Source organism: Vagococcus xieshaowenii, from assembly GCF_004792515.1.
GTDB classification, from domain to species: Bacteria; Bacillota; Bacilli; order Lactobacillales; family Vagococcaceae; genus Vagococcus_A; species Vagococcus_A xieshaowenii.
The window spans coordinates 500,686-557,647 of record NZ_CP038865.1 but is presented as its reverse complement, the minus strand read 5'-3'; the positions used below and the strand labels follow the sequence as shown (position 1 = coordinate 557,647).

General features: G+C 37.0%; 65 protein-coding genes, 1 tRNA gene and 4 rRNA genes (1 of these 70 cut by a window edge). 4 read left to right on the top strand and 66 right to left on the bottom strand.

Translation table 11 applies throughout. The features are described from left to right. Positions 1 to 45: 45 nt before the first annotated feature. The 62 genes from E4Z98_RS02720 to E4Z98_RS02435 form a co-directional block, all read right to left on the bottom strand. A complete protein-coding gene (locus E4Z98_RS02720) occupies positions 46 to 2,880 on the bottom strand; it encodes a sigma-54-dependent transcriptional regulator (RefSeq protein ID WP_135961169.1) in 2,835 nt (944 codons plus the stop codon). A gap of 132 nt (positions 2,881 to 3,012) precedes the next feature. Then, positions 3,013 to 3,128 (bottom strand): 5S ribosomal RNA (gene rrf / locus E4Z98_RS02715). 10 nt (positions 3,129 to 3,138) lie between these two features. Continuing rightward, positions 3,139 to 3,210: transfer RNA gene (locus E4Z98_RS02710), tRNA-Glu, on the bottom strand. 11 nt (positions 3,211 to 3,221) lie between these two features. Next, a 5S ribosomal RNA gene (gene rrf, locus E4Z98_RS02705) occupies positions 3,222 to 3,337 on the bottom strand. Positions 3,338 to 3,411: 74 nt separating this feature from the next. Further along, positions 3,412 to 6,328 (bottom strand): 23S ribosomal RNA (locus E4Z98_RS02700). A 237-nt stretch (positions 6,329 to 6,565) separates the two neighbouring features. Then, positions 6,566 to 8,125: ribosomal RNA gene (locus E4Z98_RS02695) — 16S ribosomal RNA — on the bottom strand. Together the 16S, 23S and 5S rRNA genes with 1 tRNA gene alongside form the textbook arrangement of a ribosomal RNA operon. A gap of 477 nt (positions 8,126 to 8,602) precedes the next feature. Next, complete coding sequence (ftsY, locus tag E4Z98_RS02690) at positions 8,603 to 9,604, bottom strand: signal recognition particle-docking protein FtsY (protein WP_135254317.1); 1,002 nt, start codon at positions 9,602 to 9,604, stop codon at positions 8,603 to 8,605. Positions 9,605 to 9,619: 15 nt separating this feature from the next. Continuing rightward, positions 9,620 to 10,438: a Cof-type HAD-IIB family hydrolase gene (locus tag E4Z98_RS02685; RefSeq protein ID WP_135254316.1), complete on the bottom strand. Its 819-nt coding sequence runs from the start codon at positions 10,436 to 10,438 to the stop codon at positions 9,620 to 9,622. Between the two features lie 17 nt (positions 10,439 to 10,455). Next, positions 10,456 to 14,031: a chromosome segregation protein SMC gene (gene smc, locus E4Z98_RS02680; protein WP_135254315.1), complete on the bottom strand. Its 3,576-nt coding sequence runs from the start codon at positions 14,029 to 14,031 to the stop codon at positions 10,456 to 10,458. Positions 14,032 to 14,055: 24 nt separating this feature from the next. Beyond that, positions 14,056 to 14,766 (bottom strand): ribonuclease III, encoded by a 711-nt coding sequence (gene rnc, locus E4Z98_RS02675; RefSeq protein ID WP_135254314.1) that lies wholly within the window; start codon positions 14,764 to 14,766, stop codon positions 14,056 to 14,058. A gap of 125 nt (positions 14,767 to 14,891) precedes the next feature. After that, positions 14,892 to 16,673 carry an oligopeptide ABC transporter substrate-binding protein gene (locus E4Z98_RS02670; RefSeq protein ID WP_135254313.1) on the bottom strand — a complete coding sequence of 594 codons (1,782 nt, stop codon included), beginning with the start codon at positions 16,671 to 16,673 and terminating at the stop codon, positions 14,892 to 14,894. A 560-nt stretch (positions 16,674 to 17,233) separates the two neighbouring features. Continuing rightward, positions 17,234 to 18,286: a DUF5776 domain-containing protein gene (locus E4Z98_RS10290; protein ID WP_342353557.1), complete on the bottom strand. Its 1,053-nt coding sequence runs from the start codon at positions 18,284 to 18,286 to the stop codon at positions 17,234 to 17,236. Positions 18,287 to 18,335: 49 nt separating this feature from the next. Then, entirely contained in the window at positions 18,336 to 18,674 is a 339-nt protein-coding gene (locus E4Z98_RS02660; RefSeq protein ID WP_135254311.1) for a phage holin, LLH family, read from the bottom strand. Between the two features lie 12 nt (positions 18,675 to 18,686). Further along, entirely contained in the window at positions 18,687 to 18,893 is a 207-nt protein-coding gene (locus E4Z98_RS02655) for a BhlA/UviB family holin-like peptide (protein ID WP_135254310.1), read from the bottom strand. 62 nt (positions 18,894 to 18,955) lie between these two features. Continuing rightward, the gene (locus E4Z98_RS10250) at positions 18,956 to 19,072 is read right to left on the bottom strand and encodes a CD1375 family protein (RefSeq protein ID WP_280529211.1); all 117 of its coding nucleotides are present in this window, start codon (positions 19,070 to 19,072) and stop codon (positions 18,956 to 18,958) included. Between the two features lie 37 nt (positions 19,073 to 19,109). Beyond that, entirely contained in the window at positions 19,110 to 19,223 is a 114-nt protein-coding gene (locus E4Z98_RS10245; RefSeq protein WP_280529210.1) for a CD1375 family protein, read from the bottom strand. A gap of 2 nt (positions 19,224 to 19,225) precedes the next feature. After that, on the bottom strand, positions 19,226 to 19,498 hold the full coding sequence (locus E4Z98_RS02650) for a hypothetical protein (RefSeq protein WP_135254309.1): 273 nt from the start codon (positions 19,496 to 19,498) through the stop codon (positions 19,226 to 19,228). 11 nt (positions 19,499 to 19,509) lie between these two features. Continuing rightward, positions 19,510 to 19,923: a hypothetical protein gene (locus tag E4Z98_RS02645; protein ID WP_135254308.1), complete on the bottom strand. Its 414-nt coding sequence runs from the start codon at positions 19,921 to 19,923 to the stop codon at positions 19,510 to 19,512. Positions 19,924 to 19,933: 10 nt separating this feature from the next. Next, positions 19,934 to 20,374 carry a hypothetical protein gene (locus E4Z98_RS02640; protein ID WP_135254307.1) on the bottom strand — a complete coding sequence of 147 codons (441 nt, stop codon included), beginning with the start codon at positions 20,372 to 20,374 and terminating at the stop codon, positions 19,934 to 19,936. Between the two features lie 3 nt (positions 20,375 to 20,377). Next, positions 20,378 to 20,881: an Ig-like domain-containing protein gene (locus tag E4Z98_RS02635; protein WP_135254306.1), complete on the bottom strand. Its 504-nt coding sequence runs from the start codon at positions 20,879 to 20,881 to the stop codon at positions 20,378 to 20,380. 3 nt (positions 20,882 to 20,884) lie between these two features. Beyond that, complete coding sequence (locus tag E4Z98_RS02630; RefSeq protein WP_135254305.1) at positions 20,885 to 21,676, bottom strand: hypothetical protein; 792 nt, start codon at positions 21,674 to 21,676, stop codon at positions 20,885 to 20,887. Further along, complete coding sequence (locus tag E4Z98_RS02625) at positions 21,657 to 23,159, bottom strand: phage tail protein (protein ID WP_135254304.1); 1,503 nt, start codon at positions 23,157 to 23,159, stop codon at positions 21,657 to 21,659. Before E4Z98_RS02625 ends, E4Z98_RS02630 begins: the two co-directional genes overlap by 20 nt. Beyond that, positions 23,159 to 23,893 carry a phage tail family protein gene (locus E4Z98_RS02620; RefSeq protein WP_135254303.1) on the bottom strand — a complete coding sequence of 245 codons (735 nt, stop codon included), beginning with the start codon at positions 23,891 to 23,893 and terminating at the stop codon, positions 23,159 to 23,161. The genes E4Z98_RS02625 and E4Z98_RS02620 overlap by 1 nt, the downstream gene beginning before the upstream one ends. After that, positions 23,877 to 24,161 (bottom strand): hypothetical protein, encoded by a 285-nt coding sequence (locus E4Z98_RS10120; RefSeq protein ID WP_210410156.1) that lies wholly within the window; start codon positions 24,159 to 24,161, stop codon positions 23,877 to 23,879. The genes E4Z98_RS02620 and E4Z98_RS10120 overlap by 17 nt, the downstream gene beginning before the upstream one ends. Before the next feature lie 83 nt (positions 24,162 to 24,244). After that, the gene (locus E4Z98_RS10160) at positions 24,245 to 26,545 is read right to left on the bottom strand and encodes a phage tail protein (RefSeq protein WP_241856717.1); all 2,301 of its coding nucleotides are present in this window, start codon (positions 26,543 to 26,545) and stop codon (positions 24,245 to 24,247) included. Beyond that, a complete protein-coding gene (locus tag E4Z98_RS02610; RefSeq protein WP_135254301.1) occupies positions 26,546 to 26,917 on the bottom strand; it encodes a DUF5361 domain-containing protein in 372 nt (123 codons plus the stop codon). A gap of 11 nt (positions 26,918 to 26,928) precedes the next feature. Next, positions 26,929 to 27,186 carry a hypothetical protein gene (locus tag E4Z98_RS02605; protein ID WP_135254300.1) on the bottom strand — a complete coding sequence of 86 codons (258 nt, stop codon included), beginning with the start codon at positions 27,184 to 27,186 and terminating at the stop codon, positions 26,929 to 26,931. A 68-nt stretch (positions 27,187 to 27,254) separates the two neighbouring features. Then, positions 27,255 to 27,821 carry a phage tail tube protein gene (locus E4Z98_RS02600; RefSeq protein WP_135254299.1) on the bottom strand — a complete coding sequence of 189 codons (567 nt, stop codon included), beginning with the start codon at positions 27,819 to 27,821 and terminating at the stop codon, positions 27,255 to 27,257. An 11-nt stretch (positions 27,822 to 27,832) separates the two neighbouring features. Next, positions 27,833 to 28,168: a hypothetical protein gene (locus E4Z98_RS02595; protein ID WP_135961168.1), complete on the bottom strand. Its 336-nt coding sequence runs from the start codon at positions 28,166 to 28,168 to the stop codon at positions 27,833 to 27,835. Position 28,169: 1 nt separating this feature from the next. Next, positions 28,170 to 28,409, bottom strand: coding sequence for a hypothetical protein (locus E4Z98_RS02590; RefSeq protein ID WP_135254297.1), 240 nt, complete (start codon positions 28,407 to 28,409; stop codon positions 28,170 to 28,172). Continuing rightward, a complete protein-coding gene (locus E4Z98_RS02585; RefSeq protein ID WP_135254296.1) occupies positions 28,402 to 28,740 on the bottom strand; it encodes a hypothetical protein in 339 nt (112 codons plus the stop codon). Before E4Z98_RS02585 ends, E4Z98_RS02590 begins: the two co-directional genes overlap by 8 nt. After that, positions 28,733 to 29,125, bottom strand: coding sequence for a phage Gp19/Gp15/Gp42 family protein (locus E4Z98_RS02580; RefSeq protein WP_135254295.1), 393 nt, complete (start codon positions 29,123 to 29,125; stop codon positions 28,733 to 28,735). Before E4Z98_RS02580 ends, E4Z98_RS02585 begins: the two co-directional genes overlap by 8 nt. 4 nt (positions 29,126 to 29,129) lie before the next feature. Next, positions 29,130 to 29,441 (bottom strand): hypothetical protein, encoded by a 312-nt coding sequence (locus tag E4Z98_RS02575; RefSeq protein WP_135254294.1) that lies wholly within the window; start codon positions 29,439 to 29,441, stop codon positions 29,130 to 29,132. Then, positions 29,441 to 29,674, bottom strand: a complete 234-nt coding sequence (locus tag E4Z98_RS02570) for a phosphoenolpyruvate synthase (RefSeq protein WP_209316299.1) — start codon at positions 29,672 to 29,674, stop codon at positions 29,441 to 29,443. Before E4Z98_RS02570 ends, E4Z98_RS02575 begins: the two co-directional genes overlap by 1 nt. A gap of 68 nt (positions 29,675 to 29,742) precedes the next feature. Then, positions 29,743 to 30,633 carry a phage major capsid protein gene (locus E4Z98_RS02565; protein ID WP_135254293.1) on the bottom strand — a complete coding sequence of 297 codons (891 nt, stop codon included), beginning with the start codon at positions 30,631 to 30,633 and terminating at the stop codon, positions 29,743 to 29,745. Between the two features lie 4 nt (positions 30,634 to 30,637). Further along, positions 30,638 to 31,114 (bottom strand): capsid assembly scaffolding protein Gp46 family protein, encoded by a 477-nt coding sequence (locus tag E4Z98_RS02560; RefSeq protein WP_135254292.1) that lies wholly within the window; start codon positions 31,112 to 31,114, stop codon positions 30,638 to 30,640. 76 nt (positions 31,115 to 31,190) lie between these two features. Next, positions 31,191 to 32,600, bottom strand: a complete 1,410-nt coding sequence (locus E4Z98_RS02555) for a DEAD/DEAH box helicase family protein (RefSeq protein ID WP_135254291.1) — start codon at positions 32,598 to 32,600, stop codon at positions 31,191 to 31,193. A gap of 191 nt (positions 32,601 to 32,791) precedes the next feature. Further along, a complete protein-coding gene (locus E4Z98_RS02550) occupies positions 32,792 to 33,055 on the bottom strand; it encodes a DUF6275 family protein (protein WP_135254290.1) in 264 nt (87 codons plus the stop codon). 11 nt (positions 33,056 to 33,066) lie between these two features. Beyond that, the gene (locus E4Z98_RS02545) at positions 33,067 to 33,255 is read right to left on the bottom strand and encodes a hypothetical protein (RefSeq protein ID WP_135254289.1); all 189 of its coding nucleotides are present in this window, start codon (positions 33,253 to 33,255) and stop codon (positions 33,067 to 33,069) included. An 11-nt stretch (positions 33,256 to 33,266) separates the two neighbouring features. Then, positions 33,267 to 34,028 carry a hypothetical protein gene (locus E4Z98_RS02540; protein ID WP_135254288.1) on the bottom strand — a complete coding sequence of 254 codons (762 nt, stop codon included), beginning with the start codon at positions 34,026 to 34,028 and terminating at the stop codon, positions 33,267 to 33,269. Then, entirely contained in the window at positions 34,028 to 35,257 is a 1,230-nt protein-coding gene (locus E4Z98_RS02535; RefSeq protein WP_135254287.1) for a phage portal protein, read from the bottom strand. The genes E4Z98_RS02540 and E4Z98_RS02535 overlap by 1 nt, the downstream gene beginning before the upstream one ends. A 139-nt stretch (positions 35,258 to 35,396) precedes the next feature. After that, entirely contained in the window at positions 35,397 to 35,726 is a 330-nt protein-coding gene (locus tag E4Z98_RS02530; RefSeq protein ID WP_135254286.1) for an HNH endonuclease, read from the bottom strand. A 243-nt stretch (positions 35,727 to 35,969) separates the two neighbouring features. Continuing rightward, entirely contained in the window at positions 35,970 to 36,728 is a 759-nt protein-coding gene (locus E4Z98_RS02525) for a TIR domain-containing protein (RefSeq protein ID WP_135961167.1), read from the bottom strand. Positions 36,729 to 36,867: 139 nt separating this feature from the next. After that, entirely contained in the window at positions 36,868 to 37,305 is a 438-nt protein-coding gene (locus tag E4Z98_RS02520) for an RNA polymerase sigma factor (RefSeq protein WP_241856715.1), read from the bottom strand. Continuing rightward, on the bottom strand, positions 37,302 to 37,529 hold the full coding sequence (locus E4Z98_RS02515) for a hypothetical protein (protein WP_135254285.1): 228 nt from the start codon (positions 37,527 to 37,529) through the stop codon (positions 37,302 to 37,304). Before E4Z98_RS02515 ends, E4Z98_RS02520 begins: the two co-directional genes overlap by 4 nt. Positions 37,530 to 37,536: 7 nt before the next feature. Continuing rightward, complete coding sequence (locus E4Z98_RS02510) at positions 37,537 to 37,854, bottom strand: hypothetical protein (RefSeq protein WP_135254284.1); 318 nt, start codon at positions 37,852 to 37,854, stop codon at positions 37,537 to 37,539. Continuing rightward, positions 37,851 to 38,261 carry a RusA family crossover junction endodeoxyribonuclease gene (locus tag E4Z98_RS02505; protein ID WP_135254283.1) on the bottom strand — a complete coding sequence of 137 codons (411 nt, stop codon included), beginning with the start codon at positions 38,259 to 38,261 and terminating at the stop codon, positions 37,851 to 37,853. Before E4Z98_RS02505 ends, E4Z98_RS02510 begins: the two co-directional genes overlap by 4 nt. Next, complete coding sequence (locus E4Z98_RS02500) at positions 38,254 to 38,445, bottom strand: hypothetical protein (protein WP_135254282.1); 192 nt, start codon at positions 38,443 to 38,445, stop codon at positions 38,254 to 38,256. The genes E4Z98_RS02505 and E4Z98_RS02500 overlap by 8 nt, the downstream gene beginning before the upstream one ends. Before the next feature lie 227 nt (positions 38,446 to 38,672). Beyond that, entirely contained in the window at positions 38,673 to 40,907 is a 2,235-nt protein-coding gene (locus E4Z98_RS02495) for an AAA family ATPase (RefSeq protein WP_135254281.1), read from the bottom strand. Between the two features lie 93 nt (positions 40,908 to 41,000). Beyond that, entirely contained in the window at positions 41,001 to 41,267 is a 267-nt protein-coding gene (locus E4Z98_RS02485) for a thioredoxin domain-containing protein (RefSeq protein ID WP_135254279.1), read from the bottom strand. Between the two features lie 102 nt (positions 41,268 to 41,369). After that, a complete protein-coding gene (locus tag E4Z98_RS02480; RefSeq protein ID WP_135254278.1) occupies positions 41,370 to 41,669 on the bottom strand; it encodes a MazG-like family protein in 300 nt (99 codons plus the stop codon). Next, positions 41,666 to 42,043: a hypothetical protein gene (locus E4Z98_RS02475; protein WP_135254277.1), complete on the bottom strand. Its 378-nt coding sequence runs from the start codon at positions 42,041 to 42,043 to the stop codon at positions 41,666 to 41,668. The genes E4Z98_RS02480 and E4Z98_RS02475 overlap by 4 nt, the downstream gene beginning before the upstream one ends. After that, positions 42,040 to 42,258, bottom strand: coding sequence for a hypothetical protein (locus tag E4Z98_RS02470; RefSeq protein ID WP_135254276.1), 219 nt, complete (start codon positions 42,256 to 42,258; stop codon positions 42,040 to 42,042). The genes E4Z98_RS02475 and E4Z98_RS02470 overlap by 4 nt, the downstream gene beginning before the upstream one ends. Positions 42,259 to 42,269: 11 nt before the next feature. Further along, complete coding sequence (locus tag E4Z98_RS02465) at positions 42,270 to 43,856, bottom strand: DEAD/DEAH box helicase (protein WP_135254275.1); 1,587 nt, start codon at positions 43,854 to 43,856, stop codon at positions 42,270 to 42,272. A 17-nt stretch (positions 43,857 to 43,873) separates the two neighbouring features. Next, positions 43,874 to 44,446: a hypothetical protein gene (locus tag E4Z98_RS02460; protein WP_135254274.1), complete on the bottom strand. Its 573-nt coding sequence runs from the start codon at positions 44,444 to 44,446 to the stop codon at positions 43,874 to 43,876. 12 nt (positions 44,447 to 44,458) lie between these two features. Then, positions 44,459 to 45,529, bottom strand: a complete 1,071-nt coding sequence (locus E4Z98_RS02455) for an ATP-binding protein (protein ID WP_135254273.1) — start codon at positions 45,527 to 45,529, stop codon at positions 44,459 to 44,461. 15 nt (positions 45,530 to 45,544) lie between these two features. Next, on the bottom strand, positions 45,545 to 45,718 hold the full coding sequence (locus tag E4Z98_RS10025; protein WP_167790900.1) for a hypothetical protein: 174 nt from the start codon (positions 45,716 to 45,718) through the stop codon (positions 45,545 to 45,547). Between the two features lie 87 nt (positions 45,719 to 45,805). After that, positions 45,806 to 47,152, bottom strand: a complete 1,347-nt coding sequence (locus E4Z98_RS02450) for an AAA family ATPase (protein WP_135254272.1) — start codon at positions 47,150 to 47,152, stop codon at positions 45,806 to 45,808. A gap of 74 nt (positions 47,153 to 47,226) precedes the next feature. Then, a complete protein-coding gene (locus E4Z98_RS02445; protein ID WP_135254271.1) occupies positions 47,227 to 47,424 on the bottom strand; it encodes a hypothetical protein in 198 nt (65 codons plus the stop codon). 11 nt (positions 47,425 to 47,435) lie between these two features. Continuing rightward, entirely contained in the window at positions 47,436 to 47,579 is a 144-nt protein-coding gene (locus E4Z98_RS10020; RefSeq protein ID WP_167790899.1) for a hypothetical protein, read from the bottom strand. Positions 47,580 to 47,616: 37 nt separating this feature from the next. After that, complete coding sequence (locus E4Z98_RS02440) at positions 47,617 to 47,883, bottom strand: hypothetical protein (RefSeq protein ID WP_135254270.1); 267 nt, start codon at positions 47,881 to 47,883, stop codon at positions 47,617 to 47,619. Positions 47,884 to 47,894: 11 nt separating this feature from the next. Further along, positions 47,895 to 48,086, bottom strand: a complete 192-nt coding sequence (locus E4Z98_RS02435; RefSeq protein ID WP_135254269.1) for a helix-turn-helix domain-containing protein — start codon at positions 48,084 to 48,086, stop codon at positions 47,895 to 47,897. Between the two features lie 299 nt (positions 48,087 to 48,385). On the opposite strand from E4Z98_RS02435, the gene E4Z98_RS02430 reads away from it, so the two are divergent. The 4 genes from E4Z98_RS02430 to E4Z98_RS02415 all read left to right on the top strand — a co-directional run bounded on the left by E4Z98_RS02430 (position 48,386) and on the right by E4Z98_RS02415 (position 51,284). Next, entirely contained in the window at positions 48,386 to 48,700 is a 315-nt protein-coding gene (locus E4Z98_RS02430; protein WP_135254268.1) for a helix-turn-helix domain-containing protein, read from the top strand. Positions 48,701 to 48,715: 15 nt separating this feature from the next. Beyond that, the gene (locus tag E4Z98_RS02425; RefSeq protein WP_135254267.1) at positions 48,716 to 49,132 is read left to right on the top strand and encodes an ImmA/IrrE family metallo-endopeptidase; all 417 of its coding nucleotides are present in this window, start codon (positions 48,716 to 48,718) and stop codon (positions 49,130 to 49,132) included. A 95-nt stretch (positions 49,133 to 49,227) separates the two neighbouring features. Next, positions 49,228 to 49,950 (top strand): SHOCT domain-containing protein, encoded by a 723-nt coding sequence (locus tag E4Z98_RS02420; RefSeq protein ID WP_135254266.1) that lies wholly within the window; start codon positions 49,228 to 49,230, stop codon positions 49,948 to 49,950. A 155-nt stretch (positions 49,951 to 50,105) separates the two neighbouring features. After that, positions 50,106 to 51,284 carry a site-specific integrase gene (locus tag E4Z98_RS02415; protein ID WP_135254265.1) on the top strand — a complete coding sequence of 393 codons (1,179 nt, stop codon included), beginning with the start codon at positions 50,106 to 50,108 and terminating at the stop codon, positions 51,282 to 51,284. A 97-nt stretch (positions 51,285 to 51,381) separates the two neighbouring features. Here E4Z98_RS02415 and rpmG read toward each other — a convergent pair whose 3' ends face one another. From rpmG to E4Z98_RS02395, 4 genes are all read right to left on the bottom strand, one after another. Further along, positions 51,382 to 51,531 carry a 50S ribosomal protein L33 gene (gene rpmG, locus E4Z98_RS02410; RefSeq protein WP_135254264.1) on the bottom strand — a complete coding sequence of 50 codons (150 nt, stop codon included), beginning with the start codon at positions 51,529 to 51,531 and terminating at the stop codon, positions 51,382 to 51,384. Between the two features lie 136 nt (positions 51,532 to 51,667). Continuing rightward, entirely contained in the window at positions 51,668 to 53,770 is a 2,103-nt protein-coding gene (locus E4Z98_RS02405; RefSeq protein ID WP_135254263.1) for a peptidoglycan D,D-transpeptidase FtsI family protein, read from the bottom strand. A 170-nt stretch (positions 53,771 to 53,940) separates the two neighbouring features. Further along, a complete protein-coding gene (gene thrS, locus E4Z98_RS02400) occupies positions 53,941 to 55,884 on the bottom strand; it encodes a threonine--tRNA ligase (protein WP_135254262.1) in 1,944 nt (647 codons plus the stop codon). A gap of 363 nt (positions 55,885 to 56,247) precedes the next feature. Beyond that, positions 56,248 to 56,962 carry the 3' portion of an APC family permease gene (locus tag E4Z98_RS02395; protein ID WP_135254261.1) on the bottom strand. Its footprint extends 638 nt past the window's final position, so the window shows 715 of its 1,353 coding nt (coding positions 639-1,353); its start codon lies beyond the right edge, outside the window; its stop codon occupies positions 56,248 to 56,250.

The following is a 56,962-nucleotide window of genomic DNA, read 5'->3' as shown; positions in this document are numbered from 1 at the left end:
AAAACGACACACTTAAAAAAGTGTGTCGTTTTTGTGTGTTGGTGATTAAAGTGTTTCAAGCTCAATACTTAGTGTGTTTTTAATGTTTTCAAATATATAAAACACTTCTTCTTCACTAATTACTACATTAAAGGTCTGTTCGATTTCTTTCACTTCAAATTCTATGATTTGAAATAATTTTGTTTCTTTCGCTTCGCTTAATAGTGTGTCATCAACACTAAGGAACTCATTTCTTATGCCTCTTTCTAAAGTTCCAGCTAAATGAGAAATCACATTGATAAACGATAAATACTCAGTTACAGGTTGTCTAAGGATTTTTTCGCATACTTTTTCTGTAAAGTCCCAAAAAATAGGCAACACTTTATGAGGATTAATAAACGTATAATAGTCAGATAAATAATCCAAACACAGTTGTTGGGTTTGTTCTTTGGTTAATGGCTGATTTTCATTCGTTAGTGTGTCATTTACAAGCAATTCACGAATGGAATGAATTGCTTTTCCTGTTAGTAAAGCATCCAGTGAATAAAATGGAACGTTTATTTTAGGATCAACAATTCCTGTAATCGCCAATAATTGGTATTCTTTTTGTATTTCTTTAATTCGTTCTTTCATGTTTAACACAGAAATAGGAATAACTGATAAATTTTGCGTCTCAACATCTTCAAGATTTTCCAAAATTAAAGCTTTCATTCGCTCGGCTGCACCTTTTCCTGAGGCACATATCGCTATTATGGCCTTTGATGTTGGCCCTAACTTATCCGAAGTTCTTTGAATATTATTTACACGTTGTTCTGCTGGTTTTTGACCATATCCATTAAAACGTAACAAGGCTTGATACAATGATTCTAAATCAGTATCTAATAAATCAGTTTTTCTAGCAGTCTCTAATACTAGTGATGTGGTCACCATATCAAGGGTTTTAACTTGGACATTTAACTCTTCAGAAAGTTCTTCTCCAAATGTTAATAATGACCCCATATCTACTAACAAAATTAAGCCACTACTATATTGAATTGTTGAAGCAACCTCGATAATTTTTTGATAGGCTTTTTTAGGCGCCATATCTAGTGGCATATCGACTGCAGCAATATTATGGTTTCCAAATAATTGTTTGGCTACTTGTACCATACTAGAAGCCGTTGAATCCCCGTGCGCTGCCACAATAATACCAATTTTACCGCCATGATAATTTTCTTTTAAGGAGACAATCAATAGCGTCAAGTAATCAATTTCATCTGAAGGTAAGGTCATCTGGTACTTGTTAGCTATTAGCTCTCTAATAGTTAGCGCAACTTGGTATTCTTTTGGATGTTTAGTCACTAACTCACGAATGCCATCATTACTTTCTAGCGTTTCGCCTTCTTGTCCTTCACTTGCTCTTCTTAAGTAAGCACTAATATGCAAACTTAACGCGTAGATAAAATTAATTTGAAAAGGATATTCTAACTCGGTAGAAGCAATCTGATGAATTTCCTTAGTTAACTCGACCAATTCTGGATCGACTAGTTCAACTAAATGGTCACTCGATTCAGGTATCAACCCATGATTTTGATAAAAAGAAGATAAATGCATATTAATTTCTGACATAATCGTTTCTTTAATTTTCTCATGAGAAACCCCTACACCTTGAAGCATTTTAGTTTTCTCACCAATTACTTCATACAAATCGTAAGGAAGATCATAGGTATCTACCAACGGACTATTAATCACTTCGCTATTAGGAGAAATAATCATATTAGCAGATAGTAATTGTGTTAACTCAGCTGATAATTGACGATTATTGGCAATTTCTGATAAGCCTCTTTTTACTTCTAAAGGCAACTGTTCTAAATCAATCGATAATTCATTATTTTCAACATTATTAAGGAATGATCGTGCACAAATTAATTGGACATTAGATTTTAATTGTCCCACATTACCAAATGTCACACTCCCAATCAATGATTTCATCACATCCGATGTTAAAGAAATATTTTTACCAATACGCTGTGCTTCTATTCCAAACATTTGCACCGCTAAATCAACTTTTTCACGTGGTGTACGTTCTTCAAAACTCGGTAGTTTAATATTAATTGGAATTCTACGGACAAATGTATTTAATAAAGCAGATGACGGATCCTCCGTTGTTGCACAAATAATACGGACATTTGCCTTTTGATTTTTTAATGTCTCACCTAAGCGATTATATAAGCCATGATCCATGAAATAAAAAATCATTTCTTGACCTTCTGGTGGCAATCGATGAATTTCATCTAAGAAGAGCATACTTTCATTAGCCTCTTGAATTAAACCATCTTTATTCTTATTAGCTCCAGTAAACGCTCCTTCAACATACCCAAACAAATGACTCATCAATAACTCTGAATTATGGGCATAATCTGCACAATTAAAGACGACTAATTTTTTTTCATCATCAATCACTTGATTTTCTTTTGCATATTCAAACATAGCTTTAGCAAAAAATGATTTACCCGACCCAGTTGCTCCAGTGATTAGACAATTCAAACCATTTGGTGGATATAAAATAGCTGCCTTTGCTTGTTCAATAGGTAACTTTAAACTTTGATTACCACCAATTAACGTATCAAATACATCTAATTTCTTATTTATTTTTGAAACCTCTTCCAATTCATTAGATGAAGATAGTTCCGCTAAATCAGTCGTTAAATTAGCAATATAGCATACCGGACGGCCTCTACCTTTTATTACCAATCCCTCCCTCACCAACTGATTTAAATCTCTACTCGCATTAGCACGTTGAATATTTAATGCCTGTTCAACATCAGATGCTGTTATTCCACGATTCTCTTCCAAATCTTGACGCGTAAAATGGGAGGTCTTTTCAAGAACATACTTATATATTTTATCTGATCTCTTCATTATTATATCCCTCTTTCCATTGTCACAAATCCAACACACTATAACACACTGCTTTATTAGAAGTCAATTTTTTACATATGTGTTCCAATTACAAAAAAAGACTAATTCTATAAAGAATTAGTCTTTAAACTTGCACGGCTATGTCCTACTCTCACAGGGGGAAACCCCCAACTACCATCGGCGCTAAGAAACTTAACTTCTGTGTTCGACATGGGAACAGGTGTATCCTTCTTGCCATCATTACCGCACATATGCTTATGACCCGTACGGGACTCGAACCCGTGTTACCGCCGTGAAAGGGCGGTGTCTTAACCGCTTGACCAACGGGCCAATAAAAAAAAGCGTGGCAACGTCCTACTCTCACAGGGGGAAACCCCCAACTACCATCGGCGCTAAGAAGCTTAACTTCTGTGTTCGACATGGGAACAGGTGTATCCTTCTCGCTATCGCCACCACACTTTTTATATTCGAATGAATTCCTTCACTCAAAACTGGATTGAAACAAAACTTGACGCTCCGAAATACAATTTTTTGGTTAAGTCCTCGACCGATTAGTATTGGTCCGCTGAATGCATCGCTGCACTTACACTTCCAACCTATCTACCTGATCGTCTCTCAGGGGTCTTACTTTCTTAAAGAAATGGGAAATCTCATCTTGAGGGGGGCTTCACGCTTAGATGCTTTCAGCGTTTATCCCTTCCACACGTAGCTACCCAGCTATGCCCTTGGCAGAACAACTGGTACACCAGCGGTGTGTCCATCCCGGTCCTCTCGTACTAAGGACAGCTCCTCTCAAATTTCCAACGCCCGCGACGGATAGGGACCGAACTGTCTCACGACGTTCTGAACCCAGCTCGCGTGCCGCTTTAATGGGCGAACAGCCCAACCCTTGGGACCGACTACAGCCCCAGGATGCGACGAGCCGACATCGAGGTGCCAAACCTCCCCGTCGATGTGGACTCTTGGGGGAGATAAGCCTGTTATCCCCAGGGTAGCTTTTATCCGTTGAGCGATGGCCCTTCCATGCGGAACCACCGGATCACTAAGCCCGACTTTCGTCCCTGCTCGACTTGTAGGTCTCGCAGTCAAGCTCCCTTCTGCCTTTGCACTCTTCGAATGATTTCCAACCATTCTGAGGGAACCTTTGGGCGCCTCCGTTACCTTTTAGGAGGCGACCGCCCCAGTCAAACTGCCCATCTGACTCTGTCTCCCGCCACGATTAGTGGCGCGGGTTAGAATGGTCATAACACAAGGGTAGTATCCCACCATTGCCTCCTTCGATACTGGCGTACCGAGCTCTACGGCTCCTACCTATCCTGTACATGTGGTACAAACATTCAAAATCAAACTACAGTAAAGCTCCATGGGGTCTTTCCGTCCTGTCGCGGGTAACCTGCATCTTCACAGGTACTAAAATTTCACCGAGTCTCTCGTTGAGACAGTGCCCAAATCGTTACGCCTTTCGTGCGGGTCGGAACTTACCCGACAAGGAATTTCGCTACCTTAGGACCGTTATAGTTACGGCCGCCGTTTACTGGGGCTTCAATTCTGAGCTTCGCTATTGCTAACCCATCCTCTTAACCTTCCAGCACCGGGCAGGCGTCAGCCCCTATACGTCATCTTTCGATTTTGCAGAGACCTGTGTTTTTGATAAACAGTCGCTTGGGCCTATTCACTGCGGCTGAACTTGCGTTCAGCACCCCTTCTCCCGAAGTTACGGGGTCATTTTGCCGAGTTCCTTAACGAGAGTTCACTCGCTCACCTTAGGATACTCTCCTCGACTACCTGTGTCGGTTTGCGGTACGGGCAGTTAGTCTCTCACTAGAAGTTTTTCTTGGCAGTGTGATATCAGTGACTTCGGTACTATTACTTCCCTCCCCATCACAGCTTGTCCTTATAGTGATAAGCATTTAACTCATCTCAAGACTCACTGCTTGGCCAGACTCTTCCAATCGTCTGGTTCACCTAACCTCCTGCGTCACTCCCTTGCTCAAACAATTCTAACTGGTACAGGAATATCAACCTGTTGTCCATCGCCTACGCCTGTCGGCCTCGGCTTAGGTCCCGACTAACCCTGGGAGGACGAGCCTTCCCCAGGAAACCTTAGTCATACGGTGGACGGGATTCTCACCCGTCTTTCGCTACTCATACCGGCATTCTCACTTCTAAGCGCTCCAGTAGTCCTCACGATCTACCTTCAACGCCCTTAGAACGCTCTCCTACCACTACACCCTAAGGTGTAATCCACAGCTTCGGTAGTATGTTTAGCCCCGGTAAATTTTCGGCGCAGGGTCACTCGACTAGTGAGCTATTACGCACTCTTTAAATGGTGGCTGCTTCTAAGCCAACATCCTAGTTGTTTATGCAACCCCACATCCTTTTCCACTTAACATACATTTTGGGACCTTAGCTGGTGGTCTGGGCTGTTTCCCTTTCGACTACGGATCTTATCACTCGCAGTCTGACTCCCGGATATGAATGAATGGCATTCGGAGTTTATCTGAATTCGGTAACCCGGGATGGGCCCCTAGTCCAAACAGTGCTCTACCTCCATCATTCTTAAGTCCGAGGCTAGCCCTAAAGCTATTTCGGAGAGAACCAGCTATCTCCAAGTTCGATTGGAATTTCTCCGCTACCCACACCTCATCCCCGCACTTTTCAACGTGCGTGGGTTCGGTCCTCCAGTGCGTTTTACCGCACCTTCAACCTGGACATGGGTAGATCACATGGTTTCGGGTCTACGACTACATACTATGACGCCCTATTCAGACTCGCTTTCGCTACGGCTCCGACTCTTCATCTTAACCTCGCATGCAATCGTAACTCGCCGGTTCATTCTACAAAAGGCACGCTATCACCCATTAACGGGCTCTAACTTGTTGTAGGCACACGGTTTCAGGTTCTATTTCACTCCCCTCCCGGGGTGCTTTTCACCTTTCCCTCACGGTACTGGTTCACTATCGGTCACTAGAGAGTATTTAGCCTTGGGAGATGGTCCTCCCGGATTCCGACGGAATTTCACGTGTTCCGCCGTACTCAGGATACTCATAGGTGTGTGACTAGTTTCGTTTACGGGGCTTTCACCCTCTTTGGCTGACCTTTCCAAGTCAATTCAACTACTACTCACAGCTACCACAGCTGAGTCCTACAACCCCAACAAGCAAGCTTGTTGGTTTGGGCTGTTTCCGTTTCGCTCGCCGCTACTAAGGAAATCGATTTTTCTTTCTCTTCCTGCAGGTACTTAGATGTTTCAGTTCTCTGCGTCTCACCCTCGCTAACCTATGTATTCAGTTAGGAGTAACAGCCTATTAAAGCTGCTGGGTTGCCCCATTCGGAAATCTCTGGATCATAGCTTACGTACAGCTCCCCAAAGCTTATCGGAGTTAGTCCCGTCCTTCATCGTCTTCTAGTGCCAAGGCATCCACCGTGCGCCCTTATTCACTTAACCTTATTTGCTACCACTTATGTGCTAGACTCTTGATTTCTACCAACTAGCGATAGTCAGCTCCATCAATCCTATGTTTTAGCTATTGAACTTTGTTTATTAACTCGTTTCAACGCGGTGTTTTCGGTTTGTTTACATTTTGTTTCAATATCCAGTTTTCAATGAACGAATGTTTGAGAGTAAACCTCTCAAAACTGAGCAATGAATAAGTCAACCTGTGTATTCCGTAATATTCCTTAGAAAGGAGGTGATCCAGCCGCACCTTCCGATACGGCTACCTTGTTACGACTTCACCCCAGTTATCTATCCCACCTTAGGCGGCTGGCTCCCGAAGGTTACCTCACCGACTTTGGGTGTTACAAACTCCCGTGGTGTGACGGGCGGTGTGTACAAGGCCCGGGAACGTATTCACCGCGGCGTTCTGATCCGCGATTACTAGCGATTCCGGCTTCATGTAGGCGAGTTGCAGCCTACAATCCGAACTGAGAACAGCTTTAAGAGATTAGCTTGACCTCGCGGTCTCGCGACTCGTTGTACTGTCCATTGTAGCACGTGTGTAGCCCAGGTCATAAGGGGCATGATGATTTGACGTCATCCCCACCTTCCTCCGGTTTGTCACCGGCAGTCTTGCTAGAGTGCCCAACTTAATGATGGCAACTAACAATAAGGGTTGCGCTCGTTGCGGGACTTAACCCAACATCTCACGACACGAGCTGACGACAACCATGCACCACCTGTCACTTTGTCCCCGAAGGGAAAGTTCTATCTCTAGAATGGTCAAAGGATGTCAAGACCTGGTAAGGTTCTTCGCGTTGCTTCGAATTAAACCACATGCTCCACCGCTTGTGCGGGCCCCCGTCAATTCCTTTGAGTTTCAGTCTTGCGACCGTACTCCCCAGGCGGAGTGCTTAATGCGTTAGCTGCAGCACTGAAGGGCGGAAACCCTCCAACACTTAGCACTCATCGTTTACGGCGTGGACTACCAGGGTATCTAATCCTGTTTGCTCCCCACGCTTTCGAGCCTCAGCGTCAGTTACAGACCAGAGAGTCGCCTTCGCCACTGGTGTTCCTCCATATATCTACGCATTTCACCGCTACACATGGAATTCCACTCTCCTCTTCTGCACTCAAGTTCCCCAGTTTCCAATGACCTTCCTCGGTTGAGCCGAGGGCTTTCACATCAGACTTAAAGAACCGCCTGCGCTCGCTTTACGCCCAATAAATCCGGACAACGCTTGCCACCTACGTATTACCGCGGCTGCTGGCACGTAGTTAGCCGTGGCTTTCTGGTTAGATACCGTCAAGGCGTGAACAGTTACTCTCACGCTTGTTCTTCTCTAACAACAGAGTTTTACGATCCGAAAACCTTCTTCACTCACGCGGCGTTGCTCGGTCAGACTTTCGTCCATTGCCGAAGATTCCCTACTGCTGCCTCCCGTAGGAGTCTGGGCCGTGTCTCAGTCCCAGTGTGGCCGATCACCCTCTCAGGTCGGCTATGCATCACGGTCTTGGTGAGCCATTACCTCACCAACTAACTAATGCAGCGCGGGTCTATCCATCAGCGACACCCGAAAGCGTCTTTCATCATTCGATCATGCGATCAAAAGAGATATGCGGTATTAGCACCTGTTTCCAAGTGTTATCCCCCACTGATGGGCAAGTTACCCACGTGTTACTCACCCGTCCGCCACTCTTTTTCTTTCGGTGGAGCAAGCTCCGGTGAAAGAAAAAGCGTTCGACTTGCATGTATTAGGCACGCCGCCAGCGTTCGTCCTGAGCCAGGATCAAACTCTCAATAAAAGTTTTGATAACATCCGAAGATGTCGCTCATTTATGTTTGCTAGCGAATTACTTCACTAAAATTTAAAAATTGTTGGTTTTGTTTTACACTTTGTAAAACACCCTACACATTTGGTTTGTCTTATTCATTGTTCAGTTTTCAAAGGTCTACATAAAAGTTTTTTTAACTTGTCGTTGTCTTTTTGTGACAACTCCATAAGTTTATCATAGCTAGTTGACTTTGTCAACAACTTTTTTAAAACTTTTTATTTTGTTTGTTGTTTGAAGAACTTTCGTTCCTGACAACTTCTAAATCTTACCACGCATAGTTGACTTAGTCAACAGTTTTTTGAAATTTATTTAAAACTTCTTACTCGATAAGTTAAAGTGTGTTATCTGAGACAACTTTTATATAATACTTCTTATCTGTCGACTTTGCAAGTCTTTTTTAAAAAAAAAAAAGAAACACAACCTTATACTGGTTATGTTCCTTAATTTTTATTCTGTTTCTACTATTAACTCTTTAAATAAGCCATATACAAACTCCGAGGGTTCAAACGGCTGTAAATCATTGATACCTTCACCTAGACCAACTAATTTAACTGGTAATTTCAATTCATTTCGAATAGCTAATACCATTCCACCTTTTGCTGTTCCGTCCAGTTTTGTTAAAACTAAGCCCGTAACGTCTGTGGTTTCTTTAAATTGTTTTGCTTGTACCATCGCATTTTGTCCAGTTGTTGCATCTACCACTAAAAGAACCTCATGAGGCGCATCTGGAACTTCTCGTTGAATAATACGTTTGATTTTTTCTAATTCTTTCATTAAGTGATCTTTATTCTGTAAACGTCCAGCAGTATCTACTAATAACACATCTGCGTCTTCTTCTTTAGCGCGCTTTACAGCATCAAACACAACAGATGCAGGATCTCCTCCTGCTTGTCCATATACAACATCGACTTGAGCACGATCTCCCCAAACAATTAATTGATCAATTGCTCCTGCACGGAAAGTATCTGCTGCAGCTAACAACACTTTCTTGCCTTCTTCACGGTATTGATTGGCTAATTTACCAATTGAGGTTGTTTTACCAACGCCATTAACCCCAACAAATAAAATAATGCTCAAGCCTTCTGATTGCAAATTAATCTCGTTATGCTCCTCTAAGCCGTTTTCTTCATAAATACTCACCAGTTTTTCAACGATGACATTTTGAACTTCTTCAGATTTCTTTGCATTTTTTAATTTAACTTCTTGTCTTAATTCTTCTGTGATACGCATTGCTGTTTCAAAACCAACATCTGCTGTAATTAATGTTTCTTCTAAGTCTTCAAAAAAGTCTTCGTCAACTTTTCTGAAATTCGCCATCAATTCATTCATCATTTGGCCAAAGGTTTTTCTCGTTTTTTCTAACCCTTTGTCCATTTTTTCTTGCGTCTGTGTGACTGGTTCTGGCGTTTCATTTTTAAAGACGTTTTTTAACTTATCGAAAATACCCATTTATTCCTCCTACTTTTATGCCTCTAAAACAAATTTGTTAATAGCGTATGCCACTCCGTGTTCGTCATTTGTTTTTGTTTCAAATTGGGCAATTTGTTTAATTTGATCCGTAGCGTTCCCCATGGCAACACCTATTCCTGCGTAGTCAATCATTGAAAAATCATTTTCTTCATCACCTAAAGCCATCATCTCTGATGGAGAAATATTCAATATATCTCCTAATTGAGCCATGCCAGCAGCTTTAGAAACAGTTTTGTCAACGAATTCAAATAAATTTGCACCTGAACGTACGATGTTGTAGCGTTCAAAGTACTCTGAAGGAATAGTTTTCATTTGTTGTGTTAAATATTCAGGGTTCACGTCAGTACAAACCATTTTATTAACTTTATCAGATTCTGAAAATTCTTCAATTCTTTTTTCTTTAAAAGCTAAGACTTTATTAACTTGATGATAGATAGATGGATGATTATTTGATACAGGTGTTGCACGATATACCGTACCTCTTGACACAACATCTAGCGTTAAATCTAGTGATTGAGATAATTGATAAATATCTTTCACATGCGTACCGTTTAATAATGTTTCTGATAAAACTTCACCGTCATGATTGCTTTGAATCAAGCCACCATTTAATGTAATGGAATAATCTCCTTCATCCATTAAACCAAGTTCTTCTAATAAAGGTAAGACCGATTTTAATGGTCGACCTGTACACAACATTACTTTTACACCTTTTGCTTTTGCCGCTGTAATTGCTTGTTTGTTTTCTTCACTAACCTGTTTTTCTGAATTTAATAATGTGCCATCTAAATCAATTGCAATTAATTTAATCACGTTGTCTCTCCTTTGTCTTAAGCTTCTAGGGCCGTATCATTACTTAGTTCTTCTAATTTAACTGAAACAATACTTGAAACCCCTGATTCTTGCATGGTCACGCCATACAATACATCCGCTGATTCCATTGTACCTTTTCGATGAGTAATTACAATAAACTGTGTGTCTTTTTCAAATAAACTTAGATACTGACCAAATCGTGTAACATTTGCTTCATCTAGTGCTGCTTCTACTTCATCAAGGACACAGAATGGAACGGGTCTTACTTGAATAATTGAAAATAATAACGCGATAGCTGTTAATGCACGTTCACCACCAGATAACAAACTTAAATTTTGTAGTTTTTTGCCTGGAGGTTGTGCCACAATATCAATACCGGTTGTTAATAAATTATCAGGATCTGTCAAGACCAAGTCGGCATGACCGCCTCCAAACATTTTAGGAAACGTCTCTCTAAACTTCGCCTGAATACCGATAAATATTTCTTCAAATCTAACTTTTACCGTTTCATCCATTTCATTCATCGTTTGGAACAAGGAATCTTTGGCTGTTAATAGATCGTCACGTTGAACAGTTAAGAAATCAAAGCGTTCTTTTACTTGCTCATATTGCATGATGGCTTCCATATTAATTGGACCTAACGCTTCAATCTCAAGTTTTAGAGCTTTAACTTCTTCGCGAGCTTCTTGAGTCATCTCTTCTTCAAATAGATAATGCTCTTTCGCCCATTCATATGTCATCTGATAATCTTCTTGTAAATATTTCAGACTACGATCTAGGTAACTACCACTCATCGAAACAGTTACTTCTACTTCAGACTTTGTTTCATATAACTGACGTAAGGATTCATTAACTTGAACAGCCGCTTGTTCTTCTTCGTTTAATTGTTGCTGTGTTTCATCTCGGTTTACTTTCAAGCGCGACATTTCAGCTTGGATAGTCTCTTTTTCGTTAGCTAATTGAAGCATTTGTTGTTCTAATTGTTTAGGGTCTAGTTTATCCAATTGTTCACGATTCACTAATAGCGCTAAACGTTCTTCTATGCCTCTTAACTCACGACGCAAATCACCTAATGATTGTTGACGTTCAAGCATTGTTTCTTCTTGATGAGCTACTTTTTGTTTCAAAATGGCTAATTCACTCATTTGTTCATGGTACAGCACTTGATATTCATTTCGTTTTGCTTCAATTGACGTTGCTTCACTAGTAACTGACTTAAGTAATGTATCAAGTTCTGTCATTTTAGCTGTTAAATGTTCAAGTTCTTTGGTTAGATTCGCTTTGCTATCTTCATATTCTTCAAAAAATAAAGTAACATCTTTGGTTTCAAATTCAAATCCTTCTTTTTCACGTTGAAGGTTTTCCCATTCTTTTTCCACCATTAATACTTCATTGGCTAATGATTGCTCTTTAAAACGTGCTTCTTCACCATCTTGTCGTTTTACTGCTAATAATTCTTTTAATTCTGCGGTTTCTTCTAGCAAACGTTCAACACGGTGTTGATGTTTAGTCAACATGTTTTCCATATCTGCTATCTGGGTGGTTAAGGTTTCCAACTCGCCAGATACTGCTAGTAAACTACCTTTTTTACCACTTTGCACAGCACCACCGGTCATTGAACCTCCTGGATTCATCAAATCTCCTTCGAGTGACACAACACGGTATTGATAGTTTAATGCTTTAGCTAAGTTATTAGCACTTTCTAAACTTTCTGCAATTAATGTAGTCCCCAATAAGTTCTCGACTACTTGTCGAATTTTATCATCGCATTTTACTAATTGACTAGCAATCCCTACAAAACCTGGCTGTGAGACAATTCGATCATATTGCATTGCATTAATCGTACGAGGTTTAATCGTAGTTATCGGCAAGAATGTCGCACGACCTAAACGCCTTTGTTTCAGATAATTAATCGCTTGACGACCTGCTTTTTCATCCTCCACAATGACACTTTGGGCGTTCCCACCTAAAACTGTATCTATTGCTGTTACTAGTTCTGTTGGAACTTTCACTAATTCTGCAACCGCTCCTACAATACCTGGTAGCTGTTTCTTTTGTTTTAATATTGCTCGAACCCCTTGATAAAATCCGGAATAATTCTCTTGTAAATCTTTCAAGGTAGATTGACGAGAAATAGCTTGTTGCAATAAACTTTTACCGTTTTGCAAACTAACTTGTTGGGTCTGTAACTGCTCTTGAGAAAATTGATACTTACGTTCAACCAAAGCGTATTCTTCAAGTAATTCTTTTAGCATTGCTTGATGTTTCACCAACAGGTTATTTTGTGCTTCTTTACGTTCGGCAAGTTGTTGTTCATTAGACAACATACGTTCACGACGTCCTAAAACATTTTGATGGCGAGAAGATTCTAATTCATACTGACGCTCCAAATGTTTCAAATCATTTTTTACGTTTACTTGTTCTTGCATCACTTCAACATATTCATTACGAATATCTTCTACTTGTTCTTCACTTGTTTGGCTAAACCGTTCTAATAACCCCTTTGTTTCGGTCACTTTTTGATTTTGTAATTGTTTAGCTTTGATACTTTCTTCAATGTTATGTGAGATTTTTTCGATTTCTTTTAACAATAGCCTCTCACGTTCTTTTAGTCCTTCGATATTCATTTGATAATCAGTCGCTAATTTTTCTGTATTTTGCGAGCGCTCAAAAATCAAGTTTTTCTGACCTTCTGTTTTTTCAAACTGTTCCGTCACTTCCACTAATTTTTGTTGGGTCTGATCTAACAAAAAGGTGTAATTTTCACGTTCTTGTCGCAAACCTTGTACGGCTGCTTCGTGTTCTGTTTTTTGTTCAGATAATTGCTTAACTGATTGGTCAATATTTGCCATCTCAAGCTTAGCTTGTTCCCATTGCAATTTATAGGTCTCAATATCTTGAACCGTTATCGCCACATCCATTTGTGTCAAACGTTCTTTCAACACTTGATACGTTTGAGCTGTCTGACTTTGACGGAATAGCGGTTCGATCTGACTTTCTAATTCATAAATAATATCTTGTACACGATTTAGATTATCTTCTGTTTCAAATAATTTGTTTTCAGCTTGTGTTTTTCTTTGCTTATACTTCAATACACCGGCTGCTTCTTCAAATACTCCACGACGATCTTCTGGTTTACTATTAAAAATCGCTTCAACTTTCCCCTGTGAGATAATTGAAAAAGATTCTTTCCCCAGACCAGAATCCGTGAACAACTCTGTAATATCTTTCAAACGACAGCTTTGTTTGTTAATAAAAAAATCGCTATCTCCACTTCGATTCAAACGTCGTGTAACACTAACTTCACTAAAATCAATTGGTAATTCATGATGCTCATTATCTAGTACTAGTGTCACTTCTGCCATATTTAAGGCTTTTCTTTTGGAGGTACCTGAAAAAATAACATCAGGCATTTTTCCTCCACGTAGATTTTTAGCGGATTGTTCCCCTAATACCCAGCGAATCGCATCTGTAATATTACTTTTTCCACTTCCGTTTGGCCCAACAACTGCGGTTAGCCCTTGGTTAAATTCAATCGTCGTTCGTTCTGCAAACGACTTGAATCCTGAAATTTCTATTCTCTTTAAAAACACGAGTCATTGACTCCTTTCAACAGATTACTTTTGAGTTGACTCCTGTGCGGATAAGTTAAGAATGGCTTGATGTGCTGCTTCTTGCTCAGCACTTTTCTTAGATTTCCCTTTTCCTTGGCCAATCACTTCATCATTTAATTTCACGGCAACATAAAATTCGCGCTCATGCGCGGGTCCTTCTTCTTTTACTAATTCATAGCTGATTAAAACATCACCGTTTTTTTGTAATATTTCTTGTAAATTGGTCTTATGATCCATCTCATGTAAAAAAACACCCGCTTCGATTTTTGGGAAAACGACGATTGCTAAAAAGTTTTTAACAGCTTCTAATCCTTGATCTAATAGTAAGGCTCCTAAAAAGGCTTCAAATAGATCACATAATAACGCTGGACGTTGACGCCCGTTAGAATTTTCTTCACCTTTACCTAGACGAATGTATTGATCAAATCCACATTCTTGCGCGAATTTAGCTAAACTTTCTTCACGAACAATAGTGGCACGAATCTTTGTTAATTTACCTTCTGGAAAATCCGGATACCAATTAAACAAAAATTCAGATATCAATAATTCTAGCGTTGCATCTCCTAAAAACTCTAATCGTTCATAATCACTTTGTTTCAAATTGCGATGCTCATTTACATAAGATGAATGAGTAAATGCTTGTTCTAATAACATACTCTCCGTAAAAGTAATGTGATACTTCTCTCTTAGCGTACTAATTAGTTTTTCATTCATGACATCCTGTCCTTTTCTATAAAATTACATACTCTTTCATTATACTTCTTTTCTAGTATTTTTGAAATAATTCTCTCTATATTAAGCATAAAAAAAGGAAAGCATAAGCTTTCCTTTCTTATAAATTATTTTCTAGCGTCTTCACTTACACCAACTTTAGCCCATAAATCATAGTTGTTATTAGACCAATCTAAACCTGTTACACGTTGGTTAACTGGTAATACTTCATTACGGTATAATGTTGGAATAACAAACGCTTCTTCTTTAGCATATTCTTGCCATGCAGAGAACGCTGCTTTACGTTTTTCTGGATCAAATGAGTCAGCTGAATCAATAGCTTCTAATAATTTATCGTTTTCTTCACTAGAGAAGCGAGTATAGTTATATTGTGCTACACGGCTATATAAACCAGATGGTGATGGGTCAGTACCTGTTCCCCAAGCTGCTTGGTAAACATCAATCTCTTTATCATCATTTTGTAGTTTATCGTAGAATGATTGGAAGTCGATTAAGCGACCTGTTGATAATTCAACATTTAAACCAATTGATTTCCATTCTTGCACATAGTAATCTGCCAATGGTTGAGCTGTTTCGCCACCATCCATTGATGCAAATTTAATTACTAGTGGTTTACCGTCTTTATCTTCTACAAAGCCATCTTTATCTGTGTCTTTATATCCAGCATCGGCTAGTAATTTCTTTGCTTTATCTTTATCTTCTTTATATCCTTCAATTGCTGTATCATGGAATCCGCCAAATACTGGTGGAATCAATGTTGAAGCATTGGTACGTAAACCATTGTAGAATTTCTCGCCTACTTGATCGTTATTAATCGCGTAGCCCATTGCTTGACGTAGTGCTTTATCCGCCATTTTAGCATTTGGATCTGTGGCAACTTCTTTCTTTTCATCATCCCATTTACCTAATTTAAATCCGATATATGTATATGATAATTCTTGTCGGCCTAAGTTTTCATAGCCTTCAATTTTTTCATATGATGGGAAAGTATCTGTTGGCATTGATAACATAAAGTCATATTTTTTGGCTTTTAAAGCTTCAACTGATGAAGCAGACGGTACCGCTGTAAAGACGATTTTATCTAATCCAGCTGTGTCTTCGTAGTAGAATTCATTTGGAACATACTCTACAGCCTCACCCGCTACGATTTTAGACATTTTGTATGGTCCTAATGTTACTGGATTTTTACGTACTTCTGGTGCAGATTCTAAATCTTTAATCGCAATGTCTTTTAATTGATGTTTTGGTGCAGCATATGACCATACACCTCCACCTGCTTGTAACATACCTGGATTTACTTCTTTATAGGTAATTTCGACTGTTTTGTCGTCAACTTTCTTAATTCCTGAAATAGTATCGGCTTTTCCATCATGATATTCTTCCATACCGACGATTCTTGTCATTGTATCATCATAACGTACACCTGTGTAATCTTTGTGTCCAATGATTTCGTATGGATAAATAATATCATCTGCTGTTAATGGTTCTCCATCTGACCATTTAGCATCTTTTTCTATAGTAATTGTTGCTTTTTTAGCCTCTTGATCTAATGCTAAACCAGCGATACCATCATTCGTAATAACAAAGTCCTCATCAGTAGAGAATAACGATTGATGAGATGGCTCCATGAATCTAGCATCATAGGCATCTTGATATAACTCCCATAAAAACAAACCTTTAAATTGTGTATCCATTACAACGCCAACTTCTAATGTCTGTCCATCGATAGCATCTGCTTCATTTGCTACTGAAATTGGTAAAACACTTTGCGCTTGCGCATCTTTGTCTTTTTCTTTATCCGCGCCTTTATCTGTACTCCCACAAGCTGCTAAAGCTAGTGTTGATAGTGTCACAATTGATACGTAACCTAAAATGTTCTTTTTCTTCATATTAAATCTCCCCCTATTGCCTATTCAATTGAATGATTAAAATTCGATAAGACAATCTTACCTTATTCTCATAATATATTCAATAGGTAAAATGAGATTTTTTTAATCTTTTTCTTATTTTAATTTAAACAAGATATAAAACCTTGTAATAGCAATGATCCGAAACATAAATCAATCAATAGATTTCTATTTAAGTACAATAAATATAGTGATATTTATCAATATTTTTATCGATTCTAATTGAAAAACAGCCTTTAAATGAGATAACTCTAATAAATATTATATTTTTATAAAAAAAGAGCTAGAAACCTTATTGGCTTCTAGCTCTTATTAGTAACTATTATTTAGTTTCACGGTGTTCCAATTTCCGAAAAACAGTAACACTTTTTAAGCGTTTATTTATTGATTTAACAACATTTTCGCATAAATAACTAATCACTTCAAATTGCTATTCGAGGTCAAAAGGGAGTCAAAAAGCACGTCAAAAAATAGAGCAAGCGAATTATTAACACTCATTAGATTGAGTGTTTTTTATTTACTCTACTTTACTCTATCCTAATCTATTTAAACGTTCCCCAGTAATCAGAACGCTTACCGTTCTTAACATTTCCGGTTGCCATGTAGCCATAACCATTACCACGTTTTTGACGGATCCAAATATACTTGCCATCATTTAGATAAGCATTATATTTGATTGCTTGGCCTTTAGCAATATTAGCAATCAGTTTACCATTTCCCGAATAATCAGCTGTCAGTGGTAATTGTTGACCCAAAATAAATGTTCCGTTCTCAGCTACCCATTTAGCAGTTGCTGGAGTTGTCGGCTTACTTGTAGAAGCCTTTTTGTACTCTTTAACGGTGTCTTTACGTGTGGTGATATAAAGACCTGATTTAAGCTTGAATCCTGGATATTTGCCACTATATTCAATACCCACCACAGTTAAAATAGTTCCCTTCTTACATTTCTCTTTCTTATTTTTAAGACCAACTTCTTTATACGCCCAATCTTCTTTAATCAATTCAATTTGAGCAAACTTAGTTGTGTGATAGTTGTTAATGTTGAAATCGTTTGAACCAGTGTTGCCACCTGTTGAACCACCCGTTATCCCATTTTCAACATCTTTCTTGAATTGAGCTTTACTGATGCCCCACTTAGCTAAGTATTTGTATGGATCAACATGGTCTGTTCCGTTGTTTGGTTGGTGTTGACGCGCGTAATCATGGGTAATAATTCCAGTGTTTCCACTATCACCTTTGATAGGAAGTCCTGCTTCTTTAGCTAATTGGCGAAGTAAATCAACATAGATTTTATAATCTTTATCAAATTCAGCTTGCGTTTTATGACTTTCGATTAATTCAACCGCAGCATATCCCCAAGCATTCCAACCACCGCCAACATCATAGAAACCTCGATTGACTTCTGCTATTTGGATGATACGACCATTGCCTACCACATGACTAAAGAAAGCCTCTGGTTTATTGTTAACTTGATTATCCGCCTCGTTTTGAGCTGTAGAATTTGGGTTTCCCGTACTGTGTGCATGAATTTGGCCATAAGGAGTCACTCCAACTTGTGGTAACCCCGCTCTAATTTTTCTTTCAATCTTTACCATAATTAATTTCCCCTTTCATTTACCAAAAATAAAAAGAGCAGCCATTTAGCTACCCTTGATTTAATTCATCTTTTACATTCTTATTAATTTCTGCCACTGCTGATTCAATCAATGTATCAATTTCATGTTCAGTCACTGTAATCCCTTGTTCAGCCAAGAATTTAATGGCCATGTCTTTTGCTTTATTAAACTTACTTGGCACTTCTTCATTCCGTGCAATCTGCTCAACGGCATCAACTGCAATCATCACGCTTGCTTCTTTCGCCTGGATAGTAGCAATCACTCCCTTTTGATTTAAATAAGAAGTAATTTTCTTTGCTACTACACCACAAATTGACGTGATAATTACCGCTAATAAATTTAATACTGCTCCCTGTAAAGCTTCCATACTACATTCCCCCTAGTTTAATTTTTCATGAATTTTGTCTACGGTAGATTTTATTGCTTGCATATCACTAACTGCCGAAGTTAAATCTTCAATCATTTTCTGGTACCTTTTTTCTCGTTCATCATTCTTCTTCATAACCCAAACGAGCAATAGTACAAAAAGTACAGCAAACGAAATATTTCCTGCATTGTTAAATACCAACTCTGTTATTTCATTCATACGTCACCTCGTCATCTAAAAATTAAAGAGGAGCGTTCAATTGAACAGCCCTCTCGCAAACCCTACACTTCCACTTCTAAATCAGCTAAAATTTCTTTTACTTCTTCACGAATTAAAGCTGGCACTTCTTCCAATGTTTTTTTACCTTTAATGATTAACGTTGCGTAAATAACTGCCATGGTCGTTACCTCCTTTCTCAGTAAATAAAAAGCAATCTTATGACGCATTTTCTGCATCCAAGATTGCTTGCACTTCTTCTCTAATGTTTTCCGGAATTTCCTCAATTGTTTTCTGTCCTTTCTTAATTAAAGCGACATAAATACTTACCATTCTTAATTGCCTCCTAGTACCATTTCATAAATATCAGTAACTGCCAGTTGCATATCTAATACTTCTTTATCCGTTTTTTGCAACGTAGCTTTAGTTTCTGCTAACTCTGATTTCAATGCTTCATTTTCTTTTTTTAACAGCTCAACATCTGAAAGTTGCTCTTCAACACCCAAACTATCATAATCTGTTGTCCAACCGAACGGAATCTCTTCGTTTTCTAAAATAAATTTTTGTTCAATGCTACCATCTTCAAGTTTTCTATAAATTGTAATCATATTTTCCACTCCTATCCGATAAGCCAGTTGCTACTTAATGTGATCCACGTGTCCACGCCCATATCAACAAACCCACTGTCTCTATAACGACTAACTTTAATTGCTCCAGTGTAGTCAACTGTTAGGTTAAATTCAAAGTTACTACTTGCTTGGTTTACCGTATCCTTCATACCTTTTGGCGCATATTCTTTTGGGATAGTTCCTACTGTAATCGATGAACCTGCTTTAATTATTGAACTGTTTTTAATTGCTCCTTGTAACTCAACACTTCTACCAACGATGAGTAATCTCGGCGCTTGCCCATCTGAAAATTTGGTAAATCCAGTTTCTAGTGTAGGGGTGATAACTTTTAATCCACCAATTTCTTCAAAGTTAGCGTTAATCGTTTCAGCCCCGTTTTGCATACCGCGATAAATTTTTTCCATTCTTTCTACCTCATTTCATTTTTATTATCATTGACTTATTACCATCAATGATTAAGTAGTGTTTATTTTCAACCAGTTCTGCTTTCTGATTGTTCATGTGATACTGAATCGCTACTTCGAATGATTGACTACTTGTAGTTTTATTAGTAGCTAAAACTTCTATTCTTATAGGTTCTGTCCCACCGAATTGTCCGCTTGTATCGAACCCATCTAACTCAATACCGATTGAATCTGTGGAAAAATAAATACCCTCAATTTCGTTAATTGAAGGTATGGTTATTACGCCATTAGTTGTGACTGAAACTGAATTAGACTTACTACTAACGTCCGCCCCGTCAGTTTCAGTCACCTCAAACTTATAGGACGTGCCTGCAAGTAATCCGTTTAAAGTGTGTGTGAGGGTATCAACTGTAGCGATAAGTATATCGTTTTGATAAATGTTGTAGCTCATAAGCTACACCCCTTTTTTCCAACCTAATGTAACGCTTGTAGCAGTCACGTTTGTTGCTGTTAATTCAGTTGGTACTTTAATAACTGGTGTAATAGTCAATGCACACGTTGCAGTTTTACCATTTGACGTTGAAGCAGTAATAGTTGCTGAACCACTTAATAAAGCAGTAATTAAACCTGTGTTAGATACTGTTGCAACTTTTTCATCACTTGACGTCCATGTAATTGTTTTGTCCGTAGCGTCTTCTGGTGTGATAGTAGCGGTTAATTGGAACGTTTCACCTTTCTTAATGGATTGTTCTGTTGCATTAAGTGTGATTGATTCTACAGCAATCGTACCTGTTGTAAATTCAACGACATTCGATTTGCCACTTTCGTCTACTCCATCAAATTCTGTGACGTGAAAGGTGTATTTCGTGTTAGGTTGTAAATCTGTAATAGTTGCTGTTAACTCTGTGACTTCTTTTAAAAACACATCATCTTGATAAATTTTGTATGATATTGCCATTTTTTACCCTCTTTCCCAAAAAAGACCAACAGATGTGTCTGATAATCCTTTTATTTGTAAATTTTTTGGTGCATTAATATTGTTATCGAATGAACCGCTAATGATTGTCGTGCTATTAACTGTAAAGCATAAGACGTTTTCCTCTTGGATAATCAAAAGTGTATTTTTGTTCACAACGATGATTTCTCCAATTAGTGTGAACGCTTCAGGCATTTCTACAGTGGTTAATTGTCTGTCGTGAGTTACATAGGTGGGAACTTCTGTAATAGTATCACCACCAAATGTCTCGCTTGTATCTAAACCATTAGCTTCTGTGCCGATAGAATTCTTATAAGCAGTCACGCTTACTTCTGGTTGATACTCTGAATCATGAGCTATCATAAATTTAAACCCGCTTGGTACTCGCCAATAAATAGCGTTATCAGAATAATCTAAGCGTCGTTTAAGTGTTGTAAAGGTGATATTCGTAATATCAGAGTATCTAGCGTCGATTACCTCATCGATATCTGTGTTGCCAGCAATTTGTTCATCATAACGCTGATTCAATTCATTAAACTTCTCTTCTACTTCTGTCTGGCGTTCTCCTGTTTGATGAGAAAAATCAACCGCCTCTTGAGCAATTGTTGCACCGATTTCTATCCCTTGTACCATTGCTTCACGTGTATCAATTCCATACATCTTATTAGCGATAGCGTTACTTCTAACGATTACACGTCCATCTACTTTATTTCTGTCATAGTCATCTGGAAAATTATTTGGTGTAGGATCTTTGTACTCAACGTTTGCTTTGTTCAACTTCTTCACCACCTTCTAGTAATTGTAATCTCGTTTCAAAGTCAGCATTAAGCATGTATTGGTTATCATTGACTGTTGCTTGATTTTGATTGATTAGATATTGTGTTTGTCTAAATTCATCAAACAAATTTTGTGTTTGTATTAAACTTGCTATTGTTTCAGCTGAAGGAATTGTCCCAACAATATCGTTCAAACTGTCCATAATTTCTTGAATCTGTGAGCTGACTTGTGTACTTCCAACATTCACTAATTCATTTAACTCTAGCACTTGATTCTGGGTATTTTGAATCGTTGAACTTAAGCCTTGAACATAATTTGATTGCTCACTAGCCAAGCTCAATGCAGCTTTAGCTTGTGATAGAATTTTTTGATTGTATTGTTCTTGTGTTAGAAACTTGTCGCCAATCGACAGACTAGACTTAGTCACATCGTTAATATCAATCGACTGGCTAACTACCCTTATTTGTTCGTTTAGACCCATCAACGGATTAATCGCTTGATACTTCCAACCACATTGGAAACTGTCAACTAGCATAAGTGGTGAAAGATCAATCGCATCTACTTGATATTGAGTTAATGCAGTTTTTTGCGTTTTTAAGAAGTCATTCCCTTTAGTTTTTAAGGTATCCGCTTTATTGACGTCATCCCACACCTGAACGCCAACCTTTAACCCAAACTGCTTTATTTTCGTTTCGTCACGTAAATAAGGACTGCCATTGTTAACGTCGGATATGGTAATTCTAGGCTGTGACGCGTCGGTGTTATCGTCATCTTTTTCGATACGTGCACCAAGTGGTTTCAGCACTGTAATGATGTCTGACGGATCCACAGCTCTACTAATAGACATCAAATTCTTTGTTAATTCAATCGACTGATTGCCGACTTCTCCAACTTCCACTAAGTAATCAAGATAGCGAACGCCATTCTCATATCTAATCTGAAGCTCTCCGCCTAATCTATCAATCAACTTGTCTTTGATTGTGTCATAAGTTGATTGATCATCAGCAGTGTATCTGTAGACGTTATCAGTTGAATTAGTCACATTCACCCTACCAACTTTAAATTGCTTGTAAGACTCCACCTGTCCATTGTGAACATCAATTAACTTTTTAAAAAATTGCTCTGGTGACATATTCTGCCATTTTCCCCATTGTTGATATGAGTCATGTAAGAATCCAAGTTCACCTTCGCAAGTGATTGTTTTGCTGGTTAAACCGTCCGAACTTGTGCCATCTTCTTCGTAAAGTACACGTCCTTTGAAAATTGATTGGTTCAACTTAGTATTAATCACTTCAATTAGTGAGGTGAACGATTTTAATTCTGAATAATTAGCATGATTCTGATAAATAGAAAAAACAAAGCTATCGATTGAATCGACTGCTTTGTTTATTTTCGCATCATCTAATTTTTGAGAGTTGACTAACGGAGAGTGTATTTCTGTTGAACTATCTGAATTAGCTTGTTTCAAAATTACGCTGTACATTATATCAACTCCTTATACCATAATATCTCAAGCGTTCCATTACCTTTAACTGTCATTTTATTAATGCCTGGCACCAGTTGGAATTGGTGTGACTTAGTAATCCCTAACCCTATTTCAAACTGTCGACCATCTTTGATAATGGTCATGTTGCTAGAAGTTTTCAATTCTGGTCTAGCGCTCTGAGTTCCCAAGTTATACAAAACTATTTCATTAGCTCCCTTAATTTCAAACTTGGTATGCTGTGCAATATCAAATTCAAAGTCAAATGTATCCCAAATATCATTGCCTTCAGCAAGTGCTGAGATTCGGAATGGATAACACTGCCAGGCTATCGTTAAGATGCCACTTGATATAAACTCTTCCAAACTAGGTTCGTCCACTACTTCCCCTAAGTAGTAATAATTGTGCATGACATCATCATAAAGCGGTTGTTTAGTCGGTGCTGACATTAGCCAGTTAACCACTTTAGTCCACACACGATACATACCTTCTTTAGTTTTTAATCGATTGTCAATCAAATAAAAAGACATTTCAAATGTTCGCTCATCAAATAATTGATCACCGCTAACGTTTGAAAAGTCCAAAACTTCATTAGAAAAAAGAGGCTGCACTTGAAATTTCCTTTTTGATGGAAAACCAACTTTTTTATCGTCTAAAGCATCTAATCCAAAATCAGTTGAATGATGACCGTTAAAATACACACCATACACTTTTTTATTAAAGTTGAGTGTCAAGAGCTAACCCCCTTTCTAATGCTTGTGAACGTCTTGCTTGCCGAGCTGATTGATATGGCGCATTAGCTTTATTGAAACTTTCTGCGTCAACAATCGCTTGTGCAATAATTGGACGTTCATTGATTGATTTAATCGCCCGAATGATATTTGCATTACTATCTACCTGAGGAGTCTCAAGTTGTGCTACTAAGCCTCTAGCTTGGCTATTATTTGAATCAACTGCCATTTGTGCAGTTAAATCAAACGTACTGTTCAATCCGTCTGCCATACCCCCAACTGTCTTTTGAACTTTTTTAAAATTTATTTTTAAACTCTCATTAAATCCTCCCATAATAGCTGAACCTGCGGGAATTAATAACTTTCTATCGTATTCAATAGGGCCTTTATGATCTTTAATCCAACCGGCAATCCCCCAACGAAATCTTGAACTTTACCGTAAGCTGATTGTAATCCACCTAAAAAGCCATCCATAATAGCCGAACCAGCGCCACTTAAACTGATATTTTTCAAGCTGTTAAATGTATTTTTAACTCCGTCAATTATTCCACTAATTCCACCCGCTACACTTGATATTGCTGATTGCATACCATTCCAAGCTGACGAAATGCCCGATTTTAACGTGTTACCAGCTGACGCTAGTCCACTGAATACTGATTTTATTCCACTAATAACAGATTTAATTCCACCAGCCACACCTGATATAATAGATTTGATACCGTTCCAAGCTGCACTTAATACGCCTTTTAATCCATTACCAGCTGAACCTAAACCACTAAATACTGACTTAATAGTATTAATAATCGTCTTAATGGCACTGCTAACAGTAGAGATAACTGTTTTGATTCCATTCCAAGCTGTGGTAAGAATTCCCTTCAAAATGTTTCCTGAACTTCCTAGACTACTAAATACCGATTTAATTATATTAATGATCGTTTTAATAGTATTGCTAACAACTGATATAACTGTCTTAATACCGTTCCAGGCAACGCTTAGAATACTTTTAAGGGTACCACCAGCCGAACCTAGTGAACTAAAAATTTGTTTAATGACATTAATTACTGACCCAATCACGCTACCAGCTAACGAAATAGCTGTTTTTATATTTGCCCAAGCACTTGTAATGATTGCCTTTAATCCGTTACCTGCTGAACCGAAGTTAGCAAAGAATCCAATCACTACGCCCACCCATTCTGCTACTGTACTTAGAGCTGGAGCACATGCTTTAAATGCATTAACTAAAAAATTAAATATTGGGGTTAACCACGTAACTGCTGTAGTTACTAAGTCAAATGCACCTGAAATACCTAAAAGCAACCCTTTGAAAATCCCACCTATGAACGACCCAAATACTTGAAAAGCTGGCATTAATGCACCTGCTAAAATAGATATTAAAGGTTGAATAGCATTCCACATTTTTACAAACGAATTAACTACTGTATCAATCGCCGGACCAACAATCCCCATCATAGTTTGAAAACCACTTTGAACTGCCGGGATAATCGCTGATATAAGCGTTTGAAGTCCGCTAAAATCAAGTTTGGCAAAACCATTAGCGATAGTAGTAATTACTGGTTGAATAGCATTTACGACTGTTTGGAACAGTCCGGGAAGTTGTCCAAATACTGTCTGAAAGGCTGTTTTAATTGGTGTTAGAGCTGATAACACACTGCTGAATAATCCAGCTGTTCCAGAAGTAATCCCAATCCCTAAACTTGATAAAAGGTTTTTACCTTCAGAAACAAACATAGGAGCAGCTGCTTTAAAAAACGTCGCAATTGCACCAGGTAAAGCACTTAAAATATTACCTACCATTGGAATGAAGTTCCCAAATAGAAACGTTGAAGTGGTTTCAGCTAATGCATTAAGTGAATCAGTTAAATCAGCACCTATAGCCATGTTACCTAATACGTTTTGCAATGAAGCCTTCATAGCAGCAAATGATCCGCTAAATGTTTCAGCGGCTTCTTTTGCGGTCGTGCCAGTAATATCTAATTCTCCTTGAATAACATGAATTGCGTCGTAAACGTCTGCTAAATTACTCATGTCATACTTCACACCACTAATTTTAGTCGCATCTGCTAATAACCGTTTCATTTCTTCTTGAGTACCACCATACCCAAGCTTCAAGTTATCTAACATGGTGTAGTTTTGTTTTGCAAACCCTTGATAAGCGTTCTGAATATCGCCTATATTCGTTCCCATTTTATTCGCATTGTCTGACATATCGACCATTGCCATGTTTGCTTTATCAGCTGCTTTTTCAGTGTCGCCCCCCATTGATTGTAATAAACTTGCACTAAATCCAGTAACGTTCTCCATATAAGCATTTGCTGACAATCCTGCTGTTCGATACGCTTCATCTGCATATTTCTTAACTTTACCAGCGCTATCTTTGAACAAGGTATCAATACCACCCAGCGATTGCTCTAACTTAGCTCCTTCTGAAATTGATGATGATATTACTTTACCAATTGCCACACCTGCAGCTGCTACCGCTGCTATTGCTGCTATCTTAATACCGGTTCCAATTTTTGACCCGGCACTTTTACCAGCTGATGTTGCTTCTGGATCCAATTGTTTTTGAATTGAACCACTTATCCCTTTTGCGGAGGGCATAATTTGGACATACGCTTGACCTAATTCTGTTGCCATCTATCCACCTCCTTTGATTAATGCTTGTCTTGCTTTTTCAAACTCCTCACCAGAATCGAATACGAGTTCTTTTCTTATGGTTTCAGTTTTCACGTTGGTCAACGTCTCAACCATTGATTTTGGTTGATTAGCACCCTTCTGAGCGTCTTTCGTCTTATACCATACCAATAAGCCTAATTTGTCGCTGACGTTAGCCAACAGTAATGTATCAAGTGATACTTGTTGGCCACTCATCTTCATTTTGATACGTGAGTTATCGCGTAAACCACAAGAAAAGACAGCTACCTTAGTAAGAGGTAACTGTCTGTAATCGTATATATTATAAGTTTCAGCTAAGTCGCATATTAATGCTTCTTCATCAAACTTTATCATTCCAGCAAGGGCTAAGAGTTTTTTGCTTGAGTTTCGAATATTTCTTGAAGCTCTGCCATCATTTTTTCAGCTGGAACAAAACCTTTTTCGTCACGAACATGGTCTTTAAGCACTTGTGCTTGCTCTTTACCAAGCAATAACTTAATTACTTTTGGTACAACTGTAGGATCTTCTTCAATTTCGCTGATAGCTTCAAGTAATTCGTAATTATCTAATCTCTCTTTTTCTAATACATAAGCGAACCCTGAACTTGTTAATTTTTTTGCCATGTGTATATTCCTCCTATTAATTCACTAATTTACTAATATCAACCTTAGCTTCATCCGCTAAGGGCTCACTAGGGTGCAGTAGCTTGTGGTTTTTGAATATATTCATAGTGAGTATTACCATCTTTATCAGCGATTGCTTGAACAGTTGTTTCATAACCAACTGCATCAGCATCACCATAGCTGATTTCACCAATTTCTGATACTTTAGCACTTGGTAAAACGATACGCTTTAAAATACCACCTTTTAACACCATATCAGCAACAATTACATGCTCTTCTAATTCTTTTGAATTAGCTTTAATTTCAATACCATTTTCTAAATCTCCAGTAACATTATCATCACCGTAAACTTCTTTCAAAACGTCCACATTAGTCGCTTCAATCAACTTGTAAGCGAACGTGTCTTCTTTTTCTGTTTGCACTGACGCTACTACGTCACCGCCCCACGCTTTAATATTTTCAGAACTTGGTGAATTTGAGTTTGTCATACCATCTTCCGAAATATATCCTAAACTTTTATAAACATCATCTAATTCCGTTAAAGCGTTAGTTGGTAATATTGTACCAAGTGGAGCCGAATAAATAGCACCACCAACTTTAGGTTTTGCTGTTGTTACGTTTTTTGCATCTGTCATTGTAAAACCTCCTAATAATATGTGATATCAAATAACGCTTGATAACGATATTGTTTTGTTTCTGTATCTGTAAAATTATAGTCACTATTTAGGGATATGTTGCTGATTTCGTCTAGTTGGATCATATTTTCAATTGCTTCTTTTAACTCTTCATTGAGTGTAGCAGCTTCATACATTGACTCAGCGTATGACTGAAAAGCAAACGTACCGCTTTTAATGTGATTCTTCTTTGTTCCTGACGTTTTCTCAAATAAAATAAAGCGTTTTGGTGAATTGCTTTGCTTCTCGAGAAAAACTGGAACAGACATTTGACCGTCTAAAAACTGTTTAATCGTGATTTCAATCAATTTACCTCAACGCCTTCAATATAGTATTATTTTTGCTGTTGTCTTTTTTTGCTTTGTAGCTTTTAGCACTAACCATTGCATTTGCACGCGTTTTACCAACAAATACATCTTGTTCGTAACCTTCGCCACATCGATTTTTAATAGCTTTAGCTTTTTCTTCTAAAACGCTTTGCATTTCAGCGGACTTCATTAGCTGGCCTACGCCTTTGTAGTTCAGTTTAAAACGTGTTTTTTTACTCATATCGTTCCACCATTACTTTCTTGTTCCAATCAAGAGGAATTAACTCATCAATTCCCTCAAGTGGAATACCGAACGTGCGCCACGTTTTGTCAAAAAAGCGGACTTCTGAATCTTCCCAATCGTTCGTATCATCTTTGGGAATAGCTAACGTGTAAACAGCTTTTTTACCAGTTAATTCAAGCTGTTTAACCACGTCTTCTGATGATGTTGGGCTAACCAGCACATTCTCAACTTGTATTTCAACATCTTCAAAAATTGGATTACCGAACGGGTCAACTCCTGTTTGTTTGCGATTGATCAGCGTGACAGTGATACCTTTAATTTTAGCCATAAAAATCAATCACCCCGTAACGCTGTTTTCTCAATCCTAATCGCTTGAGTTCTGAATTTTTAATGAACAAGCCACCGCCTGGCGATAGGTAAGTACCGCTCCAAGAATAGCCAAGAGCGCTCTCAGTCGTTTGAGTCATTGGCTCCTGGTCGGTTGAAGTCATTAACGTTCTAGCCACCACGTCAACGGTTACCGATTTCACAACATTCGTGAAATATGGCGGACTTTCAGCAATCATTCTGTCCAAGTCTTTACCGACTTTATCCGCTTCAGCACGTAACGAATCCGACACCACTACAAGCAATTGTTCTGCTCGTTTTTCTTCTGACGTTTTTAATTCACGCCACAAACTTTCTAAATCTTCAACACTTGCGAAAGGTTCCATCTAATCACTTCCCTTTCATCATTAAATCGTAAAGCTCCTTTTTCTTAGCTCTTGGATTATATTCAACGCCAAATGCATCTAATTCTTGTTTAATTTGTTTAATGTTGATTGCATTATATGCTTCATCATCTGTTGCTTCTTCGACTTCTTCAGCAACCTCTTGAGGTACTTCTTCAACTTCTTGAGGTACTTCAATTACTTCTTCTTTTGTGATTTCTGGTATTTTAACTTCATTGGTAACTTCTACCCAATCGCCACCAGAAACAACACAAGAGCTACTAAAAGTAGCCCCTGTTTTTAAGTTTCTGTATTTCATTAAGCAGTACCTCCCTCTAAAGCATCTAAACGTGCAATAATCGCGTCATATTGCTCTTGTGTTACCACACCATCTTTACCTGCTGGTCCTTGTTCGCCTTGTGGACCTGCGTCACCTTTATCTCCTTTAGGTCCTGGCGTTAACTCAACATTAACAATTCCTTGCTCAATATTATTCAATTTTTCGCTTGTAATAACATCTTGTGGTTCCCATGTATTTGGTGTATAAGCCATGTGTTTATTCCTCCTATTAATTCACTAATTTACTAACATCAACCTTAGCTTCATCCGCTAAGGGCTCACTAGGGTGTTTCAGACTTGATAACGCGTGCGAAACTATTAGAATCTAAAATTCCCCATCCAACATATGTTTCAGAGCGTAATAAGATTTCATTATGACCAGCTAAATCTCGGCCGCTATTATCCGGATCACCAGCTGTATGGATTTGTAACCCAATGTTTTTAGCATATCCCCACTTAACTGCATTAGCGAAGTCACCTACATATAATTCAGTATTACCAACAGCAGAAATTGTTTCGTTAATATCAATCTTCATACCCGCTAAATTGTCTGGATGATTCCCCATTCTAAATTCAGGATATTGACGCACACCATTTACAGTTATTTTTGATAAATCACGCCCTGCAGAAGGTGACAAAGCAATACCTGTACTAATTCCGTTAGAGCCATTAATCAAGTAAATAGCATCTTCTAATACATCATCAACCTTTTCAGCATCATACACAATAGTCTGACTAACAACACTATCAAAACTTTTAGAATTAATTAATTCAGAAGCTTCTTTTGTTCTAGGATTCACACCATGAAGCGCCATTAAATCTAATCCACGAGCCAATTTTTTAGCATATCCTTCTGTAAATTCTTTTAAAATATTTAATTGTGCTTCTTCTCCAGAAAACCACATTTCATCTGAAAAACGTGCGCTATATTCTACTTTGATTGGCATCATTTTTACTTTTTCAATAGTAGCTCCACCAGCTGATTTAGCTCCACTTTCGTCTACAAGGTCAATATCTTTATCTAAGGTGAAATTAAAAACTTCATTACCATTGAATGCTAACGGCTCTTGTTGAGTTAAAATAGCTAACGTACTATGCCCTTTAACCTTGTTGATCATCCCTGCAATTCTTTCTGGTGTAAATAATTCATTTCTTGTTTGTACTGTTCCCATAATCTTATTCTCCTCTGTTAGTTAAATTTTGTAACATTTTTCTTAAATCAGCATCTTCATCTTCTTGTACATTAGGCTCAACACTTTTCAGTGGTGCTACCGGTTGTGACGGTTTGAAAAATGACGATAAGCGTTCAGCGTCGGCTTTAATTGATTCTTCATCTTCGCCTGCTAAACGGTCCGCAAATTCGATTGGCAATCCATTTTGTAATGCAACTCTTTGACGAATACTTGCTTTTTCGTATCCTGCAATTTTTGATTCTAAATCTGCTACTAATTGTTCATGAGTTTTTGAAGCTGCGCTTGTTTCTTCCATGGCAGTTTTCAAGCTAGTCACTTCGTTCTCAAGTTCCGCATTGCGTGTTTTGATTTGATCATAATCACCAAACTGCTTTTCTAGTGTCTCTTTCTGACGTGCTAAACGTGCGTTGATGATTCTATCTAAATCTTCTTGTGTTTCAATAATTTTAAATTCTGACATGATATAACTTCCTTTCCCTGTTTAACCCGACAGTACGGTAATTTTATGTATTAAAAAAACGACTAGAAATAGCCGTCTAATACCTTACTTTTTGTTTTTTCTTGGTCTTGCCATTAGCACAAGCCCAATGTGCCAATAAAGCACTATCCATTAACACAATATCTACATCTTCAAACTGTGATTTGTATCCGAACCCACCGCTTGAGCCAATGTTACGCTTGTCACAGTTAGTGACTACATGAGATAGTGACGGTTGGTCGCTATGACATATCGTTTTTTGGTAAATCGCTTGTTCCCAAGCTGAATTGGCGTTAATTATTTCGGCAACTTTCGGCAAGATAGGAGCTTTCATTTTGAAGTCCTTCATTTCAGCAGCCAATAGACTTTGACCGCTTTGTCCGTCAATCACTACTTGTGCAATATCCGCATCACGTAAAAAGTTAATAATCCACTGCTTGCCATTTCTAATCGATTGGCAATCAATCGCTTCAACAAATATCTTCCCGGATAACGTCTTAACTGCTATACTCATAGCCACATTTTTACCGTCGTTACCGTACTTGATACCGACAGACAACGGACCAACAAGCGTTGGTAATGCATTGACTTTTAAAGCGTCCCAATCAACTTTGCTAATTGCTGACTTCTGATTGTATTTCGGCCAATAACCTAAACGTTGCACATTGTGGTCAAGTTCATCATTACCAAGCTCCGCCCTAATCTTACGTTCGGTTAAGTGGTAACCCAAACTTGGATTAGTTTCGTACCAGGCATCAATATCGTTGATGTCTTTCATTTCGTCAACAGACCATTCAGCCCAACCAAAATCTTCGCTTTTCCCAAATAAAACAGTTTTTCGAAAGTCCATAAACACCGTTCCACTTGATACTGGCGTTGGTGGTGTCCCTGTCATGATAGTAATTGGGTTATCGCTATCCGTTACCGTATATTTTAGCGCTGACTCTTGTTCTGTCGTATACTCTTGCGCTTCATCAATGATCAACATGTCAAACCCTTCACCCAAACCACCGCTACCCGTTCTAGTTCTAAACTGGATAACGCCACCTGAATGATACAGTTCTAATCGCTCTTGGCCCTTAGCTTTAATTGAGTTAAAATCTTCGCCCTCAACATACCCACTTTTTTCGAGATACTTTTTTACTTTCTCATATGAAGCATGGGACGTACTAATCCTGTGAGCCGTGTGCAATATGTTTAACCCTTGTTCAAGCGCATCCATTTCAGCTATATAGATAACTTCTGTTTTACCGTTACGACGTGCCACTGAATAGCCGAACTTTTGATGAACCCAAAGTCCGTCATCATCAACCGCCATAATGTCTTTAAGCAAGTTTTTCTGCCATTCATGACAACTTAAACCAGTTTTTTCGTATACATCTACAGCTCTTTGATACAAACTTTGTGTGTATGGTAAAACTACCGATTGTGTTGGGCGTTGATTGCCATATCTCTTTTTAGTGGTCAATCCTATCCCTCCAATCGTATGTTTAGTACATGCATGATAACCCTATCGCTGGGAGATATTAGGACCACCTTCACTTTCTACCCATGTCGGGATTGTCATTTTCCTTTTTTAAATCTAATCCAATTTTATAAAGTAACAGTAAAAAACGTTTGAGCTTATCATCTTTCATGATTACCACTCCTTAGTCGTTGTTAGACTTTAATTACTTTGTTTTCCCATTTTTTGTAGGCATCAAAATAGATTTCTTTCTTATCGCCATTTAACGTACATTCATAATACATACCGTCTGATAACGTAGTACTTAGCAACGCTTTGCTATTTTGTAAAGTCTTACATGACCAGACCACGAACACATTATCTGTTGTAATGTTTGCTTTATCGGTAACATCTAAATGATTATTAGCATATTCTGCCACTAATTCTTTACACTTATTAATAAACTCCGAATGATTCATCTTTTTTCCTCCTAACTGATTTCTTCTGCCCAACACGCAATGTTGTTAGTTACAAATATTGCTTTACGTTTAACTTGTGTACTTTGACCAAAATATTTAAATGATAAATAAGTGTCATCAATTAACTCCAATTCTTCAACATTTTGAAAAAGAGCTGTAGTACCATTTTTAAAATAAATAATTAATGTCTTGTTTTTCATTTCTATCTCTCCTATTTCTTTGAATTAAGTGACTGTCTTAAAATCTTCTTAGTTTCAGCCATTGGGTCAATCCACTGTTTAGACCATACATCTTGGACTTTGCCCTTTTGTGGATCATATTCAACATTACAGCGACAACGTCTGTGACGCTTGTAAACATCATCTGGTGCATTTTTGTAATCATAAATTCCTTGCAATCGTTGGCACCATTCACAACATTCAAACCGTGCTACACGATTAATTTTAGGTTTTAACCCCGCTTTAGCGTGAAATTCAACGTTCTCTTTAACAGTGCTATCAATGATACTTTGACTAAAATTAATGATTGGTTCATCAAGCAACCACTTCACATCTTCAAAACTATCAGCGTTTGACAGCTTATCTACTAGGCCATCAATTCTATCTTGATTAAGGGGTGCTTTTTGACCTTTTAGTTTTAAACCCGCTTGATGATTGAGTTCAGTTTGAACGTCTTTAGCGAATGAAGCGATTAGCTCGTGATTCTTTTTAAGCGTTACATTCATGACTCTATCCGCAATATTGAAGTGCATTTTACCGCCCGGTAACACTTCGCTTGTAACGTGAACGTTCAAAACGTCTGATAGTATCTCGCCGATTTCAATCGCAAACTCATTAGCTGTCTTATAATTTGCTTGCTTGTTTTTTAGTAACTTCAACGCATTTTTTAACTTCTCACTATTGTACGTTCGTTCATCAAATTCTGATTCAATCAGCTCTAACAGTCCCGGCACAATGTCTTCTTCTTCGTACATTAGACATCAGCTCCTTTAACTCCTGTTAAATCACGAATTGTCTCACCATCAACAAAACCAGGAATAGCTTGATTAAGTTTGATAGCACCGTCACCAATCATGGTCAATGTTGATGCATCTGCTTCAAACAGCGGTTCCCACTTAGGCTTAGTTTTAACAAATAAACTACGGTTGTAGGTGAAGTTATCACGCAAACATGCTGCAATGTACGCCACATTCAACAAGCCTGTACCTAATGACCGTTGTGCTTTACGCCCAGCAAGTCGTAAATTTTCATGACTTGCTTTAATTGCTTCAACGCTTGACGGGTTATCCGATACAAAACCTAAATCATCTAACGTTAAACCACTTTCACCAGCAAAACCAGCGGCTGCGGTCTTCAATTGTTCTGTAAATGGTGACATGTTAGAAGTCGTGAATTGACCTAACTTAGGACTATCACCTTCATCATCTTTAGTAAACTGAAGCATGCTTGATACAGTTGCTTTCCATGAATCTAACGGCTCCGCTTCATTACTCAATCCCAACACATATTTTTGAGGGAATGAATAAAATTCCGCTGTAACGTCCGCTCGTTCAAGCGTACGTTTCGCGTATTTTTGATAATACATACCGGCTCGCGTGATTCTCGAACGTCCGAACGGCCGGACAGCATCCGGACGATGGATCACCGGTACCAATAACGGATAAGCTACATTATTGAGGATACTTGTTTGATATTTGCCATCAACATAATATTCAGTTTTACCCGGTATGAAGTACGCTTCTATCTTTGGTTTTCCCTCTTCGTCACGTTCAAGCACTGCATAACCTTCAGTTAACAAGCCTGTGATTGGGTCAAGTACACCTGTTGCATTGCTTGCTTCAATTACTTGTAAACGAACTTGTTCGTTTTCATCATTTGATAAATAAACAAATGCACATGATGCTATCAGTGAAGATAGCACTACACTATCAAAAAATATATCCGGGTTGTTAGCGTCAAAAATCTCGTTAACCTCAAAATCATCATTTTGAAATTCACGAAAAACTAAGCGGTCTGCAAGACTATCAACTCCCTTTGCACACCACCCCAACACCGCTCTGTAGCGTGCTCTAATTTCTGGTGGAATGGTTATGCCAACAGATGGATCATTGTACTTCATTGAATACTGTTTATAACGCATATCTACTCTATTACTGTGCATTGACAGTTTTTTACGTAGATATTCAATACCTGTTTTACTCATTATTTCAGCTCCTTTCAGCTCCCACACGAAGTCGCGCGAGAAAAAATGTACAGTAAACGGCATGAATGACGAGAGGACCGCCCAGGGGGTCCCCTCCCCCCCTTCCAAAAAAAGACCAAAGAAAAAAGGTTAAAATAAATTAACCTTTATACAACGTCCAATCTATGCTTTTTGGAAGGTTCCGATTACCTAACACTTTCGGTTCTTCTTTAATATTATTGAAAAGTTTATCTGACTTCTGTCTGTTACAAGTCCAGTGAGCTAGCTGTAGGTTCTCTATAGCTGACGGGTGTCCGCCTTTAGCAACTGGTATCTTGTGGTCAACAGTCGGGCTCATTGGGTCCGGTGCTTTTAATTGTAAGTTCACTGGCTTACCACAGATGCCACAAGTGTTCTCTGTCTTTAGTATTCTCTTCCTATTCTTCTCAAATGCAACGCGGTGTGCGCCTTGTCTGTCTGCTCTAGTCATAGTTTCATTACCTTATTAATTTAATATATCTAGTAATAGTAATAATAAATTTCTTAAGCAATGATTTAAATGAATATAATATGATATTTCCCATAAAAATTTTCTCCCTATTCTATATTTTGATAAAATAAAAACACCCACATAAGTGAGTGCTACACTAATAAATTAACATTTATATTACCATCAATATCTTTTAACTCTCTTACTAATTGTAACTTCCAAGAATCATTTTCAGGTAAATATTCAATATATAGTACCCCATACAAATCTGAGGGTATTTCTATATCGCCGTTTTTTTTTATTATTCAAAATTAAGACCCTATTCCTACCTAATTTCCCACAGAAATAACCTAACTCATACATAACGTTTTGTCTAGCTCTTATTTTTCCGTCTTTTTGAATATCGTCACCTGAAACCAACACTATAGCAAAATCAATATGTTCAGAACTGCTTTCGAATTTTTCAATAATAGTTTTACCACCATTTGGCTGTTCAGACAAGATTATTGGATTAATATTTAGATTTTTTATAGTTCTCGCAACATCATGTTTCATTTCCCCATCATGACCGTGGACAATAAAAATATTCTTTATTTCATTTTTATTAACAGGATTTTCTTCAGTTTTTTTAACAGGTTCTTCTTCCTCACTTCTAAAACATAACTGATAATAGTCATTAGCCAGTGACTTCCCAATAAATTCTAGTTCATCATATTTCAAAGCCAATTCTTCTTTAACTTGGATATCCATGACAGTATGTAACCGAGTCGTACTTAAATCTCTACCGCTTAGATTAATATTAGATAATATTTCCAAAAAATTTTCAGTCTGAGTTGGAAAATCGTTTCTGCTTACTATAGTTTTTAGTAATGCAACCTTTTTCTTTAAATCATTTAGCGCTTTTAACGGGCTTACATTAGGTTGTTCTTCAAACTTTAATCTTCCGTTTAAAATTTCTTTACAAACTATATCATATGGATAATGATATTTTTCATTTTTCATAAAAAATACTCCTTTTTTATTTTATTGTATTTACATTATAACAAAACCTCCACCGAAAAACGATGGAGGAAAAAAGGAGTTGTCTCGTATGCAATTTACTACACTACTAATATACCACGCTAAAATCAAGATGTCGGTACTATCTTGGTACTGTACGTACTATACTTTTTTTGTTAAAACGAATGATTCTCATTAGTTCAGCGTGCTTACTCTTAATGTAAGATAAACTATAACCTAATTCATCCGCTATAGATTCTAAAGTTAATCCCTCAACATATTTCTTCTTTAAAATACATTGCTCTAGCCCTTGGAACTTATCAATTAACTCTACTATTTCAGCCTTTTCGTTTTCGAGTTTTTTTAGTCTTTCGTTCAAATCCCTCAACACTTCCTTTAATTTTGATTGCTTTTGAATGGCAGTTAAAAAAGTTTGATGTTTGGCTAAATCACCATCCATATCAATATAATTTTCCCACCTTGATAATTCCTTACTATTAATACTAATAGCTATCTCCAGTTCATAAATTTGATTATCAAGATCTATTATAGTATTTACCCATTCGTATATCACAATCACCTTCCTTCGTTCACGACCTGCTTATAATTATCATTTTGAAAATCCACCAAGCTATTTAAAAAGTTCCAGACTAGTGGATGATCATTATACTTCTTAGCAATTAATCCCACTTCGTTAATGAACCACACCCAATACTCTTCAGATACCAATGGATATTGAGTCATCTTATCGTTTGAGTCATTCATTAATTGCTGAAGTTCTTCAAAGAATGCTTTCCAGTTCATTTTGTCATCACCACTCAAAATGTATTTCGTGAATATTTCTAACCACATCTCTACCAAAAAGTTTATATCTACGTACTGTTTCTACACGTATATTGACACCAGGTAACTTACTTTCTAGTTTTTTAACAGTGCGCTTATCTCTCAAACGTCTTTGAGCGTATTCATCATTACTATATCGACTATCAACGTCAATCATATACCCGCTATAACCTTGTTTAGCACTAACTTTTAATCGTTCTTGTAAATTCATTTTTTCGAACCAACGTTCAAACCACACGTCGAAACTTTCATTTTTTAATTGGTTTAATTCTTCTGCTAAACTCATTCTATCTCCTCCAATTCAATAAATATCCCTGGTAACTCTGCCCAAAACTTTTCAGCAATCAAACTCACCACATAACTATCATCTTTCCAAAATCCAAGCTCCGTCATGCAATCCTGCAAAAGCTTATTTGAATTATCAAGATCTGGTTTCGTGTATTTGTACTCACCATTTTTGTGCTTACCAGTAACTGGAAATAACCATTTGACTGTCATCCTCAACGGGCCATTAATTCTTTTAGCTGGTACGTGCTGCCCTAGATGTGCCATCAATAACGCCCTAGCTTTTTTTAAGTCTTCAGGCTCGTAGAAAACTGGCTTACCTGTTTTTTTCGTCATGGCCACGTTTACTTGTTTTTGCTGATGTGTTGTAGTCGGTACTTTTTTTAATGAAATAAAAAAACTAACCAATTGCCTTCACCCCACTTCCTAAATATTCTGCTTCTTTAAACCAATAAAAATCAATTGGCGCAGCTTTTAATTTTTTCGATTCTTTTTCAAATTCCGTTTTAGCTTGAAAAACAATCAAATTAGATGAGTTAACACCATATACATATCGGATATGACGTCCACGCTTATACCATCCTTTTTCCATTTGTTATTCTCCATTTCTTGTTATTTAATTTTATTTCTTTTACCATTTACCTCCGTTTACTTGTCCGCCCGATTATCCTCCGTGATATCTATCCCCCTAAGGGGAGATATCACGAGGTAACCGGACATTGGTACGACAAGGTTTTCGAGTGAGTGAACTCTATTGAACTCTATTTAGCGTTCACGTAATCTATTGAGAGTGAACTCTATTGAATTTCAAAGCGTTCACTATTCACACTTAGATACCATTCCATCAGCCGCTTCAAATATTTCGTGTTTTTTTACACGCTTATATACTGCACTTTTTGATAAGTTCAAGTAATCTGCAATTGCACCAGCTTCTACTGATCCACCATCAACTGATAAAATATTAAAAGCCTCTTCTAACTCTTTTTTAGATTTTTCACTTCTAGATTCGTTAGCCTTTTGAGTACCTTTTTTCCAATTGTTTTTTGGTTCGTCATCCATTGAAATATCTGCTAAGCTTTCATCTAATTCATGAATTGGATACTTGAACCAGGCATTGACGGGTTTGAACTTCGCAAACTCTCGAAGTGTTCCCTCAAGTCGCCACGCTGTCGCATTTCGAACGGCTTCAACTGCTTTTGTTTTAGTTTCTTCAACAAGCGCTAACACTGACTTATCTTGAATAGCACTCATTAAATGATGGCCCATTTCCTTCATGCTTGATTGGTCATCTTGACTCACTCCGGTGTAACCTGGACTATACGTTTGAATCGCTGCTAAATAGGTTGAACATACTGCTTTAGTTTCTAAATTATAGTAACGTTCATCATCAACTTCTAACTCAATCAAATCTAAAATGGCATCTGGGTCCCTAGCAAATACGCCCGAACCACTCGAACGGTCAATAGATGACTTACCGCCCTGGCTCCCTTTTGAGTGGTGGTGACAGTAAATTACTGCACAATTTAATTCAGTTGCTATTTTGTCAAATTGATTGGTGAAGTTTGCCATTTCATGAGCACTATTTTCATCACCAGTTAACACTTTATAAATCGGGTCAATGATGACTGCAATATAGTTTTCTTTTTGCGCCCTACGGATTAGCTTCGGAGCCAACTTGTCCATTGGTGACGTCTTCCCCCTCAAGTTCCAAATATCAATGTTGGATACATTGTCATGTCCTTGTCCTAACTTCTGATAAATATCGAAGAAACGTTTTTTCGCTGAATTATTATCAAGCTCCAAGTTAACGTATAGGACTTTCCCTTTCACGCACTCGAAGTTGAACCACTTGCGTCCTTCAGCAATCGCAATCGCTAATTGAATTAATGAGAACGACTTACCTGCTTTACTTGGTCCAGCAATTAACATTTTGTGACCTTGACGCAACACACCTTTGATTAATTCCGGTGCTAACTCAATTGGCTTATCGAATAAGTCGGTTAAGTTCTCAGGATCAGGTAAATTGTCATTCATATCTTCAATATATTCTTGCCACTCTTCCCAGGAGCCTTTACCAATATTTTTATCAACTAAAAATTGATACTGGCCATTTCTCATGAAACCAGGCAATCGTGATAAACGAGAAGGATTTTTATTTTGCTTATCTACTTTAAGCCCATTACTTTCAACAATTTTATAAAGATAATCCACACGTTCCTGGTACTGTAAATAATTTACCGCATCCACTTTTACAATCGCATGTAAGCTACGCCCACCACTATGTGTTAGTGTGGCAATTGGCAATTCTAATTGTCTTAAAATATCATTTTGTTCTTCAACGCTCATGCTGTCTGATTCTACTAAAGCATATTTAAAATCAACGACATTATTATTTTTGACTCCCTCACCATCTAACGGATTAAATCGAATCCATGCCCCACACGCTGGGTTGGGGTCTCCTAAAACTGCCCCAATATCATCTTTATTTTTCCTTAGATTTTCAATAATATCCCCAGCACGTTGAGTGTAAACTCCAGATGTTGGCAACCACTTTTCAACTTCACCATTTTTGTGTAGATACCCGTCATTCACATAACCGATAATGTCACCTGGTGCAAACAAAGTTTCTAAGTAATCAATAATTTGTTGCGAAGGATTCCAATTTTTAGGCTCTTCAATTTTCTTACCAAGCACCCAATCTGTATTAACTAATCTATAGCCTTTGTCTACATCAGTTGGAATGAATGTTTCGTCCCAGCCAATAAACTCATTACCATCTTCGCCTGAATAACCACTTTTCCAGCCATTCTCTTTAGCAAGTTGCGTAATGGTTGCGCCTGTAACTGGTGAGCCTGTCCCGTTGAATGTTTCCCACTTACGGTAGCATTCGTTATCGTGATAACGTCCTAAATCACGTCTTGACCAATCGTTCCAATCGTTAGCTGAATACCCTTCATGCTTTAACGCCATCCCCACGTTGACCCATTCTTGATAATCTAACGTAGATGGATCAACGTAGTCTAATAGTTCAATAAGATTCAATTTATTTTCCACGTTCTAACCTCTTACTTGTTTTTATTTTGTGTACCGTTCTGTTTTGCTTTTTCTTCTAAACGTCTTTTTTTCTTTTTAATCTTTGATTTCTTTTTACCCATTACTTTTCTCCTTTTTGATAACTTTAATCCAACTGCTAATTCGGTCAGGCTTCAATCCCGACCAACTATCTAAAAGTTTTTGGTCCTGAATAATCTGAACATAAGGCATTGATTTAACCCCTGTTGCTTTCAAGTTGTCAAGCATTTCAGCATTAATACGCTCGTTAAATACTTTTGTTACCTTACTAAATTGTTGTTTCGTTAATTTGCACGCCCTGCAATTAGGGTTAAGTGTATAAATATGTACTTCAACTTTCATCTTCTTCCTCCTTACTTCCATCAATAAAACCTTTGTCATAGCTACAGCCATTAAAAATTGCAGCGATAGAAAAACCAATCAGTCCTCCAATGACAAAAGCCATCATAAGTCTTCTTCCTTAACAAAAACGCCATCTACCATTTTGCCTCGTCTAGCTTTAATCTCTTGATAGGCTTGGTCAATACAATGTTCAATGTTCCAACCTTTTTGCATACATAGGACTACTAAGGTTACAAAGATATCTCCAATCGCATCTTTCATTTGATGATCATCACCACGGACAGTAGCACCTGCCAATTCACCAGCTTCCTCCATTACTTTTAGAGCTTGCTTGTCTGGATTGCCTTTATCCAATTTTCTGATTAAACACCAAGCCTTCGTCAATTTGGTTAATTCATTCATCTTTTACCACCAATTCCTTTCAATACATCAATAACCATTTCAATTGAACTAACTCTCACGACATCATCAGCCATTCCCCAATCTTTTTCGTTTCCGAAGATTTCCATAATTTCAAAATCACCATTGTAAAGATTGGTCCACTTAATGATTGATGCGCCTTTTCCATTACCGAACCACACTCGGAACTTATCTAAACAATCATCCTTATTGTCGATTAATTCAGCATCTGGAAAATTTTGCTTAATTTCCTTTATCAATTTTTTCTTCGCCATAATTCCTTCTCCTATTTCAATAATCATTTTTGTAATAAACATAATGATTACTAACACCGTCATGATTAATAGCCAAACAACTATTACAGACCAATAGTTCATTCTTGTGCCCTCTTTTCTAACTTACTAATTAACCTCTTTGTATCTTCAACATCTTTTTCAGCATCTGCTAAAATCTTCTTTAAGCCTGCTGAATCTTTTTCAAATTGATTTTCCATATAATATTTTCGCTTTAGAATTCCTTCAACACGCATTTCATATTTAACGAGTTTCATTTGTAGTCTCTCTACGTCACGTTCAATAACTTTAGAATTCATTCAAGCAACTCCTATCCCTCGTACGTTGAAGGAACCACACCTTTTGGAAGTCTCCAGCCATTAGCTGCAATTCTATCAATCATGCTTTTAGCTGTTTCAAATTGCCAAGTTCCGACATGTTGGAACCCACGACTTTCTAAAAATCTAATTTGTTTCGGTGTCGTTAACCCTTCACTTTTACGGGCTTCTAATTTTTTCAACATCAAACTAGCTTTCCCTGCGTTGTCAATTGCTTCCGGCATAATGCCCAACTTCTCAAGTGTCTTAACTTGTGCTTCTGAAGGCGGCCCCATTTCCCAACCAAAACTAGGAACATAATTGGTTAAGTCTTCGGCTTGAATGGACATTTCGAATTGTAATGGATCAACTAATTTACGTTTACGTTTTTTCATTTCATTCAATTGTTTTGCTAATGACTCTTCACGTTCTGCAATCACATCTTTTTCAGCTTGCACCTCTGCTTCTTGTAAATCTAAAGCAAGTCCTGTTTCGCCAGCTTCTTCAATGTTCTTGGTCATTTTTTTCGCTACTTCATCATTTTGAGCAATTAAGTGTGCCGGATGACATAATTCATGGCGTTCTGTGTGCCATAAGAAATCTAATAGAAGTAAATCTTCTTTTCCTGGAAATAGTCGGGTACCACGCCCAACCATTTGGCTATATAATGCACGTACTTTTGTTGGTCTTAACACAATGACACAATCCACCCTAGGACAATCCCAACCCTCTGTTAAAAGCATTGAATTACATAGCACGTTGTACTTGTCTTTATCAAAATCTTCTAACACTTTTTGACGGTCTTTTGATTCGCCATTTACTTCAGCTGCCTTAAACCCTTTTTGGTTCAATATGTCCTTAAACTTTTGACTGGTTTTAACTAACGGAAGAAATACCACCGTTTTTCGATTAGCACAATGTTCTAACATTTCATCTGCTATTTGATGTAGGTATGGATCTAATGCATTACCTAAATCACGTGTGCTAAAGTCACCACTCTGTTGTTTGACTGCTGATAAATCTAATTTAAGCGGAATGGTTAAGGCTTTAATCGGTGATAAGTAACCAGCCTTAATAGCTTTTGGTAAAGTATATTCATACGCTAGCGAATCAAAGTAAGTTCCAAGGTTTCTCATGTCACCTCTATCAGGTGTAGCTGTCACACCCAAAATATTAGATTTCTCAAAGTGATTCAATACTCTTTGGTAACCATCACTAATGCAATGGTGCGCTTCATCAACTACTATCGTGTCAAAGAAATCCGTAGGGAATTGAGAGAGACGTTTTTCTCTCATTAACGTTTGAACAGACCCTACAACTACTCTAAAGAAACTACCAATACTTGTTTTATCTGCCTTTTCTGTCGCAGTCTTTAAACCAGTAGCTTTTTCAAGTTTCTCTGATGCCTGGTCAAGTAACTCACCCCTATGTGCTAGGACGAGCACACGCTCGCCCATCTTCACACGGTCTTCAATCACTTTGCTAAATACGATTGTTTTTCCACAACCTGTGGGTAACACTAACAATGTTTTTTTACGTCCTTCTTCCCATTCAGCATGGATGGACTTTCTTGCTTCTTCTTGATATGGTCTTAATTGCATTTGACTCCCCCTATTTTTTAAAATTGCCCTGGTGAAAATGTTGGTTGTTGTTGCACAGTCTGATTAAACTGTTGCGGTGGCACTTGTTGTTGCATTGGCTGTTGTGCTGCTTGCTGTACAGGTGGTGCTTGATAAGTTTGTTGAGCTTGCCCTGGTGCAGCACTGTTCGGTTTCAAGAACTTTTTAACACGGTTATTTTGTCTGTTTTCACCTTTAGACACATAACTATTAACTTCTAACTGTAAACGACCTTTAGAACCCACAACGTTATTCCAATTTGGATTAAACGGCTGTCCAATTACTGGTACTTGACCGATTGACGTGAAAAACTCTGTTAGTTTCCATTGCATTTTCTTCATCAAATACAGACGTTCAAATACACTTGTTTTTCCTTCGGCTCCTACTACTTCAATTGTTACTTCAGCGTATGGTGCACCATTTGGAATTTTGTCACTCATACCTGAATAAATTTTTCGTTCCATGTTTGTTACTGTGAAATCATAATCACCTGCTGGTAATAAAGTAAATTGACTTTCTTCAGCAATAAAACCACTATTCCAGTCTAAAAATTCGTTTTGTTCGTTATTCATTATTTTGTCCTCCTAAAAGTTTCTAATTTGTGTGTTTAATAAGTTCAACGCTTTGTCCCAATTGGTTGATAGATAACCCCATAATTCAGTGGGAACATTTTCAATAGGTGTATCATTTGGCATAAAACCACCTTGATGAATAATCGCCATAATTTCATCTGATGTAACATTATTCAATTTCATTAGATCAGCAACAGATGCCGGAATGATTGGTGGAATCTCTACTGTTCGTTCTGGTTCAAGATTTGGTATTTCTTGTTGAACTAGTTGTTGCATTTTTTCTTGAACGGGCGATACTTGTTGAACTGGCGCTTGAGGTTGCGGTACCGCTTGTTGAATTACTTCATTCATTCGAGGTGGTAAATTATCAAAAATGAACCTTATACTTTCGTAACTCATATCTACCTCATCCGGTAAACCAAAACGATTTTTTGCGTCCCAAGCTGGGTTGTGAGTGGTATACATTTTACGTTGACCACCAACCGCTTTTTTCTTATTTTTATTGTCTGTACTAATAACAGTTACTTGGTAATTACAAAACAGAACCATATCAGCCCATTCTTTCACCAATGGCGCTGTAGTAGATTGTGTTTTCTTATTACCTAATTTCAGTTCATAACGATCATATGCACCCATTTCATCTGGTCTCTCAAAACGTTTAATTTGGGCATGAGCTGTTAATACTACGTTAATTCCCATTTCTGTTAAATCTGTTAGTTTATTTAAAAATCTTCCAATTTCTTCACCTAATTTGATATAACCTGAACCATAACCAAAATCTTCAATACTTGTTTTACCTTCTTTTTGACAAAGATACTCAACGCATAAACTTTCTGCCCAATCTACTGAATCAATTACATAAGTTTGAAAATTTTCGTGTTTTACTTCTTCAATTTGATTCATTAACATTTGCCAACTTGATGGCTTATCCGCTCTAAATACATCAATATTTCTCGTACTTCCTTCCGTATCACAGAAAACTGGATTTGGAAATTGTGATGCTAAGGTTGTTTTACCTATTCCTTCTGGTCCGTATATAACTACTTTTTGTGCTTTAGCAATTATCCCTTTAGTAATATTCATTGCAATACTCCTTCCTTATAATTCAAAATAATCATTCTTATTAATTACTGTTATTCCAAGTTTTTTTAATGTAAGCGCAATAAACCAACCATCATGAGTAAAACCAGCATTCATGACTATTCCTTTTTTACCGCTTGAATCAAAATCAGAAACTATTTTTTTGATTTTTTCAATTACTTCTAACTTCATAGTAGAAGGTAGTTCCGTTTTATAAGTTATAATTTCTCCAAACGGTAAAGTTTTTTCTTCCTCTCTAATATGTGAGTATTTTTCATTTTAGAACGCTGCTCCTTCCCATGTGTTAGTTGGTGTTGCTGTTACTGCTGGTGTTTCTGAAGCTATTTGTTGCGTGTCTTCATTGGTTTTAGCTACATAACCGTCTTCGATAATAATTGAGCACTCTTCACCTGTTGATACTCTTGTGGCAATAGCTTGTAAGCCTTCTTGTTCTAACCATTGACCAAACTCACTTAATGAATTCATATCCATTTGCTCTAATTTATCCATTAAGATGAAGCCACATTCCGGTTTTAGTTGTCGCACAATTGCGGCTGATACTCTTAGTTGTTCCGCCCCACTCATGTTGTCCCAACGTTGACCGTTGTACGTCAATTCACCATCTTCTACTGATAATCCTGGTAGTGGGAGTTTCGCATCATTTAGTAATTTAGTTTTCTTAACTCTTATTTCAGTGATTTTTTCAGATAGTTCATTGTATTTAGCACGTTGCTCTTTCGCATCTTCTTCAGCTTTTTCTTTATCCAAGTTAGTTCTGACTTGACGATTAATTTCTTCAATGTCTGAAATATTTTTCTCAATAGCTTCAGTAGATTCATCTACTAAATCAAGGGCTGACTTCTTAGCAGTGGCCAAGTCATTACTTGTTAAGTTATGCTGATTAGTCACTTCTTGAATTTTGGTCTGAATATCTAACAGTTGTTGATTAAGCACTTCTAACTGTTGTACTTCTTGCTGATACTTGAATTCGATTTGTGTCACTTGTTCTCTCTTACGTTGGTTTTCACCATTTTTAGCTAGGATTTCCTGCTGTTGAAGGATTAAATCAGACATGCTAACTAGCTCTTTAGGCGCTTCAGGGTACTCTGGCATTTCCTTAACAAACTTCTCTTTTTGGTCAGCTACTTGGCCAATAAAATGACGTTCATTGTAAATAGCTTGTTCCTGTTGCTCCAGCTGAATCAACTGATCACCAACACCGATAATTTGAAGTAACGTTGTAGCCTTTTCTTTTGACGTGCTCTCCATGAATTTTGGCAAGTCTATAGCCAACTCTTCCACAAAACTATTTAACAGTTGTTGACCAGCTTTTTTACCTGATGGGTCCGTTACTTTCAAGGTGCTATTCTTACCAGAACGTTCAACTATCAAACCGTTATTCATGGTTATTTTTAGATTTGGGGGCGTTACACTCCCTTCCCTATGTGCTTGACTAGGTTTGTACTTATTACCACCTAGAGCCCACGCAATTGAGTCTAGTACGCTCGTTTTACCTTGGGCATTAGGCCCACCGATAATTGTTAGCCCGATTTCGTTTGGTTCAATTATTACCGCCTTCACTCTTTTGACGTTTTCAATCTCTAATTTGTTAATTTTCATTGTCATATGCTATACTCTCCTTGGACATTGTATTTTTTGACTGTTGACGGGCGCTACCGTTAGCAGTCTTTTTTTGACCATTACTTGCCTACCTCTTTATGACCTGGACGACAAATCTCCATCATGAAATTCACAATCATGAAGAATAATAAAATCAAGCCTAGAGCTAGATACGTAAAGTTCCCACTTACAAAATAAGCTCCTGCAGCTGCTCCAAATACTATTAACGTAATTGATAAAATAATATTAGATAATGCTTCGTAACGTCTTTTACTCATTTCCATCCTCCTTAATAAAGTCCTTCCTCAAGCTCATAATCAAACTTTTCTTGCGCCTGCTGATAGAGCTTATCAACTTGTTCTTCTGTTGCGTGATCAATTATCTTTGCCACATTTGGCATGATAGTTAAAATAAATTCAATTTTCTTTTTCACAAATTTCATTCCTTCACTTAATTCGCTTGCTCGCTTTTTATAATTTTTGTTCTAATACCCACTTTTTACATGCGTTTCGGTCGTAATACTTTGTTCGCTCACCTAAGCTACCGAAAGGCATCCCCATTCCTTCCCATTCTCGAATGGTAGTTGTTGATACTCCTAAATATTCAGCAATCTCTTTTTGATTAAGAGGACGGTCCATACCAACATCTAACCTAGCTTCTTGTAATTCACTAGTGATTAATTCTCTGATGAATTGACGTAAACTTTTATCATCTTCAGGTGTAAGAATTACTTGCATTGAGATTCCTCCTATCTAATCTTGAAATGTTCAATGATTGCTATTAACGTTGCATTAGCTTTGGGACTTGTATTTTTCCCATTCAAATAATCAACAAGATCTTGTTTTTTTACGCCGAACATTGTTGAGAGACCTGTTAAAGAAATATTGTGTTCTTCCATGTACTCTCTTATCTTTGTTCTACCTGGTAAAGTATCCGGCATCCTATTCACCTCCGTTATTTTTTTAAATATAGTAAGTTAAAAAGATAGAAAAAACGTATATTTCAGTTGACCGCAACTACACTATAGTGTAGTATATAGACATAACGAAATAAGCTTACAAACCCCTATTTAATGCAATCGGTCGCCAAACTAAATGCTAAAACAGGTGTGTTTTTAATTTGCTTTTTTCTATCGAATTAACTTACAAAAACAATACTACACTATAGTGTAAGTTTTGTAAACAACAAACTACACTTTTTTATTGTTTTTTTTGTAAGAAAAGTAAGGAGAATATTGATATGACAGTATTTGAGAGGATAAAAAAACTTACAAAAGAACGCTCAAAAACAATGAAACAAGTTACTTTAGACCTAGGATATAGTGAAAATTATTTTTATAGTCTAAAGAGCGGGAAACAACCGTCTGCCGATAAGTTAAATGAATTAGCTGATTACTTTAACGTATCTGTTGATTACCTATTAGGAAGAGAAGAGAAAGTCACTTCTGTTGATTTATCAGAAGATGATGTTGTATTTTCTTTTGATGGTAAGGAAGTCAGTCCCGAAGAAATACGAGCAGCAATTGCTGTAATTAAAGCTGCTAGAGGCGAATAGAGGAGTTGTTGGTTATTGCATAAACGTCTGAAAGAAATATTAGAAGATAATAATCTGGAGTTATTTTTCTCAAAAATGGATCGTGCAGGATTTTATTATCCTAAAGCACAAGCTGTAGTCTTAAACGAAGCTTTGCAAGGTAGCCCTGAAGCTAATTTTGCAGCCGCTCATGAAATAGGACACCATTTGGCCGAACATGTGGAATTCAATGCTCTATGTTCAAATTATATTGCCAATTCAAAATTAGAACATGAAGCTAACAAAATTGCTATTAATATCCTGTTGAGTATATATGTAGAGGATTACGGTAGTATTGAAATGTTTAATATTGAAAGATTTATGTCTTTTTATAGAATAAAATCTAATTTATTGGATCTATGTGAGAAAGAATGTTTAAACTTTTTTAAACAAAAGGAAGTAATCTATGCATAAAAAATACCCTAACCAATATTTGCGGTATTGATTAGGGTCACCCTCTTTCGAGATATGTACATAAAATAATTATATCAAAAGGGAGGAAGAATTTCATGGGATTATGGGATTCAGTAAAAAAAGGTGCTTCAGATTTTTCACAATTATCAACTTTGCAAAACAAAGTAAAAAATAACGAAGTATTAACCGTTGATGAAATCGAAGAATTTGAAAGACTAACAAAAGGTAGCATTGAAGAAAGTATCAGAAAAAATCCAACTAAATATTTTAAAAAAAGCAACAAATATGGACAAGTGGAAATTGATGATGAGAAAAGATTATTTAAAATTGGATTAACAGCTTATCACTTTGATGATCTTAATTCATATGAACTACTAGAAAATGGTAGTGCCATAACATCTGGAGGCTTAGGTGTAGGCAGAGCTATAGTTGGTGGTGTCCTTTTAGGTGGCGTTGGTGCCGTATTAGGTGGCGTTACGAAAAAGAAAAAACAAACAAATTTTGTTGAAAGTTTAAAAATATTAGTGACTTTTAAAAATAAAAAGCCCGTTTCTACAACTATTGACTTCATCAAGAAAAAGCAAAAGAAAGATAAAAAATATGAATCCATCTTGTTAACTGCACAAGAAACACTTGCAGGGTTTGACTATATTATTAATGTTTTAGAAAACGATAAGCATGGTGAAATAGTAGGGAATATTAGTGGTAGCAATAACTTATCAGTCGCTGATGAGCTAAGGAAATATAAAGAATTAGCTGATGACGGAATAATAACTATAGAGGAATTTGAGTCTAAGAAAAAAGAACTTCTAGAATAATATCAAAAACACGCCCTCTCCCCTGCAAGTTTGAGTGACGTGAAAAAACAACCTATTAAATAGGTCTCTTTATTGTACTTAATTTTATCAAATTGAAAGGAGTGATGCAATATTTTCTCTAATTTCGCTTGCTCGTGAAAAACGGAGGAATTCAAATGGCAACATTTAAACAATACGAAAAGAAAGATGGTTCAAAATGGTGGATGTTCAAAGTTCACTTAGGAACTGATTATGTTACAAAAAAAGAAATAAAAACGACTCGAAGAGGTTTTAAAACCAAAAAAGAAGCCCAATTGGAATTAAATAAATTACTTTTTGAGTTTGAAAATGATGCTCCAAAAAATGAACAAAAGACAACTACAATAAACGAAATGTATAATCTATGGTTTGACACGTATAAAGATACGGTTAAAGAAACGACTTATCGCCAAACAGATAGACGTATGAAAGAATACGTTTTACCAGTATTTGGAGATATGATAATAGAACGAATTACACCTAAATTCGCCCAAAGAGAAATCAATAAATGGGCGGAAAAATTTGGTATGTATACAGCACTATTAACCTACTTGATCAAAGTGTGTGATTACGCAGTTATGTTAGAAGTTGTTGAATCTAACCCTTTCAGGAAAATAGTTAAACCCAAGAGGATTGCAAAAAAATCTAAAAAGAAATTAAAGTATTATACTTCAAGTGAATTACGAGTTTTTTTAGAGTCAACAGAAAAACGACTTTTAGAAGCTCATAGTAATCAACCGGTACATTTGTACTATTCTAAACTTGATGTCGCTCTATTTCGTTTATTAGCCTTTTCTGGTATCCGAATTGGGGAGTGTTTATCGTTATATTGGTCTGATTTAGATTTCGATAAAAACACACTTAGTATTTCAAAAAGTTTGACTCAAGTAAAAGGTGGGTATGAAATATCCACTACAAAAACTTTTAGTTCCGTTAGAACAATAACGTTAGACCATGAAACATTAGCCACTCTAAGGAAATGGAAATTAGAACAAGCTAAATTTTTATTGAGAAATGGTTTTAAGAATGATAAAAACTTACTTTTTACAGATTGGAAAGGTAAGTTACTAAGCCATCCTAATATTAATGGTAGGTCAAGAAGAATAGCAGAATATGCAAACTTACCTTGTATTGGACTTCATGGATTTAGGCACACTCACGCAACGTTGCTTTTTGAGAGTGGTGTAAGTCCAAAGGAAATTCAACACAGGTTAGGTCATTCTGATATATCAATGACGTTAGATACATACACTCATGTAACAGAACAAACTGAAAGAAAAGCTATAAATACATTGATGGAACACTTTGGGTTCTAATTTACTCGAGGTCAAATTCGAGGTCAGCTATTTTTAGGAAAATAAAAAAAGGCTGTACCCCTTGATACAAAAGGAGTACAGCCATTCATTAAATTTACTACTTAGTTTCACGGTGTAAAGTCACTTTACGTTCACGTGGACAGTATTTTTTAACTTCAATACGGTCTGGGTTGTTACGTTTGTTTTTATTAGATAAGTAGTTACGTTCTTTACATTCAGTACATTCTAAAGTAATGTGTACGCGCATGTTGTTTCCCTCCAAACTATCATTTCGTATTTTATGAGTTCATCTGTTGTCTCACACTTGAATATATTACCATGATTTTTCGCCGTTGGCTAGCCTTTTTGCAAATTTTGTTAAGTACTTCTACTTTACAAAAGAATTAGCGTGTTTTTTCATAGTAAGCATCTAATATTTTCCCTGCAATCGTTAAGTTTGTCCCTGTTTTATCCTCTTTCATATGAGGTAACATAACTGCCACGGCAATATCAGGATTTTCTTCATAATTATAAGCCACCACAGTATAACTATTTAAACTAATCACATTATCTGAATTATCTGGATCAACAATCGGTGTTTCGGCTGTCCCTGTTTTAGCTGCGACTGTATACTTACTTGATTGCAATCTAGAACCTGTGCGTCGTGCATCCGTGCTATTAACAACATTATAGAACCCTTGTTGAATAATATCCAAGTCATCCTTATCACGAATCTCATTCAAAATAGTCGGCTTAAATTGCTGTTCTAGCGTACCTAACCCACCTGCCTCATCATTGTTATAAATCCCCTTAACTAAGCGTGGGGCAATACGATAGCCCCCATTAGCAATAGTTGAAACATATTGAGCTAACTGCATAGTCGTATAAGTATCAAAGTTACCAAATGACAAATCAAGCAAATTACCCATACGACCGTATAATAAATTCCCATTATCATCATAATAATTAGTAGGTGATAACCATGAAGATTCACCTGGAATATCAATCCCTGTTTCTGTTCCTAAACCAAATTCTCGGTAAGTTTTTCTTAACGTTTCAAAAACATCCGTACGCTCAGGTAAACTCATCTTATTTGTATATTCGGTTCCCATTAATCGTAAAGCAATTTTCATCATATAAACGTTTGAAGACACCATTAATGCATCCTCAGAATTGATTGGCACTTGACCACCGTATGAAGCTGGATTAAATAAAGACGCTTTAATTGTGCCATCAATAAAACGTAACGGCTCATCAATTAATGTCTCATTAGGTTGTAAGACGTCGTTTTGATACCCTGCCATAATGGTCGCTCCCTTGATACTTGAACCAGGAACGAATGCTTTGTTGATGGTACCTAGTGTATCATCTTGTAATTGCCCCTTATCATCTTGTTGGAAACCTACCATTGACAATACTTCGCCTGTTTGAGGATTAATAGCAACGGCATAAGCACCTTCTGAATAAGTCGCCTTACCTTCCGACATGACACGTTTGTATTCAGATTCTACAATATCTTCTACTTTATTTTGAAAATCAATATCAATGGTCAACATCAGATTTTCGCCTTTTTGACCAGCAAAGACTTCACGTTGATCTGTAATTTCATTATTCTCATCTAATTTTACTTCTGAACGAGATTTACTTCCTTTTAATACAGACTCATATGCTTTTTCAATGTAGCTCACACCCACTCTATCATTCAATGAGTAGCCTTTAGCTAAATATGAATCTAAACTTGAATCAGGCAAACCAGATTTATCCGTAGAAATTGTTCCCAGTACCGTTCTTAGCATACCATTCTCAGGATATTCACGTTCCCAATCGTAACCTGTTGATAACCCAGGGATTTTCGTACGATTTTCACCTACTAGAGCAACTTCTTCCTTAGTCACACCTTCATTCTTAATAAAAATTGGTTGTAAGGCGTAGGCTGCATTGATTCGTTTAAAAATAGAGGCTGCAGATAATTGACGTTCATTGAAGTTAAGATCTTCTTTCGTTACCTTATCGACAACTAATTGATATTCTTCCGCATTACTCATTTTTTTTGCTGCTTCTTGTTCCTTTTTAGTGAAACGTTCTCTAGCTGTTTTTAAATTTTCTTCACTTGCTAACCAAAAATCTTTTTTATCTCGTTCACTTAACTTATCAGGTGTTACAGTGATAATATCGTTTATTTGATAGACAGCCTCTAAAATTTGTTCTGCTGTCATATTTTTACCTTTTGTAAACATGATAGCAGATTTTGCTTTATTACTAACTAACGCCTTGCCGTTAGCATCGTAAATCATGCCACGAGGTGCTTGACCCTCAACGATATTCATCTCTCCTGAAGTGATGCGATCAACAAAATAGTCCTTGTTAAAAATTTGTAGGTAAGCCAATTGACCGATTAACGCAACAAACAAACCAAAGACAATAAAAAATAAAACATTTAATCGAAAAGGAATCGATGCTAATTTTTTATTGAGTGCTTCTGATGATAACTTATTTATTTTTTTCATGACGCTAATGTTCCTTCCTTGTCACTATACCCATTCATTTTACATAATGACAGCCAAAAAAAAAAGCAATTTAAACAATTTATAACGAATCTTTACAAAGAAAAAAGTGAGTGGGCCAAATTGCTCACTCACTTTTCATTTTTCTAACTTTTTTGATACTTTTATTGAGATTAATTTCTGCTAAAGTTTTTCACTTCTGCTGCGACACTTGCCACAAATTCATCCACTGAGATAGTCTCTGTTTCTTTGCTTCCGTAACGACGGACATTCACTGTACCATCTTCTAATTCTTTATCCCCAACAACCACTTGGTAAGGGATCTTTTGTGTTTGTGATTCACGAATCTTATAACCCATTTTCTCATTACGTGCATCTACGTCAAAACGTAAACCATGAGCTACTAATTTTTCTTTTACTTGATACGCAAATTCACTATGTAAATCTAAATTAACTGGAATGATAGTTCCTTGTACAGGTGATAACCATGTTGGGAATGCCCCTTTATGTACTTCTGTTAAATGCGCTACAAAACGTTCCATAGTAGAGACAATACCACGGTGAATTACAACTGGTCGGTGGTTATTTTCTCCATCTTCCCCAACATATGTTAAGTCAAAACGTTCCGGTAATAAGAAGTCTAATTGAATAGTTGATAATGTTTCTTCAATACCTAGTGCTGTTTTCACTTGAACATCTAATTTAGGACCATAAAAGGCTGCTTCACCTGTTGCCTCGAAGTATTCTAAACCTAAGTCATCCATCGCTTCTTTAAGCATCGCTTCTGCTTTAATCCACATCTCATCATCATCGAAGTACTTCTCTGTGTTTTCAGGGTCACGATAGCTTAAACGGAAGCGATAGTCTGTAATATTGAAATCTCCATATACTTCTGTCATTAAATGTAGTGTACGTTTGAACTCATCTTTAATTTGGTCTGGTCGAACAAATGTGTGTCCATCATTTAATGTCATTTCACGCACACGTTGTAACCCTGACAATGCGCCTGATTTTTCATAACGATGCATCATACCAAGTTCAGCGATACGAATTGGTAATTCACGGTAGCTATGGATATCATTTTTGTAAACCATCATGTGGTGAGGACAGTTCATCGGACGTAATACCAACATTTCGCCATCACCCATATCCATTGGCGGGAACATATCTTCATGGTAATGATCCCAGTGACCAGATGTTTTGTATAATTCAACATTAGCCATAATCGGTGTATAAACATGTTGGTAACCTAAGCTAATTTCTTTGTCAGTAATATAACGTTCGATAGTACGACGGATTGTCGCCCCTTTTGGTAACCAGAATGGTAAGCCAGAACCAACTTCAGGACTAACCATAAATAAGTCTAATTCTTTTCCTAGTTTACGATGATCACGTTCTTTTGCTTCTGCACGACGTTGCATATCTTCTTTTAAATCTTTTTTATCAAAGAATGCTGTTCCGTAAACACGTTGCATCATTTTATTGTCTGAGTTTCCTCTCCAATATGCACCTGCAACTGATAATAGTTTGAATACTTGAATGCGTCCTGTACTTGGGACATGAACCCCACGACATAGATCAACAAAATCACCTTGATCATAAACAGTAATTGTTTCATCTTCTGGTAAATCAGTAATTAATTCTACTTTGTATGGGTCTTCTTTAAATAATTCTAACGCTTCGGCACGTGTTACTTCTTTACGAACGATAGGATTATTTTCTTTCACAATTTCCATCATTTTTTCTTCAATTAATGGTAAGTCTTCTTCTGAAATTGGTGATTCACCATTATCTGTATCATAGTAAAAACCATTTTCAATCGCTGGTCCTACACCAAAATGTACATTAGGATAAATACGACGAATGGCATTTGCCATTAAATGGGCAGTTGAGTGACGTAAAATACCTAGTGCATCTTCATGATCCGGTGTAATAATTTCAATTGTACCATCGATATCTAACGGACGAATTAAATCAACTAACTCTCCGTTAAATTTTCCTGCTAAGGCTTTTTTAGCTAAACTTTTGCTGATGCTTTCAGCGATATCTGCAGTGGATACTCCTGCTGCATATTCTCTTACCACACCATCTGGAAATGTAATCTTAATTTCTGACATGTTGAGTCCCCCTTATAATTTTTGATAATAAAAAAAGCCCTAATATTCCCCTTAAAAGGAATATTAGGACGAATTAACTTCGTGGTTCCACCTAAATTTAGAGACAGTTGTCCCTACTCATTACGCGATAACGGCTCTTGCCGACTTGGTTTCAACCAAATTCATTTAAAAAGTGGTCATCCTTTGTGCTGTACTAGGAAATTTTCAGCCATGATTTCCCTCTCTATCAGTATGCTCGCAAATTCAGGTGTCTTTTCTGATAAATTTATTTTAATAGTTAAACTATATCATAACCAATTGAATAAAACAAACATTATATGTGTGTTTATGTAAATATTTTCAATAAGTATATTTAGTCATTTATTATTTATTCTTTTTTTTATACATATAAATTGGTGTTCCTAATAAGGTAATAATAATCCCAGTAATCGCCAAGCTAAATTGATTGATTAAAGTCATGACTAAAATAAATACCCCACCTAATATAGCGATGATTGGTAAGATTGGATATAACGGTACCTTGTATGGTCTTTCTAAATCTGGCTCTACTTTTCTCAATTTGATAACTGCAATAAATACTAACGTATAGAAAATCCAAATAACAAAAACTAGCATATCTGTTAACATATCAAAACTACCTGATAACATTAATAAGACAGCAATAACTAATTCTAAAACACCTGCAATATAAGGAATTTTATTTTTGTTTAATTTTACTAATTTTTCTGAAAAAGGAAGATCATTGTTTAATCCCATAACATATGGTAAACGCATTCCTGTCATTGTATAACCATTAATGGTTCCATAAACAGAAACTAAAATACCAATTGTCACTAATTTACCACCCATATCACCAAATAATTTATTAGAAACGTCCATTGCTGCTGTTTCATTACCAGCCAATTGGTCCATTGGTAGTTGGCCTAAGAATGCCCAGTTAACTAATAAATAAACAATCATTACACCTACAATACCAACTGCAATAGATTTAGGTAAATCTTTTGATGGATTTTTTAATTCTCCTGCTAAGTTTCCTACATGAATCCAACCATCATAAGCAAACATAGTTGCTAATAGA

What these genes read in the sequence shown, in the direction of transcription:
- E4Z98_RS02720 (WP_135961169.1), bottom strand. Translation starts at nt 2,880, where the DNA reads ATGAAGAGATCAGATAAAATATATAAGTATGTTCTTGAAAAGACCTCC.
- ftsY (WP_135254317.1), bottom strand. Translation starts at nt 9,604, where the DNA reads ATGGGTATTTTCGATAAGTTAAAAAACGTCTTTAAAAATGAAACGCCA.
- rnc (WP_135254314.1), bottom strand. Translation starts at nt 14,766, where the DNA reads ATGAATGAAAAACTAATTAGTACGCTAAGAGAGAAGTATCACATTACT.
- E4Z98_RS02670 (WP_135254313.1), bottom strand. Translation starts at nt 16,673, where the DNA reads ATGAAGAAAAAGAACATTTTAGGTTACGTATCAATTGTGACACTATCA.
- E4Z98_RS10290 (WP_342353557.1), bottom strand. Translation starts at nt 18,286, where the DNA reads ATGGTAAAGATTGAAAGAAAAATTAGAGCGGGGTTACCACAAGTTGGA.
- E4Z98_RS02660 (WP_135254311.1), bottom strand. Translation starts at nt 18,674, where the DNA reads ATGGAAGCTTTACAGGGAGCAGTATTAAATTTATTAGCGGTAATTATC.
- E4Z98_RS02655 (WP_135254310.1), bottom strand. Translation starts at nt 18,893, where the DNA reads ATGAATGAAATAACAGAGTTGGTATTTAACAATGCAGGAAATATTTCG.
- E4Z98_RS10250 (WP_280529211.1), bottom strand. Translation starts at nt 19,072, where the DNA reads ATGGCAGTTATTTACGCAACGTTAATCATTAAAGGTAAAAAAACATTG.
- E4Z98_RS10245 (WP_280529210.1), bottom strand. Translation starts at nt 19,223, where the DNA reads ATGGTAAGTATTTATGTCGCTTTAATTAAGAAAGGACAGAAAACAATT.
- E4Z98_RS02650 (WP_135254309.1), bottom strand. Translation starts at nt 19,498, where the DNA reads ATGATTACAATTTATAGAAAACTTGAAGATGGTAGCATTGAACAAAAA.
- E4Z98_RS02645 (WP_135254308.1), bottom strand. Translation starts at nt 19,923, where the DNA reads ATGGAAAAAATTTATCGCGGTATGCAAAACGGGGCTGAAACGATTAAC.
- E4Z98_RS02640 (WP_135254307.1), bottom strand. Translation starts at nt 20,374, where the DNA reads ATGAGCTACAACATTTATCAAAACGATATACTTATCGCTACAGTTGAT.
- E4Z98_RS02635 (WP_135254306.1), bottom strand. Translation starts at nt 20,881, where the DNA reads ATGGCAATATCATACAAAATTTATCAAGATGATGTGTTTTTAAAAGAA.
- E4Z98_RS02625 (WP_135254304.1), bottom strand. Translation starts at nt 23,159, where the DNA reads ATGTACAGCGTAATTTTGAAACAAGCTAATTCAGATAGTTCAACAGAA.
- E4Z98_RS10120 (WP_210410156.1), bottom strand. Translation starts at nt 24,161, where the DNA reads ATGGCAGACGGATTGAACAGTACGTTTGATTTAACTGCACAAATGGCA.
- E4Z98_RS10160 (WP_241856717.1), bottom strand. Translation starts at nt 26,545, where the DNA reads ATGGCAACAGAATTAGGTCAAGCGTATGTCCAAATTATGCCCTCCGCA.
- E4Z98_RS02610 (WP_135254301.1), bottom strand. Translation starts at nt 26,917, where the DNA reads ATGATAAAGTTTGATGAAGAAGCATTAATATGCGACTTAGCTGAAACT.
- E4Z98_RS02605 (WP_135254300.1), bottom strand. Translation starts at nt 27,186, where the DNA reads ATGGCAAAAAAATTAACAAGTTCAGGGTTCGCTTATGTATTAGAAAAA.
- E4Z98_RS02600 (WP_135254299.1), bottom strand. Translation starts at nt 27,821, where the DNA reads ATGACAGATGCAAAAAACGTAACAACAGCAAAACCTAAAGTTGGTGGT.
- E4Z98_RS02590 (WP_135254297.1), bottom strand. Translation starts at nt 28,409, where the DNA reads ATGAGTAAAAAAACACGTTTTAAACTGAACTACAAAGGCGTAGGCCAG.
- E4Z98_RS02585 (WP_135254296.1), bottom strand. Translation starts at nt 28,740, where the DNA reads ATGGCTAAAATTAAAGGTATCACTGTCACGCTGATCAATCGCAAACAA.
- E4Z98_RS02580 (WP_135254295.1), bottom strand. Translation starts at nt 29,125, where the DNA reads ATGGAACCTTTCGCAAGTGTTGAAGATTTAGAAAGTTTGTGGCGTGAA.
- E4Z98_RS02575 (WP_135254294.1), bottom strand. Translation starts at nt 29,441, where the DNA reads ATGAAATACAGAAACTTAAAAACAGGGGCTACTTTTAGTAGCTCTTGT.
- E4Z98_RS02570 (WP_209316299.1), bottom strand. Translation starts at nt 29,674, where the DNA reads ATGGCTTATACACCAAATACATGGGAACCACAAGATGTTATTACAAGC.
- E4Z98_RS02565 (WP_135254293.1), bottom strand. Translation starts at nt 30,633, where the DNA reads ATGGGAACAGTACAAACAAGAAATGAATTATTTACACCAGAAAGAATT.
- E4Z98_RS02560 (WP_135254292.1), bottom strand. Translation starts at nt 31,114, where the DNA reads ATGTCAGAATTTAAAATTATTGAAACACAAGAAGATTTAGATAGAATC.
- E4Z98_RS02550 (WP_135254290.1), bottom strand. Translation starts at nt 33,055, where the DNA reads ATGAATCATTCGGAGTTTATTAATAAGTGTAAAGAATTAGTGGCAGAA.
- E4Z98_RS02545 (WP_135254289.1), bottom strand. Translation starts at nt 33,255, where the DNA reads ATGAAAAACAAGACATTAATTATTTATTTTAAAAATGGTACTACAGCT.
- E4Z98_RS02540 (WP_135254288.1), bottom strand. Translation starts at nt 34,028, where the DNA reads ATGTACGAAGAAGAAGACATTGTGCCGGGACTGTTAGAGCTGATTGAA.
- E4Z98_RS02535 (WP_135254287.1), bottom strand. Translation starts at nt 35,257, where the DNA reads ATGAGTAAAACAGGTATTGAATATCTACGTAAAAAACTGTCAATGCAC.
- E4Z98_RS02530 (WP_135254286.1), bottom strand. Translation starts at nt 35,726, where the DNA reads ATGACTAGAGCAGACAGACAAGGCGCACACCGCGTTGCATTTGAGAAG.
- E4Z98_RS02525 (WP_135961167.1), bottom strand. Translation starts at nt 36,728, where the DNA reads ATGAAAAATGAAAAATATCATTATCCATATGATATAGTTTGTAAAGAA.
- E4Z98_RS02515 (WP_135254285.1), bottom strand. Translation starts at nt 37,529, where the DNA reads ATGAACTGGAAAGCATTCTTTGAAGAACTTCAGCAATTAATGAATGAC.
- E4Z98_RS02510 (WP_135254284.1), bottom strand. Translation starts at nt 37,854, where the DNA reads ATGAGTTTAGCAGAAGAATTAAACCAATTAAAAAATGAAAGTTTCGAC.
- E4Z98_RS02500 (WP_135254282.1), bottom strand. Translation starts at nt 38,445, where the DNA reads ATGGAAAAAGGATGGTATAAGCGTGGACGTCATATCCGATATGTATAT.
- E4Z98_RS02485 (WP_135254279.1), bottom strand. Translation starts at nt 41,267, where the DNA reads ATGAAAGTTGAAGTACATATTTATACACTTAACCCTAATTGCAGGGCG.
- E4Z98_RS02480 (WP_135254278.1), bottom strand. Translation starts at nt 41,669, where the DNA reads ATGAATGAATTAACCAAATTGACGAAGGCTTGGTGTTTAATCAGAAAA.
- E4Z98_RS02475 (WP_135254277.1), bottom strand. Translation starts at nt 42,043, where the DNA reads ATGAACTATTGGTCTGTAATAGTTGTTTGGCTATTAATCATGACGGTG.
- E4Z98_RS02470 (WP_135254276.1), bottom strand. Translation starts at nt 42,258, where the DNA reads ATGAATTCTAAAGTTATTGAACGTGACGTAGAGAGACTACAAATGAAA.
- E4Z98_RS02465 (WP_135254275.1), bottom strand. Translation starts at nt 43,856, where the DNA reads ATGCAATTAAGACCATATCAAGAAGAAGCAAGAAAGTCCATCCATGCT.
- E4Z98_RS02460 (WP_135254274.1), bottom strand. Translation starts at nt 44,446, where the DNA reads ATGAATAACGAACAAAACGAATTTTTAGACTGGAATAGTGGTTTTATT.
- E4Z98_RS02455 (WP_135254273.1), bottom strand. Translation starts at nt 45,529, where the DNA reads ATGAATATTACTAAAGGGATAATTGCTAAAGCACAAAAAGTAGTTATA.
- E4Z98_RS10025 (WP_167790900.1), bottom strand. Translation starts at nt 45,718, where the DNA reads ATGAAGTTAGAAGTAATTGAAAAAATCAAAAAAATAGTTTCTGATTTT.
- E4Z98_RS02450 (WP_135254272.1), bottom strand. Translation starts at nt 47,152, where the DNA reads ATGACAATGAAAATTAACAAATTAGAGATTGAAAACGTCAAAAGAGTG.
- E4Z98_RS02445 (WP_135254271.1), bottom strand. Translation starts at nt 47,424, where the DNA reads ATGAGTAAAAGACGTTACGAAGCATTATCTAATATTATTTTATCAATT.
- E4Z98_RS02440 (WP_135254270.1), bottom strand. Translation starts at nt 47,883, where the DNA reads ATGCAAGTAATTCTTACACCTGAAGATGATAAAAGTTTACGTCAATTC.
- E4Z98_RS02435 (WP_135254269.1), bottom strand. Translation starts at nt 48,086, where the DNA reads ATGCCGGATACTTTACCAGGTAGAACAAAGATAAGAGAGTACATGGAA.
- E4Z98_RS02430 (WP_135254268.1), top strand. Translation starts at nt 48,386, where the DNA reads ATGACAGTATTTGAGAGGATAAAAAAACTTACAAAAGAACGCTCAAAA.
- E4Z98_RS02420 (WP_135254266.1), top strand. Translation starts at nt 49,228, where the DNA reads ATGGGATTATGGGATTCAGTAAAAAAAGGTGCTTCAGATTTTTCACAA.
- E4Z98_RS02415 (WP_135254265.1), top strand. Translation starts at nt 50,106, where the DNA reads ATGGCAACATTTAAACAATACGAAAAGAAAGATGGTTCAAAATGGTGG.
- rpmG (WP_135254264.1), bottom strand. Translation starts at nt 51,531, where the DNA reads ATGCGCGTACACATTACTTTAGAATGTACTGAATGTAAAGAACGTAAC.
- E4Z98_RS02405 (WP_135254263.1), bottom strand. Translation starts at nt 53,770, where the DNA reads ATGAAAAAAATAAATAAGTTATCATCAGAAGCACTCAATAAAAAATTA.
- thrS (WP_135254262.1), bottom strand. Translation starts at nt 55,884, where the DNA reads ATGTCAGAAATTAAGATTACATTTCCAGATGGTGTGGTAAGAGAATAT.